This is a genomic window from Solimonas flava DSM 18980 (assembly GCF_000426685.1).
Lineage (GTDB): Bacteria > Pseudomonadota > Gammaproteobacteria > Nevskiales > Nevskiaceae > Solimonas > Solimonas flava.
This window is the reverse complement of sequence record NZ_AUFV01000002.1, coordinates 1-55,253: the sequence shown is the minus strand read 5'-3', so window position 1 is coordinate 55,253 and position 55,253 is coordinate 1. Positions and strand designations below refer to the sequence as shown.

General features: G+C 70.2%; 54 protein-coding genes and 1 other RNA gene (1 of these 55 running past the window's edge). 32 read left to right on the top strand and 23 right to left on the bottom strand.

Annotated elements, in window-relative coordinates:
* Positions 1-509, top strand: partial view of a Fic family protein gene (locus tag K343_RS25135; RefSeq protein WP_154662425.1) — the end only. Its footprint begins 871 nt before the window's first position; 509 of the gene's 1,380 nt are visible here — the last part of the coding sequence; the start codon falls outside the window, past its left edge; its stop codon occupies positions 507-509.
* 100 nt (positions 510-609) lie between these two features.
* Here K343_RS25135 and kdoO read toward each other — a convergent pair whose 3' ends face one another.
* Positions 610-1,488 carry a Kdo hydroxylase KdoO gene (kdoO, locus tag K343_RS0102955; RefSeq protein ID WP_028006785.1) on the bottom strand — a complete coding sequence of 293 codons (879 nt, stop codon included), beginning with the start codon at positions 1,486-1,488 and terminating at the stop codon, positions 610-612.
* A gap of 65 nt (positions 1,489-1,553) precedes the next feature.
* Here kdoO and K343_RS0102950 point away from each other — a divergent pair, with 65 nt between their 5' ends.
* The 4 genes from K343_RS0102950 to K343_RS20735 all read left to right on the top strand — a co-directional run bounded on the left by K343_RS0102950 (position 1,554) and on the right by K343_RS20735 (position 4,648).
* Positions 1,554-2,654: a glycosyltransferase gene (locus K343_RS0102950; protein ID WP_028006784.1), complete on the top strand. Its 1,101-nt coding sequence runs from the start codon at positions 1,554-1,556 to the stop codon at positions 2,652-2,654.
* On the top strand, positions 2,651-3,394 hold the full coding sequence (locus K343_RS0102945; RefSeq protein WP_028006783.1) for a polysaccharide deacetylase family protein: 744 nt from the start codon (positions 2,651-2,653) through the stop codon (positions 3,392-3,394). Before K343_RS0102950 ends, K343_RS0102945 begins: the two co-directional genes overlap by 4 nt.
* Before the next feature lie 115 nt (positions 3,395-3,509).
* Positions 3,510-4,058 carry a glycosyltransferase family 4 protein gene (locus tag K343_RS0102940; RefSeq protein ID WP_028006782.1) on the top strand — a complete coding sequence of 183 codons (549 nt, stop codon included), beginning with the start codon at positions 3,510-3,512 and terminating at the stop codon, positions 4,056-4,058.
* Entirely contained in the window at positions 4,019-4,648 is a 630-nt protein-coding gene (locus K343_RS20735) for a glycosyltransferase (protein WP_051277895.1), read from the top strand. Before K343_RS0102940 ends, K343_RS20735 begins: the two co-directional genes overlap by 40 nt.
* On the opposite strand, the gene K343_RS0102930 is transcribed toward K343_RS20735, so the two are convergent.
* From K343_RS0102930 to K343_RS23175, 7 genes are all read right to left on the bottom strand, one after another.
* Positions 4,618-5,715, bottom strand: coding sequence for a glycosyltransferase (locus tag K343_RS0102930; protein ID WP_028006781.1), 1,098 nt, complete (start codon positions 5,713-5,715; stop codon positions 4,618-4,620). The two genes, K343_RS20735 and K343_RS0102930, sit on opposite strands and share 31 nt — an antisense overlap.
* On the bottom strand, positions 5,712-6,938 hold the full coding sequence (locus K343_RS0102925) for a glycosyltransferase (protein WP_245585105.1): 1,227 nt from the start codon (positions 6,936-6,938) through the stop codon (positions 5,712-5,714). The genes K343_RS0102930 and K343_RS0102925 overlap by 4 nt, the downstream gene beginning before the upstream one ends.
* Before the next feature lie 22 nt (positions 6,939-6,960).
* On the bottom strand, positions 6,961-8,088 hold the full coding sequence (locus K343_RS0102920; protein WP_028006779.1) for a glycosyltransferase: 1,128 nt from the start codon (positions 8,086-8,088) through the stop codon (positions 6,961-6,963).
* Positions 8,079-9,893 (bottom strand): asparagine synthase (glutamine-hydrolyzing), encoded by a 1,815-nt coding sequence (asnB, locus tag K343_RS0102915; RefSeq protein WP_028006778.1) that lies wholly within the window; start codon positions 9,891-9,893, stop codon positions 8,079-8,081. Before asnB ends, K343_RS0102920 begins: the two co-directional genes overlap by 10 nt.
* A 126-nt stretch (positions 9,894-10,019) precedes the next feature.
* Complete coding sequence (locus K343_RS0102910) at positions 10,020-10,685, bottom strand: sulfotransferase family 2 domain-containing protein (protein WP_028006777.1); 666 nt, start codon at positions 10,683-10,685, stop codon at positions 10,020-10,022.
* Positions 10,682-12,046, bottom strand: coding sequence for a capsular polysaccharide export protein, LipB/KpsS family (locus tag K343_RS0102905; protein ID WP_028006776.1), 1,365 nt, complete (start codon positions 12,044-12,046; stop codon positions 10,682-10,684). The genes K343_RS0102910 and K343_RS0102905 overlap by 4 nt, the downstream gene beginning before the upstream one ends.
* A 90-nt stretch (positions 12,047-12,136) precedes the next feature.
* Entirely contained in the window at positions 12,137-13,087 is a 951-nt protein-coding gene (locus K343_RS23175; RefSeq protein WP_161628849.1) for a glycosyltransferase family 2 protein, read from the bottom strand.
* A 106-nt stretch (positions 13,088-13,193) separates the two neighbouring features.
* Between K343_RS23175 and K343_RS0102895 the strand changes: the two genes are divergently transcribed.
* Together K343_RS0102895 and K343_RS20720 are read left to right on the top strand one after the other, a co-directional pair.
* A complete protein-coding gene (locus tag K343_RS0102895) occupies positions 13,194-13,961 on the top strand; it encodes a glycosyltransferase family 25 protein (RefSeq protein WP_028006775.1) in 768 nt (255 codons plus the stop codon).
* Between the two features lie 175 nt (positions 13,962-14,136).
* A complete protein-coding gene (locus K343_RS20720) occupies positions 14,137-15,360 on the top strand; it encodes a glycosyltransferase (RefSeq protein ID WP_051277893.1) in 1,224 nt (407 codons plus the stop codon).
* A gap of 16 nt (positions 15,361-15,376) precedes the next feature.
* On the opposite strand, the gene K343_RS20715 is transcribed toward K343_RS20720, so the two are convergent.
* The 3 genes from K343_RS20715 to K343_RS0102875 all read right to left on the bottom strand — a co-directional run bounded on the left by K343_RS20715 (position 15,377) and on the right by K343_RS0102875 (position 20,771).
* A complete protein-coding gene (locus tag K343_RS20715) occupies positions 15,377-16,378 on the bottom strand; it encodes a glycosyltransferase family 2 protein (RefSeq protein ID WP_051277892.1) in 1,002 nt (333 codons plus the stop codon).
* A gap of 12 nt (positions 16,379-16,390) precedes the next feature.
* A complete protein-coding gene (glnE, locus tag K343_RS0102880) occupies positions 16,391-19,195 on the bottom strand; it encodes a bifunctional [glutamate--ammonia ligase]-adenylyl-L-tyrosine phosphorylase/[glutamate--ammonia-ligase] adenylyltransferase (RefSeq protein WP_028006774.1) in 2,805 nt (934 codons plus the stop codon).
* A 76-nt stretch (positions 19,196-19,271) separates the two neighbouring features.
* Positions 19,272-20,771, bottom strand: a complete 1,500-nt coding sequence (locus K343_RS0102875) for an amidase (RefSeq protein ID WP_028006773.1) — start codon at positions 20,769-20,771, stop codon at positions 19,272-19,274.
* 70 nt (positions 20,772-20,841) lie between these two features.
* Between K343_RS0102875 and K343_RS20710 the strand changes: the two genes are divergently transcribed.
* Positions 20,842-21,615: a methyltransferase family protein gene (locus K343_RS20710; protein ID WP_211226152.1), complete on the top strand. Its 774-nt coding sequence runs from the start codon at positions 20,842-20,844 to the stop codon at positions 21,613-21,615.
* A gap of 385 nt (positions 21,616-22,000) precedes the next feature.
* On the opposite strand, the gene K343_RS0102860 is transcribed toward K343_RS20710, so the two are convergent.
* From K343_RS0102860 to K343_RS0102840, 5 genes are all read right to left on the bottom strand, one after another.
* Positions 22,001-22,354, bottom strand: coding sequence for a DMT family protein (locus tag K343_RS0102860; RefSeq protein WP_020650468.1), 354 nt, complete (start codon positions 22,352-22,354; stop codon positions 22,001-22,003).
* Between the two features lie 126 nt (positions 22,355-22,480).
* Positions 22,481-23,128 (bottom strand): DUF1134 domain-containing protein, encoded by a 648-nt coding sequence (locus K343_RS0102855; protein ID WP_028006772.1) that lies wholly within the window; start codon positions 23,126-23,128, stop codon positions 22,481-22,483.
* Positions 23,129-23,225: 97 nt separating this feature from the next.
* Entirely contained in the window at positions 23,226-23,657 is a 432-nt protein-coding gene (locus tag K343_RS20705) for a tellurite resistance TerB family protein (RefSeq protein ID WP_051277891.1), read from the bottom strand.
* A 15-nt stretch (positions 23,658-23,672) separates the two neighbouring features.
* Positions 23,673-24,413, bottom strand: a complete 741-nt coding sequence (locus K343_RS23170; protein ID WP_028006771.1) for a DUF6588 family protein — start codon at positions 24,411-24,413, stop codon at positions 23,673-23,675.
* Between the two features lie 74 nt (positions 24,414-24,487).
* The gene (locus tag K343_RS0102840; protein ID WP_028006770.1) at positions 24,488-25,153 is read right to left on the bottom strand and encodes an alpha/beta hydrolase; all 666 of its coding nucleotides are present in this window, start codon (positions 25,151-25,153) and stop codon (positions 24,488-24,490) included.
* A gap of 92 nt (positions 25,154-25,245) precedes the next feature.
* Between K343_RS0102840 and K343_RS0102835 the strand changes: the two genes are divergently transcribed.
* On the top strand, positions 25,246-27,087 hold the full coding sequence (locus K343_RS0102835) for a DCC1-like thiol-disulfide oxidoreductase family protein (RefSeq protein ID WP_028006769.1): 1,842 nt from the start codon (positions 25,246-25,248) through the stop codon (positions 27,085-27,087).
* Positions 27,084-27,917 carry a TatD family hydrolase gene (locus K343_RS0102830; RefSeq protein WP_028006768.1) on the top strand — a complete coding sequence of 278 codons (834 nt, stop codon included), beginning with the start codon at positions 27,084-27,086 and terminating at the stop codon, positions 27,915-27,917. The genes K343_RS0102835 and K343_RS0102830 overlap by 4 nt, the downstream gene beginning before the upstream one ends.
* Positions 27,918-27,997: 80 nt before the next feature.
* On the opposite strand, the gene K343_RS0102825 is transcribed toward K343_RS0102830, so the two are convergent.
* From K343_RS0102825 to K343_RS20695, 3 genes are all read right to left on the bottom strand, one after another.
* On the bottom strand, positions 27,998-28,636 hold the full coding sequence (locus K343_RS0102825; RefSeq protein WP_028006767.1) for a peroxiredoxin: 639 nt from the start codon (positions 28,634-28,636) through the stop codon (positions 27,998-28,000).
* Positions 28,637-28,785: 149 nt separating this feature from the next.
* Entirely contained in the window at positions 28,786-30,711 is a 1,926-nt protein-coding gene (locus tag K343_RS0102820; protein WP_028006766.1) for a CocE/NonD family hydrolase, read from the bottom strand.
* Between the two features lie 205 nt (positions 30,712-30,916).
* Entirely contained in the window at positions 30,917-32,293 is a 1,377-nt protein-coding gene (locus tag K343_RS20695) for an MATE family efflux transporter (protein WP_043112071.1), read from the bottom strand.
* A 185-nt stretch (positions 32,294-32,478) separates the two neighbouring features.
* On the opposite strand from K343_RS20695, the gene K343_RS0102810 reads away from it, so the two are divergent.
* The 10 genes from K343_RS0102810 (at position 32,479) to hemH (ending at position 42,051) form a co-directional block, all read left to right on the top strand.
* On the top strand, positions 32,479-33,792 hold the full coding sequence (locus K343_RS0102810) for an Nramp family divalent metal transporter (RefSeq protein WP_028006765.1): 1,314 nt from the start codon (positions 32,479-32,481) through the stop codon (positions 33,790-33,792).
* Positions 33,793-33,820: 28 nt separating this feature from the next.
* Entirely contained in the window at positions 33,821-34,180 is a 360-nt protein-coding gene (gene cutA / locus K343_RS0102805) for a divalent-cation tolerance protein CutA (protein WP_051277890.1), read from the top strand.
* Positions 34,180-34,638 (top strand): protein-disulfide reductase DsbD domain-containing protein, encoded by a 459-nt coding sequence (locus K343_RS0102800; RefSeq protein WP_084615694.1) that lies wholly within the window; start codon positions 34,180-34,182, stop codon positions 34,636-34,638. The genes cutA and K343_RS0102800 overlap by 1 nt, the downstream gene beginning before the upstream one ends.
* Before the next feature lies 1 nt (position 34,639).
* Positions 34,640-35,164, top strand: a complete 525-nt coding sequence (locus tag K343_RS0102795) for a TlpA family protein disulfide reductase (RefSeq protein WP_043112069.1) — start codon at positions 34,640-34,642, stop codon at positions 35,162-35,164.
* Between the two features lie 129 nt (positions 35,165-35,293).
* Positions 35,294-35,737 carry a type II 3-dehydroquinate dehydratase gene (gene aroQ / locus K343_RS0102790; RefSeq protein ID WP_028006761.1) on the top strand — a complete coding sequence of 148 codons (444 nt, stop codon included), beginning with the start codon at positions 35,294-35,296 and terminating at the stop codon, positions 35,735-35,737.
* A 25-nt stretch (positions 35,738-35,762) separates the two neighbouring features.
* Positions 35,763-36,206, top strand: a complete 444-nt coding sequence (gene accB, locus K343_RS0102785; protein ID WP_028006760.1) for an acetyl-CoA carboxylase biotin carboxyl carrier protein — start codon at positions 35,763-35,765, stop codon at positions 36,204-36,206.
* A gap of 57 nt (positions 36,207-36,263) precedes the next feature.
* Positions 36,264-37,625, top strand: a complete 1,362-nt coding sequence (accC, locus tag K343_RS0102780; RefSeq protein WP_028006759.1) for an acetyl-CoA carboxylase biotin carboxylase subunit — start codon at positions 36,264-36,266, stop codon at positions 37,623-37,625.
* Between the two features lie 417 nt (positions 37,626-38,042).
* Positions 38,043-39,332: an acetyl-CoA C-acetyltransferase gene (locus K343_RS0102775; RefSeq protein ID WP_028006758.1), complete on the top strand. Its 1,290-nt coding sequence runs from the start codon at positions 38,043-38,045 to the stop codon at positions 39,330-39,332.
* 174 nt (positions 39,333-39,506) lie between these two features.
* A complete protein-coding gene (locus K343_RS0102770) occupies positions 39,507-40,916 on the top strand; it encodes an amino acid permease (RefSeq protein WP_028006757.1) in 1,410 nt (469 codons plus the stop codon).
* Positions 40,917-40,968: 52 nt separating this feature from the next.
* Entirely contained in the window at positions 40,969-42,051 is a 1,083-nt protein-coding gene (gene hemH / locus K343_RS0102765; RefSeq protein WP_043112131.1) for a ferrochelatase, read from the top strand.
* Between the two features lie 225 nt (positions 42,052-42,276).
* Here the strand turns inward: hemH and K343_RS20690 are convergent, their stop codons facing one another.
* Entirely contained in the window at positions 42,277-43,434 is a 1,158-nt protein-coding gene (locus K343_RS20690; RefSeq protein ID WP_084615626.1) for an OmpA family protein, read from the bottom strand.
* Positions 43,435-43,634: 200 nt separating this feature from the next.
* Here K343_RS20690 and sohB point away from each other — a divergent pair, with 200 nt between their 5' ends.
* From sohB to K343_RS0102725, 8 genes are all read left to right on the top strand, one after another.
* On the top strand, positions 43,635-44,684 hold the full coding sequence (gene sohB / locus K343_RS0102755) for a protease SohB (protein WP_028006755.1): 1,050 nt from the start codon (positions 43,635-43,637) through the stop codon (positions 44,682-44,684).
* Positions 44,685-44,714: 30 nt separating this feature from the next.
* On the top strand, positions 44,715-45,347 hold the full coding sequence (locus K343_RS0102750) for a YbhB/YbcL family Raf kinase inhibitor-like protein (protein ID WP_028006754.1): 633 nt from the start codon (positions 44,715-44,717) through the stop codon (positions 45,345-45,347).
* Between the two features lie 88 nt (positions 45,348-45,435).
* A complete protein-coding gene (locus tag K343_RS0102745; protein ID WP_028006753.1) occupies positions 45,436-46,857 on the top strand; it encodes a DegQ family serine endoprotease in 1,422 nt (473 codons plus the stop codon).
* Positions 46,858-46,935: 78 nt separating this feature from the next.
* Positions 46,936-47,130 (top strand): hypothetical protein, encoded by a 195-nt coding sequence (locus K343_RS0102740; protein ID WP_020650491.1) that lies wholly within the window; start codon positions 46,936-46,938, stop codon positions 47,128-47,130.
* The gene (locus tag K343_RS0102735) at positions 47,127-47,447 is read left to right on the top strand and encodes a cell division protein ZapA (RefSeq protein WP_028006752.1); all 321 of its coding nucleotides are present in this window, start codon (positions 47,127-47,129) and stop codon (positions 47,445-47,447) included. Before K343_RS0102740 ends, K343_RS0102735 begins: the two co-directional genes overlap by 4 nt.
* A 44-nt stretch (positions 47,448-47,491) precedes the next feature.
* Positions 47,492-47,674, top strand: a non-coding RNA gene (gene ssrS / locus K343_RS23815) — 6S RNA.
* A 19-nt stretch (positions 47,675-47,693) separates the two neighbouring features.
* Positions 47,694-48,251 (top strand): 5-formyltetrahydrofolate cyclo-ligase, encoded by a 558-nt coding sequence (locus tag K343_RS0102730; protein WP_028006751.1) that lies wholly within the window; start codon positions 47,694-47,696, stop codon positions 48,249-48,251.
* Positions 48,236-48,703: an EVE domain-containing protein gene (locus tag K343_RS0102725; protein WP_028006750.1), complete on the top strand. Its 468-nt coding sequence runs from the start codon at positions 48,236-48,238 to the stop codon at positions 48,701-48,703. The genes K343_RS0102730 and K343_RS0102725 overlap by 16 nt, the downstream gene beginning before the upstream one ends.
* Positions 48,704-48,770: 67 nt before the next feature.
* On the opposite strand, the gene ilvA is transcribed toward K343_RS0102725, so the two are convergent.
* Entirely contained in the window at positions 48,771-50,288 is a 1,518-nt protein-coding gene (gene ilvA, locus K343_RS0102720) for a threonine ammonia-lyase, biosynthetic (protein WP_028006749.1), read from the bottom strand.
* A 131-nt stretch (positions 50,289-50,419) separates the two neighbouring features.
* On the opposite strand from ilvA, the gene proC reads away from it, so the two are divergent.
* From proC to metW, 4 genes are read left to right on the top strand one after another with little or no spacing between them, the layout of a single operon-like run.
* Entirely contained in the window at positions 50,420-51,247 is an 828-nt protein-coding gene (proC, locus tag K343_RS0102715) for a pyrroline-5-carboxylate reductase (protein ID WP_028006748.1), read from the top strand.
* On the top strand, positions 51,247-51,804 hold the full coding sequence (locus tag K343_RS0102710; RefSeq protein WP_028006747.1) for a YggT family protein: 558 nt from the start codon (positions 51,247-51,249) through the stop codon (positions 51,802-51,804). The genes proC and K343_RS0102710 overlap by 1 nt, the downstream gene beginning before the upstream one ends.
* Positions 51,805-51,832: 28 nt before the next feature.
* Positions 51,833-52,999, top strand: a complete 1,167-nt coding sequence (gene metX, locus K343_RS0102705) for a homoserine O-succinyltransferase MetX (protein ID WP_028006746.1) — start codon at positions 51,833-51,835, stop codon at positions 52,997-52,999.
* Positions 53,000-53,001: 2 nt separating this feature from the next.
* Complete coding sequence (metW, locus tag K343_RS0102700; protein ID WP_028006745.1) at positions 53,002-53,613, top strand: methionine biosynthesis protein MetW; 612 nt, start codon at positions 53,002-53,004, stop codon at positions 53,611-53,613.
* A gap of 27 nt (positions 53,614-53,640) precedes the next feature.
* On the opposite strand, the gene yihG is transcribed toward metW, so the two are convergent.
* Positions 53,641-54,546 carry a 1-acylglycerol-3-phosphate O-acyltransferase, YihG family gene (yihG, locus tag K343_RS0102695; protein WP_043112062.1) on the bottom strand — a complete coding sequence of 302 codons (906 nt, stop codon included), beginning with the start codon at positions 54,544-54,546 and terminating at the stop codon, positions 53,641-53,643.
* Between the two features lie 64 nt (positions 54,547-54,610).
* On the bottom strand, positions 54,611-55,253 hold a 643-nt coding region (locus tag K343_RS23165), incomplete at its 5' end, for a nuclear transport factor 2 family protein (protein ID WP_051277888.1).

Sequence of the window (55,253 nt, the reverse complement as noted above, 5' to 3'; positions counted from 1 at the left end):
AGCGGCAGGGCGATTTCGACGGGCGCGGCGCGCTGTCGCTGAAGGGCGCAACGCAGTTCGCGAACTTCATGCTCGATACCTGCGAGGACCAGATCGCCTTCATGGCGGCACGCCTGCAGATCGAACACGTCAAGGATCGCGTCGCGCGCTTCTGCGCCGAACGCAAGCTGGTGCTGGGCCGCGACGAGCGCGCCGCGCCGCTGCTGATCGAGGCCATGTTCATGGGCCGGCTGGAACGCGGCGCGGCGCGGCGCCGCGCCTGCTCGGCCTCGGCGAGCGCGCCGCGCGCGCCGTGGTGTCGGAATGCGTCGAGGATGGCTTGCTCACCGCGCCCAGTCATCGCGGCGATCTCACGCCGGTGTTTCCGGTCTACGCCGCCGCGTATCTGTTCCCGCACCTGTTCGAGATCGACGATCCGCAGGCGGCGATGCGGGAAACGCTGCTCGTCGCATAACCCGGCCACCTCACCCGCGCGCGCCCGGTCGCCGGGCACATCGCCGCACGCATGAGCCGGGCGACTCTGGCAGCGTCGGCCTCATCCGGCACGCTTCACTGCCGCAAGCGAGGTGGCAATGCAGCCGCCGACCGTTCCGCTTCCGCGACGCGACTTCAGACCAGCGCGCGGCCGGCGAGCCGTTCCAGTACGCGCAGCGGCGAGCGCTCCGGATAGCGCTGCGCGGCGACCGGCACGTAGTAGGTCTGTTCCAGCATGAAGCGGCCGGACAGCACGGCATGCGAGGCCTGGTCGGAATAGACGATCCAGGTTTCGCCGGGCTGGAACTCGGCGGCGGTCTTGGCGACTTCGCGCTGGTAGTCGAGATCGGCCTTCATGGCATCGTGCAGCGCCAGCATGTAGTGATCGTAGGCGCTGCGCTTCGACTTGGTGATCTTCGCCAGCGCCATCAGCCGCGCCTTCAGCGGGCTGTCGGGCGGCAGGCGCGGGAAGAAGCGCGCGGCGACGTCGGCGAACGGCTCGCCGACGTTCCAGCGACGCGGCTCGCCGTGCGGATTGATGTTGTTGAAGAAGCGCAGCAGGCGGCGGCCGTGCACCGGCGTGGCCGGAAAGGCGTCGACGTGCAGGCGCGTGTCGTCGTGGCGCCAGGACTTCGGCACGCGGCCGGCGATCTCGGCCGGGCGGTAGCTGGCGCGCCCGTCGCGCATCTGGCCGGCGTACGGCGCGAACAGCTGCAGCGCCAGCGCCCGGGTCGAGGCGTGATAGCGGCCGAGCATGCCGCGCAGCAGCGCTTCGAGCCCGGCGTCGCCGTCGGCGCCTTTCACCGAATCGTCGGCCGGGTTGTAGCTGATGTTCTTGCGCGCGCCGCTGAGCAGGCGGTCGGACAACAGGACCTGCTCGTCCGCGCTCAGGACGAACGGCAGCGGCAGGCGCAGCACGCAACCGGCCTCCAGCGCGTCGAGCGCGTGCGCCGCCAGCTCGGGCGCCACCGGCGCGTACCAGTCGCGGATCGCCAGCGTTTCGATCGGGTTCATCGTCGGGTCCGGGACCAAAGAGGCGCCCAGTATAATGGCCGGCATTCCCCGGCCCGCGGTTCAAAATGTCCAAGCTCAAGGTGATGCACGTCGAAGCCGGCGAGAACTTCTACGGCGGCGCGCGCCAGGTCGCCTTCCTCGTCGAGGGACTTGCGAAACGCGGTGTCGACAACGTCGTCGTCTGCCCGCGCGGCTCGCTGACGGCGCGGCGCATCGCCGAGCTGCCGGTGGCGCTGCGCGAGATTCCGATGCACGGCGATCTCGATCTGCTGCTGACGCCGCGCCTGCTCGGCCTGCTGCGCGCCGAGAAGCCCGACCTGCTGCACCTGCACAGCCGCCGCGGCCCGGAAATCCTCGGCGCGATCGCCGGCCGCCTGCACGGCCTGCCGATCGTCTATTCGCGCCGCAACGACCACTACGAATCGCCGCGCGTCACGCGTTTCAAGTACCGCCTCTACGACCGCGTCGTCGCCATCTCGGCGGCGATCGGCCAGGTGCTGCAGGACAGCGGCGTGCCGGCCGGCAAGATCCGCGTCGTGCGCAGCGCCTTCACGCCGGACCCGGTGGCGCCGCTGTCGCGCGACGCGCTGCGCGACGCCTTCGGCCTGCCGCACGACGCGTTCGTGATCGCGATCGTCGCGCAGCTGATCCGCCGCAAGGGCCACGCCGTGCTGCTCGAAGCGATGCCGCGGCTGCTGCAGGCGATCCCGAACCTGCACGTGCTGTTCTTCGGCAAGGGCGGCCTGCAGCAGGAGCTCGAACAGCAGATCGCCGGCGCCGGCCTCGGCGAGCGCGTCACGCTCGCCGGCTACCGCGAGGATCTGCCGGCGCTGCTCGAAGGCCTCGACCTCATCATTCATCCGGCGTTCGCCGAAGGCCTTGGCGTGTCGCTGCTGCAGGCCTCGGCGAACGGCGTGGCGATCGTCGCCTCGCGCGCCGGCGGCATTCCGGAGGCGGTACGCGACGGCGTCAACGGCCTGCTGGTACCGCCGCACGACGTGCAGGCGCTCGGCGACGCGATCGTCGCGCTCGCCGGCGACGATGCGCGCCGCCACGCGCTCGGCGCCGCCGGCCGCCGGCTGATCGCCGAGGAGTTCTCGGTCGACGTCATGGTCGACGGCAACCTCGCCGTCTACCGCGAGCTGCTGCCGGACGCTCGCGCATGAGCGGCATCAGCATCTTCATGTACCACCAGGTCGGCCGCTTCGCGCCGATGCGCGACCACCGCGCCAACTACTGCGACGTCGACCGCTTCCGCGCCCAGCTGCGCTATCTGAAGCTGATCGGCGCCAGCGTGCTGTCGATGAGCGACGCGCTCGCCGCACTGCAGGGCCGCCGGCCGCTGCCGCCGCGCGCCGTGGTGCTGAGCTTCGACGACGGCTGCGAGAACTTCCACGAGTACGCGCTGCCGGTGCTCGAAGAGTTCGGCTATCCGGCGATCGCCTACGTCATCGCCGGCATGACCGGCGGCAAGGCCGAATGGCTCGCCGCCGCCGGCCATCCGACGCCGCCGCTGATGGACTGGTCGCGCCTCCGCGAGATCGCCGCGCGCGGCGTCGAGATCGGCAGCCACGCCTACCGCCACGTGCGCCTCGCCGGCCTCGATGCCGCGACGCTCGCGCATGAAGTGACGGACAGCAAGCGCCGTATCGAGGACGAGCTCGGTCAGGCCGTGACGCACTTCTGCTATCCGTACGGCTCGCACGATCTGGCGACGATGGAAGCCGCCGCCGCCGCCGGCTACCAGTCGGCCGTCACCTGCCAGCGCGGCGCGGCGACGTCCGCCTTCGATCCGCTGGCGCTGCCGCGCAAGGGCATTTCCTACGGCGACAACGCCCTCGGCTTCGCCTGGAAGCTGCACACCAAGGACCGCCCGAAGGGCCGCGCGCTGCACCGCGGCGCCTGAATCCGGCCGCCCCCGGCGGGCGGGCCGTTTTCACTTTCCGTCAACGTGAGGCACCACAGAGTGCGCGCCAGATCGCGCCCCGCTCCGGGCGCGCGCCGTCGCGGAGGGTGCCGGCATGCGCATCATCATGGTCGAACACAGCCACCTGCTCGGTGGCGTCGAGCGCCATGTCCTCGACCTCATGCTGGCGCTGCGCGCGAATGGCCACGCCGTCTGCTACGCCGGCCCGCTCGACGGCTGGCTCGGCGAGCAATGCCAGCGTCACGACCTGAGCACGCTGGCGTTGCCGATGCGCGGCATGTTCGACGTGCTGTCGGCCCTGCGGCTGGCGCGCTTCGCGCGGCGCTGGCAGGCCGACCTGCTGCACGGCCACACGCAGCGCGGCACGCGCTACGCGACCTGGGCCGGCCACTGGGCCGGCATTCCGGCGCTGGCGACCGCACATTCCACGCACGCGTACCGCCGCTTCGAGCGCGCGGCGCGAACGATCTGTGTGTCCGACGCGGTACGCGCGTCGCTGCTGGCGAACGGCCTGCCGGCCGCGCGGCTAACGCGCATCCATTCCGGCATCGCCGATCCGGCGCCGCTGGCGCCGCCGCGCCGCCGCGCCGCGACGCGCGCCGCATGCTCGGCTTCGGCGACGACACGCTGGTGCTCGGCATGATCGCGCGCTTCGTGCGCGCCAAGGGGCATGAAGTCGCGATCGAGGCGCTGGCGCGGCTGCAGCGCGCGGACGCCGTGCTGCTGCTGGCCGGCGCCGACGACAACGATTACGCCGACGCCATGCGCCGGCTCGCGGCGGAGCGCGGCGTCGCCGGCCAGATCCGCTTCCTCGGCGAGCGCAGCGACGTGCCGCGCCTCCTCGCCGCCTGCGATCTGGTGCTGGCACCCTCGCACCGCGAGGCGCTGTCGCTGTCGCTGCTCGAAGCCGCGGCGATGGGCGTGCCGGCCGTCGCCAGCCGCGTCGGCGGCATTCCGGAAGCGGTCGAGGACGGCGTCACCGGCCTGCTCGTGCCGGACCGCGACCCGGCCGCGTTCGCCGCCGCGATCGCCCGCCTCGCCGACGATCCGGCCGCGCGCCGGCAGATGGGCGCCGCCGCGCGGCAGCGCTTCCTGCTGCGCTTCGCGCGCGAGCGCATGCGCGAAGCGGTCGAGTCCGTGTACCGCGAAGTGCTCGACGCGCACGCGCCGCGCCGGCTCGGCGCCGGCGCGCCGCTGGCGACCTACTCCAGCAGCCCCATCAGCCGCAGATAGCGCTGCGCGCTGGTCGTCGCACGGTATTCGTCGACGGCCTGCTGCAGCGTGGGCGCCGGCAGCGGCGCGCGCAGCGTCGCCGCCATCGCCGCCGCCAGCCCCTCGTCGTCGCCGATCCTGACCAGCGCGCCGTAGCGGCCGCGGTCGAGGATCTCGATCGGTCCGCTCGGGCAATCGGTCGACACGCTCGGAATGCCGAGCGCCAGCGCCTCGGTCAGCGCGTTCGGCGAACCCTCCCAGGCCGACGACAGCACGAACAGATCGGCGCGCGACAGCCAGGCATACGGGTTCTTCTGGAAGCCGGCGAGCAGCAGGCGCTCGGCGACGCCGAGTTCGGCGGCGAGCTGCGTGAGCGCCTCGCGATCCTTGCCTTCGCCGAGCAGGATCAGCCGGCTCGGCTGCTGCGCCTGCAGCCGCGCGAACGCGCGCAACAGCGTCGGGAAATCCTTCTGCCGCGTCAGACGGCCCATGCCGATCACCACCGGCAGCGTCTTGTCGGCGAGCCAGGCGTGCGGCACCGGCTCGGCCGCCTGCGCGGCGAGCCGCGCGGTGATGACCGGATTGCGGATCACGTGCACGCGCGATTCCGGCAGGCCGGTGACGCGCACGGTGTCGTCCTTGACGCCCTGCGAGACGGCGACGACACCGGCGGCGTGCGGATAGATGCGGCGCATCGGGAACACGCGCAGCCAGCGGCTGAACGCGTCCTTGCGCTCGAGCGCGGCCGACAGATTGGTGCCGAGGCGGATCCACACCGGCACGTCGCTGCCGCTGCGGCGCTTGGCCTTCAGCGCGGCGCGTCCGGCGCGGTCCTTGGCGACCAGCAGCGCGTCCGGCCGCACCTCGCGCAGATAGCGCGCGATCTCCGGCACCGCGGTCCACGCGTGCCGCGCCTGGAGCTGGATCAGGTTCACCGTTGGCGGCACGCGCGAAGCGTGCCCGCCGGCCGACTTGATCGCCAGCAGGTCGACCTGCACGGTGTTGGCGAACTCGGCGCAGAGGTTGGTGACCATGCGCTCGACGCCGCCGTCGCCGGAGAAGGAAATCAGTACACCCAGGCGCTTCATCGAAGCTCCACGTCAGAGGCGCGCGGCGGCAGGCCGAACGCGCGCAGGTAATCGTCCGTCGCCGCCTCGATCTCGTAGCGGCGCGCGGCCGCCTGCAGCGTCTCGCGCGGCAGCGGCGCGTCGAGCAGCTGCGCCAGCGCGTCGGCCAGCGCCGCGTCGTCGTCGACGGCGACCAGCGGTCCGCAGCGGCCGTCGGCCAGGATCTCGCGCGGGCCGCTCGGGCAGTCGGTCGCCGCCGACGGCGTGCCGCAGGCGAGCGCCTCGATCAGCACGAAGCCGAGCCCTTCCCAGCGCGAGGCCATCGCGAACGCATCGGCGTGCGCCATGAACGCGTAGGCGTCGCGGCGGAACCCGGGGAAGTCGACGTCGGCACCGACGCCGAGCGCGGCGGCGAGCGCCTGGAACTGCTCGCGCTGGCCGTCCTTGCCCTTGCCGACGATCACCAGTCGCGCCGCGCGCTGCGCGCGCAGCCGCGCGAAGGCGCGGATCAGCGTGTCGCAGCCCTTGCGATGCGACAGCTCGCCGACGGCGACGATCACCGGCACGGTCTTGCCGGCGCCGAACCATGGATGCTCGGGCGCCGCCGGCTTGCCGTCGAACAGGCTCGCCGGCACGACCGGGCTGGCCGCCGCGCGGATGCGCGCACGCGGCAGGCCGGTGTATGCGCTCATGTCGTCGGCGACGGCATCGCAGGTGACGATCACCTGATCGGCGTGCCGGTAGAGGCGGCCCATCGACCAGCGCTGCAGGCGGCGCTCGAACGCGCCGCGGTGCTGCAGATCGATCGAGATCGTCGTGCCCGAGCTGAGCACCAGCCGGGTACCGTGCGCGCGCGCCAGCCAACGTGCGGCGAGCGCAGTGCGGTTGACGCGATCCTTGTCGGCGAGCAGCACGCCCGGCCGTTCGCGGTGCAGGTAGCGCACCAGCGCCGGCAGCGCCGCGTAGGTGGTGCGCGCGCCGGTGTCGATGACGCGCACGTTCTCGGGGATCTCGGCCAGGTTCGGCCCGTGCTTGCGCACCTTCAGCAGGTCGATCGCGTAGCCGCGCGCGGCGAGCGCCGGAATCAGGTGCTGCATCGCGCGATCGACGCCGCTGTGCCCCGAGGTCGACAGGAAGATCGCGATGCGCCGGCGGTCGACGGCGGTCCCGACCGCCTGTCGTCCGGCCCAGTAGGTGAGAAACGATTGCCCGGCATCGAGCCAGGCGTCGGCGTTACTGAACATTTGGCGTTGTCGTTGCGTCCAATCAGAGCGGCGCGGACGCCGGCAGGCCCATCGCGGCCAGATAGGCATCGGTCGCGCTTTCGATTTCGTAGCGCCGCGCGGCCGCGACGTTGCGCGCCACGTCCTTGGGTTCGTCGAGGATGCGGCGCAAGGCCGCGGCGATCGCGACGTCGTCGCCGACCGGCAGCAAGGCCCCGATCTCGCCGTCGCGCAGCAGCTCGCGGGCGCCGCCGGCGCCGTCGGTCGACACGACCGGCGTGCCGCTCGCCAGCGCCTCGATCAGCACGACCGGCATGCCTTCCCACTTCGAAGTCAGGGCAAACCCGGCCGCATGCGTCATGAAGTTGAAGACGTCGTCGCGAAAACCCGGGAAATCGACATCGTCGGCGACGCCAAGTTCCGCGGCCAGCGCTTGCAGTGCCTCGCGCTGCCCGCCGCGGCCGAGGATCACCAGCCGGCACGCGCGTTCGCGGCGCAGGTGCGCGAACGCGCGGATCAGCGTCGCGAAGTCCTTGCGCCCGGACAGCTCGCCGACCCCGAGGATCACCGGCGGCTGGCCGGCCGCGAACCACGGATGCTCAGGCGGCGGGCTGCGCCGCTCGAACAGCGACGCCGGCACGATCGGGCTCGGCACCGTGCGGATCAAGGCCGGCGGCAGGCCGGCATAGGCCGCCAGATCGCGTCCGGCGGCGTCGCTCGGCACCACCACGGCGTGCGCGCCGCGGTAGCAGAAGCGCATCGAGTTGCGCTGCGTCCAGCGCTCGAACGGGCCGCGGTTGGCGAGATCGACCGAGATCGTCGTGCCCGAGCGCAGCACCAGACGCGTGTCGGCGCCGGCCAGCGCGCGTGCGAACACGGCGGCGCGATTGACCTTGTCCTTGTCCGACAGCATCACCAGCGGTCGTTCGCGGCGCAGATAACGGACCAGCGGCGGCAGCGCCGACCAGACGTGCGCGGCGCCGAGATCGACGACGCGCACGCCGGGCGCCTCGCCGAGTTCCGGCCCGTGGCGGCGCACCTTGAGCTGGTCGACGGCGTAGCCGCGCCGCGCGACCGCCGGGATCAGGTTGCGCATCAGGCGGTCGACGCCGCTGTGCCCCGAAGTCGCCAGGAAGAACGCGACGCGCGGCGCCGACGTCGTCACAGCCATTGCAGCGGATCCTGCTCGCTGCCGGGCACGGCGCCCGAGTTCTCGATGAAGAGCCGGTACCAGATCGCGAACTGCATCAGGCTCCACAGCTCGCGCGTGACGTCGCCGCGCGCGCGCTGGCGATCGAGCAGCGCCTGCACCGCCGCCGGCTCGCACCAGGCTTCGATCGCCGCCGATTTCGGCAGACGCCGGCCGAGCGCGTCGAGAAAGCCGGCGTCGCGCATCCAGGTGCCGACCGGCACGTGGAAACCGCGCTTGTGCCGCCACAGGTGATCCTTGGGCAGAAAGCCCTCGGCCCAGCGCTTGATGAAGACCTTGCCGGCCTTGCTCGACACCTTGAGCCGGTCCGGCAGCGTCAGGCCGAACTCGACGACGCGATGGTCGAGGAACGGCACGCGGCCCTCGATGCTGTAGGCCATCAGCATGCGGTCGGCCTTGACCAGCAGGTCGTCGGGCAGATTGGTCTGCAGGTCGGCGTACTGACGGCGCTGCAGATCGGTCCAGGCCTGCGGCGTCTCGCGCCAGGCGGCGATCACCGGCGCGCGGTAGCGCGCCAGCGCCGGCTGCAGCGCCGGCTTGAACAGCCGGCGCACCCATTGCTGATCGAGTTCGGCGCGCACGCGGAACCCGCCGCTGCCCGGATAGCGCAGCTGCTTGAACCAGCGCTCGAAAGGATCGGGCCGGTAGCGGCCGTAGCCGGCGAAAGCCTCGTCGCCGCCCTCGCCGCTGAACACGACCTTCAGCTCGCGGCCGGCGGCTTCGGCGAGCGCCAGCGTCGGCAGGCAGGCGTAGTCGCGCATCAGGTCGTCGGCCGCCCACACCGCGCGCGGCAGGCGGTGGAACACGGCGCGGCTGTCGAGGCGGATCGCGCGATGCTCGCTGCCGAACTGCGCGGCGATGCGGCCGGCGTCGTCGAGCTCGTCGCTGCCGCCGTCCTGCCAGCCGATCGAATAGGTCTTGATCGGCTGCGAGTGCAGGCGCTTGAGCTGCGCCAGCAGCACCGCCGAATCGACGCCGCCGGACAGGAACACGCCGTACGGCACGTCGGAGCGCATGTGCTCGCGCATCACCTGCTCGAACAGCGGCTGCCACTCGGCGACCGCGTCCTCGTAGCTGCGCTCGCGCGGCGCGCCGACGTCACGCGCCGACCAGTAGCGGTGCGTCTCGGTCCTGAGGTCGGCGCTGATGCGCAGCGCCGTGCCCGGCAGCACGCGGCGCACGCCGCGGATCACCGTGTCGGCGCCGGTCGAGAACTGATTCTGGAAGAACTGCGCGAGCGGCTCCGGCGCGATCTCGCGCTGCGGCAACAGCGGCAGCAGGGCCTTCAGCTCGCTGGCGTAGAGCACGCGGTCGCCGAGTTCGGCGACGTACAGCGGCTTGATGCCGAGGCGGTCGCGCACCAGCCACAGCTCGCGCTGCGCGTGGTCGTACAGCGCATAGGCGTACATGCCGTGCAGGCGCTTGAAGCTCGACGGCCCCCACTGCGCGAAGCCGTGCAGCGCGACCTCGCTGTCCGAGCCGGTCAGGAAACGGTGGCCCAGCGCCTCCAGCTCGCGGCGCAGCTCGATGAAGTTGTAGATCTCGCCGTTGCAGACCAGCGCGTAGCGGCGCGCGGCATCGAACAGCGGCTGGTGGCCGCCGGCCAGATCGATGATCGCCAGACGCTGATGGGCGATGCCGAAGCTGCCCGAGACGTAGGTGCCGGCGTCCTCGGGGCCGCGGTGTTCCAGGCACGAGGCCATGCGCAGCAGCTCGGCCTCGGCGACCGGGCCGTCGCGGCGCACCATGCCGGCGATGCCGCACATGGCTCAGCGCCGGGCCGGCAGCGCCGGCGGCGGTTCGATGGGGCGACGGTCGGGGTTGCGCACGGCGATCGGGCTCATGCCGCGATTATTGCACGCGCTCCGTCGGCGCAAGACGACCGTCCCGTTTCAGGACTCCGGATCGAAGCGGTAGCCGAGCACGTCGATGTCGCGCGCGAAATAGCGGCCGACCAGCGCGGCGAGATCGTCGCTGTAGTAGCGGCGGTAGTCCTTGCTGCGATCGGTCGCCTGACGCTTGTGCGGCAGCTGCGGTGTCGGCACGCCGATGCGCTTGCAGATCACGTCGAAGTCGTCCTGCAGGCGCTCGTAGCGGCCGAGGTAGTCGGTCAGCACCTTGCCGTGCAGGTCGATCAGATAGTCGGTCTGCACCGTGATCGCGGTGTCGAGGTGGTACTGGTACGGGCGCTGCGGATCGAGCTTCCAGCGCGTGAAGTCCTCGAACGACTCGTGCCCCTCCAGCAGATGCGGACGCTCGCGCTTGAGATGGTGATAGGAGCTGACCTGCAGATCCCAGGGATTGCGCACGAACGCGAACTTGAACAGCCCGTCGAAGAACTCGTGCGGCAGCATTTCCTGCGCGGCGATGATCTTGGCGTGGCGCGGCAGCTTGGCGGCGATGCGATGGCCGGTCAGGTGCGAAAGCCGCGAGCAGATGAACTGGGCGATGTAGTACGGGTCCTTCCACTGCAGCGACTTGAGCGCGGCGCGCACGCTGGTGCCGCCGGTCTTGGCGATATGGACGTAGAGGAAGTTGTAACGGTTCGAAAGGATCATGGGGTGACGTCCTGCGCGGACGCGAGCAGTTCGCGAATGCGGCCGGCGGTGGCCGCGAAGCTGGAAGCGCCGAAATCCTGGTAACTCGCGTGCACCAGGAAGCGGCCGTGAATGTAGCGCAGGAAGCGCCGCCGGCGCGCGGCATCGATCTCGCCGCGCAGCGCGCGCGCCAGCGCCGGCGCCAGCGCGTCGGCCTGCGACACGCATTCGACCAGGCCCGGCGCCGTGTAGAAATTGCGGCCGAGCGCGACCACCGGCTTGCCGCAGGCGATGGCCTCGAAGCCGACCGTGGAATTCACGGTGACGACGGCGGCGCAGCCGCGCAGCAGTTCGATCGTCGGCTGTGCCAGCGTGAACAGCACGTCCGGGTAGCGCGCCGGCAGCTCGCGGTAGGCCTTCAGCACGTGGCGCCGCTCGGCCGGATGCAGCTTGACGACCAGCCGCACGTCCGGCGCCGTCGCGCGCAGCGCCGCGTGCACGAGTTCCAGCAGCTTGCTCATGTCGGCGCCGACGACCGGCGAGTGCAGCAGCAACTGCGAGTCGCCGGCGACCTGAAACGGCAGGAACACGTAGCGCGCCGGCAGCTTGTCGAGCCGCGCATGAAAGCCGTGCGCTTCGAGATTCACCGCCGGCCGCCAGTAGGCGAACTCGCCGAGGCGCGCCAGCTCGCGGCCGAGGCGGGCCCAGGCCGAGGGCCTGAGGCGGCGCGCCGGCGGCCGGCTCGGCGGCCGCCGGCCGGCGACGTAATCGGCGAGCGCGGCATCGAGCGCCGCCTCGGCGGCCGGATCGTCGGGGCCGTCGTCGCGCCCTTCGGCGACGATGCGCGTCGCCGAGGCGTACCAGTTGACGCCTTCGCGGTCGATCTGCAGCGTGCCCGGCAGATAGCCGTTCTCGCCGAACAGCACCGGCAGGCCGCGCCGGCGCGCCTCGGCGGCGGCGACCGAGGCGACGAGGCCGGAACCGTTCCAGACGAACAGCGCGTCGATGCGCTCGGCGTCGAAGAACGCGGTGAGCGCCGCCTGCACCGCGGCGACGCGACGCACCAGCCGGCCGGGGTCACGCGCCAACTGCCGGGCCTTGCCGCCGGCCTCGGCGAGCAGCGCCGGATCGGCCCGCTCCGGCAGCGTCAGGCGCGCCCGCGCCGGCGCCACGGCGAGGCCGGCTTGGCGCAGCACGCTGCGCACGACCGGACGCGTCGAGAAATGCACGCAGCGCCAGTCCGGGCGCAGCTGCGCCGGCAGCTCGGCGAAGTACGGCGCGGCGCGGATGCCGAGCTCGATGAAGGCCAGCGTGCGCGGCGCCGGCCCGCCGGCGGAGGCGGCACGCGCGGACGGAGCGGCGGACGGACGGTCGGTCGGCATCGGTCGGATGGAGTGATGGGAGCCGGGGCTGGCGCGCCGCGGATGGGCGGCGACGCGATGATCGCACGCGCCCCGGGCGGCGCTCCAGCTTCAGCGCCGGCGCGGGCGCAGCGCGTCGAGCGCGAGATGCCGCGCGTAGCGGCGCAGCTCCGGCGCGTCGAGCAGGTCGCGCGCGGCCAGACCGGCACGCAGCTGACCGACGTGAGCGAGCAGGCGCGGCAGCGCGGCGGCGCGCGCCGACTGCTTCGGAAAGGCCAGCGCCGCCAGATCGGCGGGCGACGGCTCGACGCCGCAGTCGCGCCACAGCCGCGCCATCGCGTGCAGATGATGGCCGCGCATGGCGTCCGGCAGCCGCGCGATCGACTGCGCGGGATGGCGCCGGTAGCGCACCAGCACCTCGGGCAGCATGTCGATGCGCGCCACCAGCGCCGTCCGCGTCAGCAGTTCGTAATCCTCGGCGCAGGCGTAGCGCTCGTCGTAGCGCAGGCCGAGCGTCCGCAAGGCCGCGACGCGCAGCATCACGCTGCTGTGCAGCACCGGATTGCGGAACGCCAGTCGCGTCGCCAGCCGCCGCCGGTCGAGCCGCTCGGCGCGCCGGTTCAGCACCTGTGCCGGAGATTCCGAGGCAAACACTTCGTAGCCGCTCGCGCACAGCGCGCAGTCCGGATGCCGTTCGAGGAACGCCACCTGCGTGGCGAGGCGCTCCGGCAGCGCGAGGTCGTCGGCGTCGAGGATCGCCAGATAGCGGCAGCGGGCGCCGTCGAGAATGCGGTTGCGGCTCGCCGGGATGCCGCGCGGCGGCTGACGGAGCACCCGCAGCCGCGGCCAGTCGGCGGCGCAGCGCTCGGCGAGCGCCGCCGTGGCGTCCGTCGAGCCGTCGTCGAGCAGCACGACGTTGAAATCGTCGAATCGCTGCGCACGCAGCGACGCCAGCGTCGGTTCGAGATGGGCGGCGGCATCGCGGGCGATGATCGCGACGGTGACCAGCGCCTCGGGGAAACGCTCGGCCGGCGCATCGGACTCTGCGGGATCGTGGCGCAACGTGATCGGCGTGCCGGAGGAGCGGGGACGCGCATGATAGCGTGCGGCACGCCGCGGCCGTCGCGGCGCCGTCTCCATCTCTGTCGCCGTCTCTCCATCGCTCGCCATGCCCGCTTTCGTGATCTCGCTGCACGCCGCCGAACCGCTCTGCACCCGGCTGCATCACCAGCTCGGCGAAGCGCCGACCGTCCTCGGCATCGACGGTCGGCAGTTGCCGGCGTCCCGCTACTTCGAGCTCAACCGCGCGCGCCTTCGCCGCCGCCAGCGCCCGTTGACGCCAGGAGAAACGGGCTGCGCGCTCTCGCATCTGGAGGCCTGGCGCCGCCTGCTCGCCTCCGGCGCCGACGCCGCGCTGATCTTCGAGCACGACGTACAGCCGGGCGCGGCGCTGGCGCGCCTCGACACGCAAGGCTTCGCGGCGCATTTCGACGTCGTCGTGCTCGGCTGCCAGCAGGGGCTCGAAGGCGAACAACTCCTGTACGGACGCCGCCTGCCGGCGCCGGCCGGCTCGGCGGAACCGCCGCTGTTCGCGGTGCCGAGGCGCTTCACCCGCTATCTGTTCCGCAGCACCGCCTACTGGCTGCGCCGCGACGCCGCAGCCCGCCTCGTCGAAGCGCAGGAGCGCTACCTGCGCCCGGCCGACAGCTGGGGCCACTGGAGCGGCGAGCTGGGCCTGCACCTCGGTTTCGTCGATGCTTGCGCGCACCCGCTCGATCTCCGCGACAGCCTGCTCGAAGGCGAGCGTCAGGCGATCGGCTACTCCCTGCCGCGCCCGTCGTGGAAGCAGTGGCGCGCGCGTCTGCACGACCGCTACGCGCGCTGGCGCGGCGGCCTGGAGCGCTGCTGCGCCGAGCCCGCGCTGTCAGGTCAGTGACCAGACGCCACCGGCGCGGGCGCCCTAGCCTTCAGCGTGCAGCCAGTTGGCGGCGCCACACTGCGCGCACGGCGGCCGCCGCCATGCCGGCCGCGGGCAAGCCCGCTCGCCTGCGGCGATGCACCGCCCCCCGCGACGGCCGCCGCGATTTCACGTTCCGGAATGATCCAGAGCCATGAGCCCCTCCGCCCCCGGCAACGGCGCCGAAAGCCCGGCCCCCGCCATCACCCCGCCGCCGCTGCGCGTGGCGCTGCTCAGCAATCTGCTGCACCGACCGTGCACCGGGGTCGGCGGCGTCGAGCGCTGGGGCGTCGAGCTCGCCAACGGCCTGCGCGCACGCGGCGCCGAGGTCTGGATCCTGGCCAACGCCCCGCTCGGCAGCCGGCCGTGGGACGAGCGTCTGGATCCGCGCGTGCGCGTGCAAACGGTCGGCGGCTCGCGCGGCATGGCCATCCTCAATACCTGGCGCTGGGCGCTGCACCATCCGGACACGGTGCTGGTCTCGGCCTCGCCGCGCTACAACCTGATCGCCAGCGACGTGCGCCGCCTGCCGGGCCTGCGCCTGCACTCGGTGCTGACCGCGCACGAGCACCTCACGCACGCGACCGCCCAGCAGTCCCCGGCGCGCCAGCGCCGCCGCCGGCGCGAGCTGCGGCCGCGCTACGCGGCCGCCGACGCGGTGGTCGCGGTCAGCGCTGCGATCGGCGCCGACCTGGTCGAACACTGGGGCGTGCCGCGCCCGCGCCTGCACCTGATCTACAACCCGCTGTCGCCGATGCCGGCGCTCGGCGCCCCGCCGCATCCGTGGCTGCGCGAACGGACCACGCCGGTGGTGCTGGCCGCCGGCCGGCTGACCGATGCCAAGGGCTTCGACACCTTGCTCGCCGCCTTCGCGCGCCTGCGCGAGGTCTCGCCGGCACGCCTGCTGCTGTGCGGCGAAGGTCCGCTGCAGGGCGCGCTCGAAGCGCGCATCGCGCAGCTGGGGCTCGGCGAGCGCGTGCAGCTGCCCGGCCACGTCGCGCCGCTGCACGACTACCTCGGCCACGCCGATCTGTTCGTGCTGTCGTCGCGCTACGAAGGCCTGCCCTACGTGCTGCTCGAAGCGCTGCAGGCCGGCTGCCCGGTGGTCAGCACCGATTGCCCGAGCGGTCCCGCCGAGATTCTCGAGCAGGGGCGCTACGGCGAGCTGGTGCCGGTCGACGATGCGGACGCGCTGGCCACCGCGATCGGCGCGGCGCTCGGCAGCGGCCGTGCGGCGGTGCAGGCGCGCCTGCAGCAGCGGGCTGCGGCGTTCTCCGCGGAGCGCGCGGTATCCGCCTACGAGTCGCTGTTCCGCAGCCTCCTCGCACCCCGGCCCGGCAGCGCCGCGGCCGCGCCGACGCGGCTGTCGGCGCATTAGGGCCGGTTGACGCCGTTCAGCCGCCGGCCGCGGCCGACGACGGCAGGCGCACGGCGGCGGCCGGGAGCGGCGTCCGGGCGCGGGCGCTGCGCCACCAGTGGCGCCAGATCGAGACGCGGTGTTCGAGCTTCTTCAGCGGCCCCAGCGGCGCCTGGCGCAGCAGCGCGAGATAGAGATCGCGCTCGGCGGCGGTCGGCTGCGGCCGCGACTTGAACTCGCCCTTGACCCGCGTCAGCCAGCTGGCGTCGATCTCCAGGCGGCGGCGCAGATGGGCGATCAGGCGCCGGATCCGGTAGTTCTCGCGCAGGCCGCGCGCGTAGTTCGCTTCGCGCTCGACGCTGTCGTTGTCGCCGTGAAACCGGTAATGCACGCTCGGATGGTCGAGGAACAGCGCACGCGCCGCGCACAGCGCGGCGTTGCAGACCAGCACGGTGTCGGCGCCCATGCGCCAGTCGGCGGCGATTTCCGGGGCGATGTCGAGCGCGCGGCGGGCCCAGACCCGGCGCATCGAGATGCCGGACGTCGGCACGCCGATCCAGCGGTACCCGAAGGCGACCGCCAGCACCGACAGCCCCACATCGTGGTCGCGTCCCTGCGGCAGCCAGTAGGCGAAGCGCGCCTTCCACGAGCCGCTGCGCCGGCCGCAGTAGGCGAGATCGGCGTAGACCACGTCGTAGCGCGCCGGCAGCGCATAGGCCCGGCGCAGCCGTTCGAGGTGGTCGGGCGCCCAGTAGTCGTCGGCGTCGAGGAAGCAGACCACGTCGCCGCGCGCGACGTCGACCGCGGCGCGCATCGCCGCGTACTGCCCGGCGTTCTCATGCAGAAAGATCAGGCGCACGCGCGGATCGTGGCCGTAGGTCTGCTCGAGCCAGTGCGGCGCGCCGTCGGTCGAGGCATCGTCGACGACGATGACCTCGAGCGGCGCGTGCGTCTGCGCCAGCGCCGAGGCGATCGCCTCGGGCAGGAAGCGCCCATAGTTGTAATGGTTGATCGCGACCGAGAACCGCAAGCCGTCCACGACGAGCCTCCTTCAGGAAGGCGCCGTCTCCAGGATGCGGCGCCACAGCGCGGCGACGGCCTGACGCTCCGCCACGAAGCGCGAGGCCTCGACCAGCGAGCCCTGCGCCTGCAGCGACTGCGCATGCATCCACGCGCGCAGGCTGCGATAGGCGGCGATCAGCGCGTCGCGGTCGGCGTCGTCGAGGCTGCCGGCCCGCGCCAGCGCTTCGAGCTGGCGCCAGTTGTCGCTCCACTCGACGATCGCCGCATCACGATGCGCGTCGCGCAGCACCAGATACTGGGCGATGAACTCGATGTCGATCAGCCCGCCCTCGCCCTGCTTGACGTCCCAGCGGCCGCTGCCCGATTTGTCGAGGTTGGCACGCATCTTCGCGCGCATGTCGACAATGTCGTGACAGAGCGTCGCGGCGTCGCGCGTGCGCATCAGCACTTCGCGGCGCACGGCGGCGAAGCCGGCGGCGATCGCCGTCGTGCCGGCGACGCAGCGCGCGCGCGTCAGCGCCTGGTGCTCCCAGGTCCACGCCGACTCGCGCTGATAGGCCGCGAAGCTGGCAAGACTGGTGACGAGCAAACCCGATTTGCCGTTCGGGCGCAGTTCCATGTCGATTTCATAGGCGCGGCCGGCCGGCGTCTGCGTCGCCAGCCAGTTGATCAGGCGCTGCGCGAGGCGCGCGTAGAACACGCCGTTGTTGATCGCGCGGGCGCCGCCGACGGTATCGCCCTCGAGCTGGTCGCAGTCGTGCAGAAAGACGAGATCGAGATCCGAGCCGTAGCCGAGCTCGATGCCGCCGAACTTGCCGTAGCCGATCACCGCGAAGCCGGCCGCCATGCCGTCGGCGCGGTGCGGCGCGCCGTATTGCTCGCGCATCTCCAGCCAGGCGCGCTGCAGCGCCTCGTCGACCAGCGCCTCGGCGAGCCAGGTCAGGCGGTCGCTGACCTGCACCAGCGGTAGCTGCCCGGCGAGGTCGGCGGCGGCAATGCGCAGCGTCATCTCCTTCTGGTAGCGGCGCAGCAGGTCCATGCCGGCCTCGGTATCGGTCGGCGCCAGCTCGGCGGTGCGGCGCGCCAGCTCGCGGCGCAGCTCGTCGCGATCGGGCGGCGCGTACAGCGTGCGCGGATCGAGCAGCGCATCGAGCAGCACCGGCGATTGCGCGATGAACGCGGTCAGCCACGGGCTGGCCGCGCACAGGCGCACGAGCTGCGCGCGCGCCACTGCGTTGTCATGCAGCAGCGCGATGTAGGTCGAGCGCCCGGCCAGCGCCTGCACGACGCCGAGCGTGCGGCACAGCGCCGACTCCGGTTGCGCCTGCTCGCGTGCCGCCGGCAGCAGCGCGCCGAGCAGTACCAGCAGCTTCTGTTGCGCGCCTTCGGACATCGCCCGCACCAGACGTACACCGCGCAACTCTTCGAATGCTTCGAGTACACGGCGGGGCTCGCGCCCGAAGCCGGCGCCGCCGAGTGCATCGAGCGCCGCGTCGCCGTCGACGAGGCCGAACCACAAGGCACGCACCAGCTGCGCGTCCGGGCCGTCGGCTTCGCCGCTGCGCTCGGCGAAGATGCGGTCGAACTGCCGCTGCACGAAGCCGCGCACCGTGCCGAGGTGCGCCTCGAGCGCCGCCCAGTCGGTGACATCGAGCGCCGCACACAGCGCGTCGCGCGCCTCGTCCTGCCGCGGCAGCGCGTGCGTCTGCTGATCGGCGTACATCTGGATCGCGTTTTCGAGGCGGCGCAGGAAGACGTAAGCCTCGTCCAGCTCGGCAGCGACCAGCGCGTCGAGATGGCCGGCTTCGCCGAGGTAGCGCAGCACCGGCCGCAACCGCGTGTCGCGCAGCGCGCCCTCGGCGCCGCCGCGCACCAGCTGGAACGACTGCACGATGAACTCGAGCTCGCGAATGCCGCCGTTGCCGAGCTTGACGTTGTCCTCCTGGCCGCGCCGCGCGACGTCGTCGGCGATCAGGCGCTTGAGCTCGCGCAGGCTGCCGATCGCGTTGTAGTCGAGATAGCGCCGGTAGACGAACGGCCGCAGCGCCTGCAGCAGGCTGCGGCCGGCTTCGATGTCGCCGGCGACCGGCCGCGCCTTGATCAGCGCATAGCGCTCCCACTCGCGGCCGTGCACCTGGTAGTACTCCTCCAATGCGGCGAACGAGGCCGACAGCGCACCGGCCGAGCCGAACGGCCGCAGCATCAGGTCGACGCGGAACACGAAACCGTCCTCGGTGACCGCGGCGAGCAGCTTCTGCACGTCCTGCGCGAGCTTGGCGAAATACTCGTCGCTGCTCAGCGCGCGCGCGCCGTCGGTCTCGCCGGCGGCGCGGTGGCAGAAGATCAGGTCGACGTCCGACGAGAAGTTCAGCTCGCGGCCGCCGAGCTTGCCCATGCCGAGCACGGTCGGGCGGATCGGCGCCCCCTGCGCGTCGCGCGGCGTGCCGTGGCGCGCCTGCAGGCGCCGTTCGCCGGCGCCGAGCGCAGCCTCGATGCAGGCCTCGGCGAGGCCGGAGAGATCGGCCAGCGTCTCGTCGAGCGGCGCCAGACCGGCGATGTCGCGAAACGCGATGCGCGCCATCTCCGCACGGCGATAGCGGCGCAGCGCGCGCATCAGCGCGGCGTCTTCATCCAGCGTGACCAGCGCCGCAAGCGCGTCGGCATAGGCGCCGGGCGCCAGCGTCGTGGCCCAGGCGGCGAACGACTCGCCCTCGTCGAGCAGGCGCGTACAGGCCTCGCGCACGAAGCGGCTGGCGGCAAACACGCGCGGCGCGTCGACCGCGAGCGCCGGTGCGCGCGCGGTGAAGCGATTCAGCAGATCGGCATCGGACATGGTCGTGACGAATGCACCGGCGTCGCTGCCGCGGCAGCGACGCGCGGCGGACGGCAACGGGAATGGGCGGCGCGCTTCACGCGGCGGCGTGAACCGGCGGCCGGCGCTGCGCCCAGGGCTGCGCCTGCTCGAGCTGCGCGGCGAGACGGATCAGCAGGCCCTCGCCGCCGGGCGCGGCGCCGAACTGCACGCCGAGCGGCAGGCCGTCGGCCGTCCAGTGCAGCGGCACCGACATCGCCGGCGTACCGGTGAGGTTGGCGAGCTGCGTGAACGGCACCCATTTCAGGTTCTCCTGCACCATCTGCTCGACGATGCTGGTCTTCAGCACCAGGCCTTCGAGATGCAGCGCCATCAGCACGCGCAGCACCGCCTGCTGCCAGCCCGGCGTGCGGATCTCGCCGACGCGCGCCGGCGGCATCGCCAGCGTCGGCGTCAGGAACAGGTCGTAGCGCTGGTGGAACTCGCCGAGGCGGCGCGCGTAGTCGTTCCAGCGCAGGTAGCCCTCGACGTAAGTGTTGGCGCGCGTCGCGCGACCGAACGCCGCCATTGCGTGCGTGTCGAGTTCGAAGCCGTCGTTGCCGCTGCCGGTGCGGCGCTTGACCTCGTCCATGGTCGCCGCGCAGGTCGCGAACCACATGGTGATGAAGTCCTTGCCGAGCTGCATGCCGTCGATCTCGGGCTCGGCCTCCTCGACGTGGTGGCCGAGCGATTCGAGCAGCCGCGCGGTGTTGCGCACCGCCTGCATGGCCTCGGCGTCGACTGCTGTGCCGATCGGCGAGCGCGTCGAGAACGCGATCGTCAGGCGTCCCGAATCGCGGCCGACCTCGTCGAGATACGGCCGCTCCGGCGGCGCGATGTGGAACAGCGAACCGACCTCGGGGCCGTGCGTGGCATCGAGCATCGCCGCGCTGTCGCGCACGCTGCGCGTCAGCACATGGTCGATCACCGCGCCGTGCATGCGCTCCATGAAATGCGGACCCTGCGGCGTGCGGCCGCGGCCCGGCTTGAGGCCGAACAGGCCGCAGTGGCCGGCCGGGATGCGGATCGAGCCGCCGCCGTCGTTGGCGCCGGCGATCGGCACGATGCCGGCCGCGACCGCCGCCGCCGAGCCGCCGCTCGAACCGCCCGGCGTGTGCGCCGGATTCCACGGGTTGCGGCACGGCCCCCAGGCTTCCGACTCGGTGATGCCCTTGGCGCCGAACTCCGGCACGTTGGTGCGGCCGAACACGACAACGCCGGCGCGCAGCCAGCGCTCGACCATCTCGGCGTGCTCGGCCGGCGCAAGGCGCGCGTTCTTCAGCGCGCGGCAGCCGTACGAGGCCGGCACGCCGGCGTATTCCTGGAAGATGTCCTTGGCCAGGAACGGCAGGCCGGCGAACGGTCCGCTCAGCGCCGTGGCGGCGCGCGTGCGCGCGATCTCGTGCATCGGCATCACCACCGCGTTGAGCTGCGGCTGCAGCCGCTCGGCGGCGGCGATCGCGGTCTCCAGCAGTTCGAGCGGCGTCACCTCGCGGCGCAGCACGAGCTCGGCCAGGCCCAGTCCGTCGTAGCGGGCGTAGTCGGCGGCGGAAATCATGGTTCTCCTCCCCTAAGGTTCGTCTTGCGACATAGAGTAACGGCTCGCCCGTGCGCACAGCGGAGATTCGATGATGCCGAGCCCGACGACCGATCCTGCGGCGGACTTCGTCGCCGCGACGCCCGCGCCGGCCTGGGCGCGCACGCTGCGCCGCTTCAACGACTGGTGGCTGGTCGATATCGGCGGCGGCCCGCGCGTGCTCAAGTTCGCCTGGATCATCAACGCCCAGAAAGCCGGCACCTTCTTCTTCCTCGGCGCGCTGATGGCGTTCTATGCCGGACGCACGCCGGCGGCGACCTCGACCGCGGCGTGGATCTATCTCGCGCTGCACGGCAGCTACGGACTGGTCTGGCTGATCAAGGATCTCGCCTTCCCCGATCCGAACTGGCAGAAGCGCGTGACCTGGGGCGCTGCGGCGACCGGCGCCTTCGGCCTGGCGATGTACTGGAGCTTCGGCTGGCTGCTGATCTCCGGCACCGCGCAGCCGCGCTATCCGCTGCCGGACGGCGCCTGGTACTGCCTGTGCATCAGCCTGTGCCTGCTCGGCAGCGTCATCATGATCGCCGCCGACGCGCAGAAGTACTACACGCTGCGCCTGCGCCGCGGCCTCATCACCGACGGCCTGCACCGCTACGTGCGCCACCCGAACTATCTCGGCGAGATGATGCTGTACGCCGGCTTCGCGCTGCTGGTCGGCCACTGGCTGCCGTGGCTGTGGCTCGCCTACGTCTGGAGCACGCTGTTCGCGACCAACATGGCGATGAAGGAAGCGAGCCTGTCGCGCTACCCCGGCTGGGCCGCCTACCGGCGCCGCAGCTGGTGGCTGATCCCCGGCCTGATCTGAGCCGCGCGCGTCAGCGCCGCCCGGAGGGGCGCCGCGAGTCACGCGACAGCGGCGCAGCCGCGGTTCGCCAGACGAGTCGGCGCGTACGACCTCCCGCCACCGCCGGTTTTCAGGAGCGGAAGATGAAGTAGACGGCATCGCATATGCGTCAGCGTGGCCCGGAGGTGCGCCGCGAGTCACACGACAGCGGCGCAGCCGCGGTTCGCCAGACGAGTCGGCGCGTACGACCTCCCGCCACCGCCGGCTTTCAGGAGCGGAAGATGAAGTAGACGGCACCGCACATGCGTCAGCGCGGCCCGGAGGTGCGCCGCGAGTCACGCGACAGCGGCGCAGCCGCGGTTCGCCAGACGAGTCGGCGCGGACGACCTCCCGCCACCGCCGGCTTTCAGGAGCGGAAGATGAAGTAGACGGCGCCGCACATGCAGAGCGCTGCCCAGAGGTAGTCCAGCTTGATCGGCTGCTTCATGTAGAGCACCGCGAACGGCACGAACACGGTCAGCGTGATGACCTCCTGCATGATCTTCAGCTGCGGCAGCGACAGCGTCGTGTAGCCGATCCGGTTGGCCGGCACCTGAATCAGGTACTCGAACAGCGCGATGGCCCACGAGATCAGCGCCGCGACGTACCAGGCCTTGTCGCGCAGGTCCTTGAGGTGCGCGTACCAGGCGATGGTCATGAAGACGTTCGACAGCACCAGCAGTCCGGCCGCCTGCGCGGCCACGGCATAGTTGATCGGCATGGAAGGTTTTCCGGGAACGACGCGCGAGTCTGCGGCGGCGGCCCGCACCGGCGCAACGCGCGCTACTGTCCGCCACGAAAAAAGCCGGCGGGAATCCGCCGGCCTTTCTTCGTGGCGAGCCTCGCGTCAGAGCGGCAGGATCGACGCCTCGCGCGTGTAGTGCACGTAGCCGAGGCTGGCGCCGGCGCGCAGACCGACGCCGGTGCGGATCGGCGCGAGCACGATGTCGCCGCTCTTCTGGTAATTGACGCCGACGCCGGCGACGACGTAAAGGCTGCCGTCGACGGCCGGGAAACGCTGGAACAGCTGGCTCGACGAGCGCAGGTTGTAGACCAGCGTGAAGACCTTGGAGGCATTGCCGCCGAAGTCCCAGCCGATCGAAGGGCCCTGCCAGTAGACCTTCTGGCTGTCGCCGCCCTTGAACTGCAGCGTGCCCTTGCCGTAACGCAGACCGACGATCGCGGCGCCGCCACCTTCGTTGCCGTAGATGTAGGCGTTCGGCCGGCCGTAGTCTGAGAACGTGCGCTCGATCGCCTTGGCGAGGCCCTCGCTGGTCGAGCCGAAGAACTTCGACGCCGCCTGCGTGACCTCATCGGCACTGTAAGTCTGCGACTCGGACGACTGCGCCGGCGGCGCGCCCTCGGTCGACTGCGGCGCCTGGATGTCGCCGGGCCGGGTGTCCTGACCGATCGCCGCCTGCGTCGACAGCAGGCCCGCGGCGAGCGCGAGGCTGCCAGCGATGCCGGTGAGCCAAGGCTTGCGCGTGATGTTCATGATCTGCTGCTCCTGATGGTACCGATAATGTGCACTAGGCCACGGATGCTCTGAATCGTGACTGAACTCTTGGCCGGCGCCGTGCGATGCCGCACCGTCAACCGCCGGCAGCGATGCGCGCGCGCACGAAGTCGGCATGCGGCACGAACAGCAAATCGGCGAGCTGGCGGATCAGCGCTTCCTCGCGCGGCTCGACACGGCCATCGGCGAGCGCGACGCGCCACAGCCAGCCCAGCAGCTGGCGCTTGCCGTCGACGTCGAGCTCGGCATTCAGCGTGCTGACGAAGTCGTGCAGCGAAACCGCCGTGCCGGCGCTGTCGAGCGCGCGCTGGATCAGCGCGTCGGTCTGCGCGGCGTCGAGGCCGAGGCTGTCCGCGAGCTGCGTGCGGATCAGCGCCAGTTCCTCCGGGCTGCGCTCGAAGTCGGCGCGCGCCGTCTCCAGCAGCAGCACCGCCATCGCCAGGCTGCGGTCGGGAACCGTCTTCGGGGGCGGCGAGAACGCCGCGGTCAGTTTGTGCAGCAGGCTCATCGTCGGGGCGAGGAATCAGAACGACAGACCGAGTCGCAGGTTATAGACATCGTTGCTGCCGAAGCGTTCATATTCCGGCGTGAGGTCGAAGAAGAACATGGCGATGCGCACACCGGCGAAGAAGCGGCCGGCGTCGACGCTTTCGTCGTGCAGGTCGTAGCTCTGCTTGATGCCGTCGGCCGCCTTGGTGCGCGACGACACGTAGCCGCCGCCGACATACGGGGTCAGGAACGCGAAGCCCTTCGACAGCACCGCATCGACGCCCCAGGCGCTGTAGTCGAAATCGTCGATGTTGTTGGTCGAGGTGTAGTTGGCGCCGATCGCCAGCGCCGGCATCGCCACGCCGCCGTCGAACACCGCGTAACGCACCTGCGCGCCGTAGGCCGCGGCGCCGCCGGAGCTCGGAATGCCGGTATAGAAGAAGCCGACGTCGAAGCCGAGCGGCAGGCCCGCGGTGACGACGCCGCCGGCCATGCCGATCTCGCTGATGTCGCGGCCGGTCAGCGTGCGCCAGGCGTCCTCGTTCCGGACCGGCGCATAGCTGCCGATCGCGGCGACGCTGAAGCCGAGCACGCCGGCCGGCTCGGCCGGGCCGAGGATCTTGTAGTTGACGACGGCGGTGACGTCCTTGGCGACGTCGCGGAACGCCTCGGCGCAGCTCATGCCGGCGGCCGGCGTGCAGTCGATGCGGAAATCGTCGGCCCAGGCCAGCGGCGCGGCGGACGACAGGGCGAGAACGGCAATGAGGCGGCGCATGATGGAACTCCCTTGGATCTCTCAGGTGGTACCGGCGCGCGTCGAGCATAACAGCAGCGCGCGGCCATGAATTTCTAGTCGGCGAAATGCTCGCGGATGAACGGCAGCACGACCTCGTTCAGATCGGCGAGGCGGTTGTGGAAGAAGTGGCCGACGCCGTCCATCGTCACCAGCTGCGGCGGCGGATCATAGGCTTCGAGGATCTGGCGCGTCGCCTCGTAGTCGACGACCTCGTCGTCGCGCCCGTGCACGACCAGCCACGGACAGCGCGGCCGCGGCGGCGGCGGCGCATCGGCGAAATACTTGGCGAACGGCGGCGCGATGCTGATCTGCGCGGCCGGCTGCAGCCGCGCGGCCGCCGCGGTGCTGACCCAGGCCCCGAACGAAAAGCCGGCCAGCAGCAGACGGCCTTGCGGCAGGCGCTCGCCGAGCCACTGCGCGAGCAAGACGGTGTCGTCGGTCTCGCCGCGGCCCTCGTCGTGCACGCCCTGGCTGCGTCCGACGCCGCGGAAATTGAAGCGCAGCGCGTAGAGTCCGGCGTTCTGCGCGCACGAGGCGAGCGCGTAGGTCACCTTGTTGCTCATCGCGCCGCCGTACAGCGGATGCGGATGGCAGACGACGGCGTAGCCGGGCTGCGCCGAGGCCACGCGCGGGCCCGAGATCATCGCCTCGATCAGGCCGGCCGGGCCGGGAATCAGCACGGTCTTGTTGTCGCCGGCGGCGGGGAGATCGGGGTGCATGCGCGTCGCAGGTTCGGTCGGGGGGCGCCATTTTGCCTCAATGCACGTTTTCGCTTGCCAAGGCTCCCGGCGACCGGTCAGCATCGGCGCCCATGAACGCTCCGCCCGCCGATCTGACGTCGCGCTATCCCCGCCTCGCCGAGATGATCGGCATCGACCTGCGCACGCTGGCGCTGTTCCGCGTCGTGCTCGGTCTGGTCCTGCTGTGGTGCGTGCTCAGCTCGTTCCGCGACCTGACGGCGTTCTGGACCGACGCCGGCGTGATGCCGCGCGCCTGGCTGATCGAAACCGACAGCCTCTGGCGGCTGTCGCTGTACCTGGCCAACGGTCAGGCCTGGTTCGCCGGCCTGCTGCTGCTGATCCAGGCGGCCTGCGCGCTGCTGTTCGCGCTCGGCTGGCGCACGCGCGTCGCCGGCATCCTGTCGTTCGTGCTGTGGGCCTCGTTCATCAACCGCAATCCGGTGGTGCTGATCGGCGGCGACCTGCTGCTGTGCTGCCTGCTGTTCTGGTCGATGTTCCTGCCGCTGGCGGCGCGCTACTCGGTCGACGCGGCGCTGTCGACCAATCCGCCGCCGGCGCAGAACCTGCACGTGTCCTGGGCCTCGCTCGGCCTGCTGATGCAGGTGATGTCGGTCTATTTCTTCAGCGCGATCCTCAAGTCCGGCCGCGAGTGGTGGCCGGACTTCACGGCCGTCTACTACGCGCTGATGCTCGACCGCCACGCGCTGCCGCTCGGTCACTGGCTGCTGAACTTCCCCGGCCTGATGAAGTTGCTGTCGGTCTACGTCTACTTCCTCGAACTGCTCGGCCCGATCCTGATCTTCACGCCGTATTTCCTGCGGCCGGTGCGCTTCGCGCTGATGCTGGCGTTCATGACGATGCACGTCGGCTTCCTGCTGTGCCTGCAGATCGGCCACTTTCCGTTCGTCAGCCTCGCCTCGCTGACGACGTTCACCGGCGGCTGGGTGTGGGACGCGCTGGCGCGCCGCCGCGCCGCACGCGAGAACGGCGGCGCGCTGCGCATCTACTACGACCGCGACTGCGGCTTCTGCCTGAAGTCGGTGCTGCTGATGCGCCAGCTCCTGCTGCTGCCGGACGCGCAGATCGCACCGGCACAGGACACGCCGCGCGCACGCACGCTGCTCGAAGCGAACCACTCCTGGGTCGTCATCGACCGCGACGAGCAGGCCTACCTGAAATGGCCGGCATTCACCGCACTGCTGCACCGCTCGCCGCTGTTCGGCTGGCTGTGGCCGCTGCTGCGCCGGCCGGCGCTGGTCGCGCCGGGCAACGCCGTCTACCACTTCGTCGCCCGCCATCGCGGCGCGTTCGGCCGCGTCAGCGCCGTGCTGCTGCCGCAGCGGCCGACCGCGTTCGAGGTCGGCGCGGTCTGGTACCGCGTCGCCGGGGCCTTCGTCGCGCTGGTGCTGATCTGGAACCTGCACACGATCCATGTGCTGCCCGGCGCCAGCTACCGCGCGATGGTGCCGCTGTTCCGCGTGCTGCGCATCGACCAGCTCTGGAACATGTTCGCGCCGTTCCCGCTCAAGGACGACGGCTGGTGGGTGTTCCCGGCGCGCCTCGCCGACGGCACCGAGCTCGACCTGCTGCATCCGCAGCGCGGCGCGCCGGACTACGACAAGCCGGACAACTACGCGCTCGACCAGGAAAACATCCGCTGGCTGACCTATCGCGGCCGGCTCTGGGACCGCGCCTACGCCAGCCATCGGCTGTGGTACGCGAAGTATCTCTGCCGGCAGTGGAACGATCGTCTCGGCGCCACGCCCGAGGATCGCGGCCGGCGCCTGATGACCTTCAAGATGGTCTACATGCTCGAGCGCACGCCGCCGCCGGGCCAGGCCGCGAACGTCGAGCAGCAGGTGGTCTGGCGCCACGAGTGCTATCCGGACGAAACCAAGGGCCAGATTCCGTGAGCGCGGTCGCCGCCGGCGCCGGTCTCGACCTCGTCGACATCGGCGCGAACCTCGCGCACGACAGCTTCCACGCCGACTTCGATGCGATGCTCGAACGCGCGCGCGCGGCCGGCGTCACCCAGATCGTCGTCACCGGCAGTTCGCTGGCCAGCGCCGAGCAGGCGCTGCTGCTGGCCCAGCAGCGTCCGGGCCGGCTGTACGCGACCGCCGGCCTGCATCCGCACCACGCCGCCGAATGGAGCGACGCGCTCGGCGCGCGCCTGCGCGCGCTGGCGGCGGCGCCGGAACTGGTCTCGATGGGCGAATGCGGGCTCGATTACTTCCGCAACTTCGCGACGCACGATGAGCAGCGGCACGCCTTCGCCGCACAGCTGGCGCTGGCGATCGAGCTGCGCAAGCCGCTGTTCCTGCACCAGCGCGACGCGCACGCCGATTTTCTGGCCATGCTCAAGGAACATCGTGCCGAGCTCAGCGACGTCGTCGTGCACTGCTTCACCGACACGCGCGAAGCGCTGAACGACTACCTCGCGCTCGACTGCCACATCGGCATCACCGGCTGGATCTGCGACGAGCGCCGCGGCGCGCACCTGCTCGAAGCGGTGCGCGACATCCCGGACGCGCGCCTGCTGATCGAGACCGACGCGCCCTACCTCTTGCCGCGCAACGCGCCGAAGCATCTGACGCGCGACCTGCACCGGCGCAACGAGCCGGCCTTCCTGCCGTGGGTGCTCGAAGCGGTGGCGCGCGCCCGCGCTCAGGCGCCCGGCGAAGTCGCGCGGCTCAGCGCGGCGAATGCGCGCCGCTTCTTCGGGCTGTCGGGACCGCCCTGACCGCGCCGGCGCTGGCGCTGGCGCGCCCCTGACGCAAAAGGGCCGCCTCGCGGCGGCCCTTCAAGATGCATCGGCCCGGCTCAGCCCTTCTTCGGCTGGGCGACCAGACGCAGATACGGCTTCAGCGCCTTCCAGCCCTGCGGGAACAGCTTCCTGGCGTCCTCGTCCTTGAGCGCCGGCACGATGATGACGTCCTCGCCCGGCTTCCAGTTGACCGGCGTGGCGACCTTGTACTGATCGGTCAGCTGCAGCGAGTCGATGACGCGCAGGATTTCGTCGAAGTTGCGGCCGGTCGACGCCGGGTAGGTGATGATCAGGCGGATCTTCTTGTTCGGGTCGATGATGAACACGCTGCGCACGGTGAAGCTGTCGCTGGCGTTCGGATGGATCATGTCGTAGAGATCGGCGACCTTGCGGTCGGCGTCGGCGATCAGCGGGAAGTTCAGCGCCGCGCCCTGCGTCTCCTCGATGTCCTTGCTCCAGCCGTAGTGGTCCTCGAGCTTGTCGACCGACAGGCCGATCGCCTTGACGTGGCGCTTGTCGAACTCCGGCTTGAGCTTGGCGGTATAGCCGAGCTCGGTCGTGCAGACCGGCGTGTAGTTCTTCGGGTGCGAGAACAGCACGCCCCAGGAATTGCCGAGCCACTCGTGGAAGCGGATGCGGCCTTCGGTGGTCTCGGCTTCGAAATCGGGTGCGATGTCGCCCAGTCTCAAGGTCATGTCGGGTCTCCGTCCGGCGGTGAGGAAGGCCCGTATTAAGAACCCCGCCCCTGACGACTTCAAGGCATAAGCCAAGACCGCTTGGCGATAAGGCGCGCGCCCTGCCCGCGCGCCGTCCGCAGGCGCGCGGGCGCGGACGGCAGCGCCGTTCAGCGCACGACCGGCAGCAGCAGGCGGCTGGCCTGCGCGGCGCCGCGATGGACGCTCTGGGTCGCCGCCCGGTAATCGGCGGGCCGCGCTTCGAAGAGGTTGTCGACCCAGGTTTGCGGATTGCGGTCGTAGAGCGGGAACAGGCTGGACTGCACCTGCACGCCGATGCGATGCCCCGGCAGGAACACGTGATCGACGTTCGGCAGCTCGAAGCGGTAGGTCTCGACCTTGCCCGGCGTCAGCGCCCGCGGCGCGTCGAAGCCGTGCACGTAGCGGCCGCGGAAGATCTCGATGCCGACCGGCAGCTCGAAGCCGGCCAGGCTCGGCTTGGAACCTTCCTTGGCCGGTTCCGGCGAGTCGTCCGGGTAGATGTCGATCAGCTTGACGACCCAGTCGCTGTCGCGGCCCGAGGTCGCCGCGTACAGCTCGACGCCCGGCGCGCCCATGATGTGCAGCGGCGCGTCGAGCGGCGCGCTTTCGTAGACCAGCACGTCCGGGCGGTCCGAGACGAAGCGCTGGTCGTGCACCAGCCACGGCTTCCACTGGAACGGATCGCCCATGTGGATCGGCCGCGGCAGGAACGGCACGGGCTTGGCCGGATCGGACACGTAGTCGTCGTGGCCGGCCTGCGCGGGCTTGTCGAAGCTGAGACCGAAGCCGGCGCTCAGATACAGCGGCGTCGGCGTGCCCATCGGCCAGCGCGGCGATTCGTTCCAGCGATCGGCGCCGGTCGCGTAGCTCAGCGCCGCCGGCGTGCGCGGGTCCGCACCGTCCTTGAGGTAGTGGTCGAAGAACGGCTTGAGATAGCGCGTGCGGAACTCGGCGGCGGTGTCGCCGCGGAAGGTCAGCGCACCGAGCTCGTAGCCGTAGTGATTGACGCCGGAGTGGCGCCACGGGCCGATGACCAGCGAGACCGGCGCCCGGCGCTGTTGCGAATTCGCGAGCGCCCGGTAGACGGCCGGCGCGCCGTACGAATCCTCCTGGTCCCACTGGCCGACGATCAGCATCGTCGGCACCGTCAGCGGCCGCTGCGCCATCAGCGCGTCGACCGCCTGCAGCGACCAGAACGGCGTGTACGCCGGGTTCTGCATCAGCTTCTGCACGAACGGAATCGCGTCGAGCCCCCATTGCCGCGCGAAGTCGCCGGCCGAACCGGCCTTGAGATAGAGCGTGTAGTCGTCGCCGGCACCGTGCGGAATCTCGCTGCCGCTGCCCTTGTCCTGGCTCATCTCCAGCGCGTAGTCGAAGCTGCTGACGCGAAACGCACCGTTGTGGAACCAGTCGTCGCCGCGCCAGCCGTCGACCATCGGGCTCTGCGGCGCGGCGGCCTTGAGCGCCGGATGCGGATCGATCTCGGCCATCAGCGCCGTGAAGCCGAGATAGCTCGAACCGATGATGCCGACCTTGCCGTTGCTCTCGGCGACGTTCTTCACCAGCCAGTCGATGGTGTCGTAGGCGTCGGTCGACTCGTCGATGCCGCTGTCGTTGAGCGGCCCGGTGAGCGGGCGGTTCATGATCCACTCGCCTTCCGAGTGGTGCAGGCCGCGGATGTCCTGGTAGACGCGGATGTAGCCGTCGTCGACGAACGGCGCGTCCATCGCCGGCAGCACCTCGGTGAGCTTCTGGCTGGCGACGCGCTCGGTCGACTTCTTGGCGTCGTACGGCGTGCGCGACAGCAGGATCGGCGCGTTCTTCACGCCCTTGCGCATGAAAATCACGGTGTACAGCTTCACGCCGTCGCGCATCGGCACCATCTCGACGCGCTTGATGAAGTCGGCCGACGGGCGCAGTTCGTCGTAGGCCGTCACGACGTCCGGCGTCATCGGCGTGACGCGCGCCGGCGCGGCGCCGACGGCGGCAGGGGCGGCAAACGCGAGAGCGGCAGACAGCAGCAGTCCGGCAGACAGCGACGCAGCAGTTTTCATCAATCGGTCCGGTGGTCGGATATCAGGATTCCCGCGCGGCACCTTCGCACTGCCGGCGGGTGCGCCCCCGGGCGCCCGGCCGCGGAGCATAGACATGCTGCCGACGCCGCGGCAACGCGTCAGCGCCTGCGGCGGCGGCGACCGAACACCACGGCGCCGGGCGCTGCGGCTGCGCGCGGCAGCGGCCGGCAGCGCGCCGGCGCGCTCAGCCTCGCGCGGCGTCGAGCAGCACGGCCGCCGGCGCCGTGCGGCGCAGGAAGCGCAGCGCCAGACCGATCGCCGCGACCGTCAGGCCGACGATGAAGCCGCACCACACCCCGGCCGGCCCGAGCTCCGTGCGCAGCGCCAGCCAGGCCGCGAGCGGCAGGCCGACGATCCAGTACGCGGTGATGGTGATCAGCATCGGCAGGCGCGTGTCCTTGATGCCGCGCAGCGCGCCGTTCGCCGTCGCCTGGATGCAGTCGACGATCTGGAAGATCGCCGCGTAGACGAGGAAGCCCAGCGCCAGCTTCGCGACCGGGGCGACGTTGGTGTAGAGCGCGACGATGGGGCCGGGCAGCAGCAGCATCAGGCTCGCCGAGAACACGGCGAAGCCGATGCCGATCGCCATGCCGACGCGGCCGCGCAGCGCGACCGCGTCGGCGTCGCCGGCACCGGCGGCGAGGCCGACGCGCACCGTCGCGGCCATGCCGACCGACAGCGGGATCATGAACATCACCGAGGTGAAGTTGATCGCGATCTGGTGCGCCGCCATGGTCTCGGAGCCGAAGCGCGCGACGATCAGCGCGCCGATCTGGAACAGGCTCGACTCGGCGAACAGGATCGCGGCGATCGGCAGGCCGAGCTGCAGCACCTGGCGCGTCGCGTCGCGCCACGGCCATGCGCCCGGACCGAGGATGTGCAGCGCCCGCAGCACCGGCGTGCGCCAGTACTGCGCGGCGTAGACGAAGACCATCGAGACGTCGGCCAGCGCCAGCGCGTAGCCGGCGCCGGCCGGGCCGAGCGCCGGCAGGCCGAGGCGGCCGTACATCAGCCCGTAGCCGAGTGTGCCGTTGACGACGAAGCCGACCAGCCCCGACACCAGCGACAGCCGCGTCAGGCCGTGCGCGTCGGCGGCATTGCGCTGGACGAAGTTGATGCAGGCCGGCACCGGCGCCAGCGCGATCGCGCGCAGATAGCCGTCGGCGTAGGCGCGCGTGTCGGACGCCAGGCCGAGGAGGTCGAGCACCGGCTCGCGCACCAGCAGCAGCAGCGCCGTCCACAGCAGGCCCATGACGATCGCCAGCAGCAGCGCGCCGCGCACGAAGCGGCCGATCTCGAGCGGATCGCGGCGCGCGCCGATCTTCTGCGCGACGATCGGCGAGACCGCCATGAACAGGCCGGAGAAGAACACGAACATCAGGAAAAAGACGTTCGCGCCGACGGCCACCGCCGCCAGCGGCGCAGCGCCGAGGCGCCCGGCGAGAATGGTGTCGACCGCGCCCATGCTGACGAAGGACAGCTGGGCGACGACGATCGGCCAGGCGAGCTTGAAGTATTCGCGCGCCTCGGCGCGAAATACGTTTCGATCGAGAGTGTGCATATCGGCAACCGCGAGAGGTGATCTCCCGCCGTCGGCGGGAACGAAAAGCCGCCGGATCCGGCGGGGCGCGTAGTCTGGGCATTTTCGCGCGGCGATGCCAGAGTACGAACGACGCAGCCGTCGCTGCGGGCGCGTCCGCCCGCCACGCCCGCGCCGATCCACTCCGCTCCGCCCCCGGTCCCTCCATGTTCAAGCTGCCGACGACCGCGACCGCACCGTTCTGTCCGTCCGAGGTGCGCGGCAGCATCGCGATCCGGCCCGGCCTGCCGGCGTGGAAGAAGCTGCTGGCGTTCTGCGGCCCCGGCCTGCTGGTCTCGGTCTGCTACATGGACCCCGGCAACTGGGCGACCGACATCGAGGCCGGCGCCAAGTACGGCCATGCGCTGCTGTTCGTGGTCGCCGCCGCCAGCCTCGCGGCGATGTTGCTGCAGACGCTGGCGATGAAACTCGGCGTCGCCACCGGCTACGATCTCGCGCGCCTGTCGCGCGAGCATTACGGCCGCCGCGCCAATACCGCGCTGTGGCTGCTCGCCGAGCTGGCGATCGTCGCCTGCGATCTCGCCGAGGTGCTCGGCAGCGCGCTCGCGCTGCATCTGCTGTTCGGCGTCAGCGTGCTGACCGGCGTGGTGCTGACGGCGGCGAGCACGCTGGTCGTCATCGGGCTCAAGGGCAAGGGCTTCCGCCGGCTCGAAGCGATCGTGCTGGCGCTGGTGGCGACGATCGCGTCGTGCTTTCTCGTCGAACTGCTGCTGGCCGGCCCCGAATGGAGCGCGGTGCGCGAGGGCCTGATGCCGCATGCCGGACTGGCGACCGACCGCGAGGCGGTGTACCTGGCGATCGGCATCGTCGGCGCCACGGTGATGCCGCACAACCTCTACCTGCACTCGTCGATCGTGCAGACACGACGGCTCGGCGAAGGCGAGGCGGCGCGGCGCGAGGCGATCCGCTTCCTGCGCGTCGATACCGTCGTGTCGCTGGCACTGGCGATGCTCGTCAACGGCGCGATCCTGGTGCTGGCGGCGACCGCGTTCCACGGCACCGGCTATGCCGACGTCGCCAGCATCGAGGACGCCTACCGTCTGCTCGAACCGGTGGTCGGCACCGCCGCGGCCGCGCTGCTGTTCGGCATCGCCCTGCTCGCCGCCGGCCAGAGCTCGACCTTCACCGGCACGATCGCCGGCCAGATCATCATGGAAGGCTTTCTCGATCTGAAGATTCCGTGCTGGCGGCGGCACCTGATCACGCGCGCGCTGGCGCTGGTGCCGGCCTTCATCGGCGTCGCCGTGCTCGGCGAGCACGCGGTCGGCACGCTGCTGGTGCTGAGTCAGGTCGTGCTGAGCCTGCAGCTGCCGTTCGCGCTGTACCCGCTGCTCCGCTTCACCGGCCGGCGCGACATCATGGGCAGCTTCGCCAATGGTCCGCTGACGCGCATCGCCGGCTGGAGCCTGTTCGTCGCAATCAGTGCGGCCAATCTGTGGCTGCTCGCGCAATTCCTGTAGCCGTCGCGGAATCGGTAAGCTTGCGCCGATGAATCCTTCCGCCGCCACCGGGCCGCAGCCGGCCACCGCGCCGGCCGCCGCGCTCGCGATCACCCTGGTCAGCTGTCCGCCGGACGCCGCCGAGCGCATCGCCCGGCACCTGGTCGACGCGCGTCTGGCGGCCTGCGTCAGCGTGCTGCCGCAGCTGCGCTCGATCTACCGCTGGCAGGGCGCCGTCGAGCAGGCGGACGAAGCGCTGCTGCTGATCAAGCACCCGGCCGCGGGCTTCGAAGCGCTGCGCGCGGCGATCCTGCGCGAGCATCGGTACGAACTTCCGGAAATCGTCGCGGTCCCTGTCGGGGCCGTTCACCCGCCCTATCTCGACTGGATTCTCGCCTCGTGCGCCTGATGCCTGCCCGCGGCTTCGCCGCCCTCGCCCTGCTCGCCTGCACCAGTGCCGGCGCCGCGCCGGGCAATGCCCTCGAGCGCCGCGCCAGCGTCGACGACTTGCTGCCGGCGGCGCAGGCCTTCGACCTGATGCCGATCGAGCGGCGCGGCGCGCAGCTGCATCTGAGCTGGAACATCGCGCCGGGCTACTACCTGTACCGCCAGCGTATCCGCGTCGAGCTGCTCGGTCCGACCGCGGCCGGCCTGCGGCCGATCCGCCTGCCGCAGGGCATCGACCACGTCGACGAGCATTTCGGCGCCGTGCAGATCTACCGCGGCCTGCTCGAAGCCGAGGTGCCGCTGAACCTGCCGGCGGCCGCGGCGCAGCAACCGCTGCGACTGCGCGTCAGCTTCCAGGGCTGCGCCGACGCCGGCGTCTGCTATCCACCGCAAACCCTCACGCAAACGCTGAATCCCTGACATGCGCAAGCCTGCCGTCTTCATCGCCCTCGCCCTGCTCGGCGCCGCCGCCGGCGCGCTGTCGTACCGGCACTTCGCGCAGCCGAAGGTCGAGCGCGCGACGACCATCGCCCCGGCGCTGAGCTTCTCGACGCTCGACGGCAAGACGCTGGCGCTGTCGTCGCTGCGCGGACGCTGGGTGCTGATCAACTTCTGGGCCTCGTGGTGCGCACCGTGCATGGACGAGCTGCCGCATCTGGTCGCCGCGCAGAGCAACTACGGCTCGCTGGGCCTGCAGATCATCGGTCCGGCGCTCGACGAACCGGCCGCGGTGCAGCCGCTGCTGCGCCGCTTCCAGATCAACTACCCGGTCGCCGCCAACTTCAGCGCCGGCGACGCCGCGATGCGCGAGTTCGGCAACGATCGCGGCGCGCTGCCGTTCTCGGTGCTGATCGATCCGGACGGCTTCGTCGCCGAACGCGTGCTCGGCGGCATGAGCGCCGAACAGCTGGAGCAGCTGCTGCGGCGGCATCTCGGCCGCTCCTGATCCAGGACCGCCAAACGCACCGAAATGCCGCGATCTTGTAGGTAACTGCCTGTAAATCCGATTTCGCGCTTGTTTTCGGCGACAGGGCTGCGGCAGAATCGGGCCATACCAAGAACGCGAGCACTCTGCTTGAGCCACCTGCTGCTGATCAACGGGCCCAACCTGAACCTGCTGGGCACCCGTGAGCCGGGCGTGTACGGGCACCAGACCCTGGCCGACATCGAGCGAGAGCTGGGCGCCGAGGCCGCGCGGCTCGGCCACCAGCTGTCGAGCTTCCAGAGCAATCATGAAGGCGCGCTGGTCGACCGCGTCCAGCAGGCCCGTGCCGACGGCATCGCCTTCATCCTGATCAACCCGGGCGCGTACACGCATACCAGCGTGGCGCTGCGCGACGCGCTGCTGGCCGTCGCCATCCCGTTCATCGAAGTGCATCTGTCGAACGTCCACGCCCGCGAGCCGTTCCGCAAGCACTCGTATCTGTCCGACATCGCTTCGGGCGTCATCGCCGGCTGTGGCGCGCTGGGCTACCGGCTCGCGCTGCAGGCGGCGCACGCACGCCTTTCGCCAAACTGACAAGCGCATCCCTGAGGAGGGAGCAATGGATTTACGCAAGATCAAGACGCTGATCGATCTCGTCGAGCAGTCCGGCATCTCGGAGCTGGAAGTGCGCGAGGGTGAGGAATCAGTGCGCATCAGCCGCCAGATGGCGGCGCCGATGCAGCCGGTCTATGCCGCGCCGATTCCGGCCCCGGCGGCCGTGGCCGCACCGGCCGCCCCTGCGGCGGCGATCCCGGCCAAGGCCGACAACCGTCACATCGTCAAGGCGCCGATGGTCGGCACCTTCTACCGCGCGCCGTCGCCGGGCGCCAAGCCGTTCGTCGAAGTCGGCCAGACCGTCAAGGCCGGCCAGGTGCTGTGCATCATCGAGGCGATGAAGATGCTCAACCAGATCGAGGCCGACAAGGCCGGCGTCGTCGTCGAGGTCCTCGCCGAGAACGAAAAGCCGGTCGAGTTCGACCAGCCGCTGTTCGCCATCGAGTAAGGCCATGGCGCATCCGACCATGAGCCTCGCCCGTGCGCTTGCCGGGGTTGCCCGGCGATGAAAGAGATCAAGAAAATCCTCATCGCCAACCGCGGTGAGATCGCCCTGCGCATCCTGCGCTGCTGTCGCGAGCTGGGCATCAAGACGGTCGCCGTCTATTCGACCGCCGACCGCGAGCAGAAGCATGTCGCGCTCGCCGACGAGGCCGTCTGCATCGGCCCGCCGCAGGCGGCGCGCTCCTACCTGAACATGGCGGCGATCATCTCCGCCGCCGAAGTGACCCAGGCCGACGCCATCCATCCGGGCTACGGCTTCCTGTCCGAGAACGCCGACTTCGCCGAGTCGGTCGAGAAATCCGGCTTCATCTTCATCGGCCCGCGCGCGGAGACGATCCGCCTGATGGGCAGCAAGACCAACGCCAAGGCCGAGATGATCGCCGCCGGCGTGCCCTGCGTGCCGGGCAGCAACGGCGTGCTGCCGGACGACGACGACGAGTGCATCCGCATCGCCGCCGAAGTCGGCTATCCGGTGCTGATCAAGGCTGCTTCCGGCGGCGGCGGCCGCGGCATGCACGTGGTGCGCGCGGAAGGCGATCTGATCCAGAAGATCCAGCTCGCGCGCACCGAGGCGCAGGCCGCGTTCAAGGACGGCTCCGTGTTCATGGAGAAGTACCTGGAGACGCCACGCCACATCGAGTTCCAGGTGCTGTCCGACGGCCAGGGCAACGCGATCCACCTCGGCGAGCGCGACTGCTCGATGCAGCGCCGCAACCAGAAGGTCGTCGAGGAATCGCCGGCGCCGGGCATCACCGAGGCGCAGCGCGAGGAGATCGGCACGCTCTGCGTCGAAGCGTGCAAGCGCATCGGCTACCGCGGCGCCGGCACCTTCGAGTTCCTCTACGAGGACGGCCGCTTCTACTTCATCGAGATGAACACCCGCATCCAGGTCGAGCACCCGGTGACGGAGATGGTGACCGGCGTCGATCTGATCAAGGAAATGATCCGCATCGCCGACGGCAAGCCGCTGAAGAAGAAGCAGGGCAACATCCGCTTCCGCGGCCACGCGATCGAGTGCCGCATCAACGCCGAGAACGCGCGCACCTTCGTGCCCTCGCCCGGCGAGATCAAGAAGTACCACGCGCCGGGCGGCCCGGGCATCCGTCTCGACTCGCACTGCTACGCCGGCTACAAGGTGCCGCCGCACTACGACTCGATGATCGGCAAGCTGATCGCCTATGGCTCCGACCGCAAGAGCGCGATCGCGCGCATGCGCCAGGCGCTGGCGGAAATGGTGATCGAGGGCATCCAGACCAACATCCCGCTGCAGCGCCGCATCATGGCGGACCCGGTGTTCAAGGAAGGCACGCACCACATCCACTACCTCGAGAAGATGCTCGAGCAGTGGGCGACGGAGGAGTGAGCCAAGCGGGAAGGCCTTGAAGGGCACGCTCGTTTTGCGAACGCCCGGCCATGGATGGCCGGGCCAGCGGTCGATCGGGAAGTGCGGCCTCGCCAGGGACGGCACTGATAAAGTCGGATCAATAGACCCGCGGCATCTCGCGAACGCCCGGCCAGTGTCGGCCCTGGGCGAGGGACGACTCAAGGTCATGCCGAGTCGAGCAAGGACGGCCGGACCGGCGCTCGATCCGGATAGGCCGTCGCACCAAGGACGGCCGCGCTGAACCAGGAAAAAGCCCCGGCCCGCCGGGGCTTTTTCGCATCCGCAACGCAGGATCAAATGCCCGCGCCATGTGGCGGTGCAGCAATAGCCAGCCCGAGCCCCCCTCACTAAGCTCGCCGCCATTTCCGGTTTTCCATTGCATTGCAGGAGAGACAGATGAAGCCCTACGGCCGCAAGGTGGCGATCCTCGGCGGATCGCGCATTCCGTTCGCCCGTTCGAACACGGCGTACGCGACGAAGTCGAACCAGGACATGCTGACGGCCGCCTTCAAGGGCGTCGTCGACAAGTTCCAGCTGCATGGCGAAGCGCTCGGCGAAGTCGCCGCCGGCGCGGTGCTGAAGCACTCGCGCGACTTCAACCTGTGCCGCGAGTCGGTGCTGTCGTCGGGCCTGGCGGCCGAAACGCCGGCCTATGACCTGCAGATGGCCTGCGGCACCGGCCTGCAGGCGGCGATCAACATCGCCAACAAGATCGCGCTCGGCCAGATCGAGTCCGGCATGGCCGGCGGCACCGACACGACCTCGGACGCGCCGATCGCGGTCGGCGAGAAGCTGCGCAAGATCCTGCTCGAACTCAACCGCGCCAAGACCGCCGGCCAGCGCCTCGCGGCGCTCGCCAAGTTCCGCCCGGCGATGCTGGCACCGCAGATCCCGACCAACGGCGAGCCGCGCACCAAGATGAGCATGGGCCAGCACACCGAGCTCATGGTCAAGGAGTGGAAGATCCCGCGCGAAGCGCAGGACCAGCTCGCCTACGAGTCGCACAAGAAGGCCGCCGCCGCCTGGGACGCCGGCTTCTTCGACGATCTCATCGTGCCGTTCGCGGGCCTGTCTCGTGACAACAATCTGCGCGCGGACATCACCCTGGAAAAGCTGGCGTCGCTGTCGCCGGCCTTCGACCGCAAGTCGGGCCAGGGCACGCTGACCGCCGGCAACTCGACGCCGCTGACCGACGGCGCCTCGGCGGTGCTGCTGGCGTCGGAGGACTGGGCCAAGGCGCACGGCTACAAGCCGCTCGCCTACATCACGCACGCCGAGACCGCCGCCGTCGACTTCGCCGGCAGCAAGCACGAGGGCCTGCTGATGGCGCCGGCCTACGCTGTCGCGCGCATGCTCGACCGCGCCGGCCTGAAGCTGCAGGACTTCGATTTCTACGAAATCCACGAAGCCTTCGCCGGCCAGGTGCTGTGCACGCTGAAGGCCTGGGAAGACCCGAAGTTCTGCCGCGAGAAGCTCGGCCTCGACGCGCCGCTCGGCTCGATCGACCGTGCCAAGATGAACATCAAGGGCGGCAGCCTCGCCGCCGGCCATCCGTTCGCCGCGACCGGCGGCCGCATCCTCGCCTCGCTGGCGAAGATCATCGACGAGAACAACGGCGGCCGCGGCCTGATCTCGATCTGCGCGGCCGGCGGCCTCGGCGTCACCGCGATCGTCGAGCGCGCCTGAGTTCAGGAAGGTCCTGAGCGGCCGGGCTTCGCCCCTGCCGGCAGCGCCCTTCCCGGATCGCAGATGGCAAGAAAAGCCCGGTTCGCCGGGCTTTTCGTTTCTGGTGGTCTTTCCGCTCGGGCGCGGAGCAGGCTTTGTGCATAATCGACCGATCATCATCGGGAGCCTTGCTTCATGAGCCTGCTGCGCACCAAAGCCATCGATCCGAACGCCCATACCGGGTTGCGTCGCTGCCTGACGGCCTGGGATCTGACCCTGCTCGGCATCGGCTGCGTGATCGGCACCGGCATCTTCGTGCTGACCGGCGTCGCCGCCGCCGAGCACGCCGGCCCGGCGATCGTGCTGTCGTTCGTGATCTCGGGACTGGCCTGCGCGTTCTCGGCCCTGTGCTACGCCGAGCTGTCGAGCGCGATCGGCGGCAGCGGCAGCGCCTACGGCTATGCCTACGCCGGCATCGGCGAGTTCCCGGCCTGGATCATCGGCTGGCTGCTGCTGCTGGAGTACACGGTCGCCACCGCCACCGTGTCGATCGGCTGGTCGGGCTACTTCGCCAAGATCCTGTCCGGCTTCTTCGGTTTCGAACTGCCGGCGGCGTGGACGTCGTCGCCGTCCGAAGGCGGTATCTGCAACGTGCCGGCGATGGCGATCGTGCTGGTGCTCGCCTTGCTGCTGTCCTGGGGCGTGAAGGAATCCGCGCGCTTCAACGGCGTGATGGTGATCGTCAAGCTGGCGACGATCCTGATCTTCATCGCGATCGCCGCGCCGCACATCAATCCGGACAACTGGTCGCCGTTCATTCCCGAGCGCGTCGTCGACGCCAACGGCCAGTCGCATTACGGCGTGATGGGCATCGCCACCGCCGCGGCGCTGATCTTCTTTGCGTACATCGGCTTCGACGCCGTCTCGACCGCCGGCGAAGAAGCGATCAATCCGCAGCGCGACCTGCCGATCGGCATCCTGGCGTCGCTGGCGGTCTGCACGCTGCTCTACATCGTCGTGTCCGGCATCCTGACCGGCGTCGTACCGTACCAGCAGATCGACCTCAAGGCCCCGATCGCCGCGGCGATGGGCAGCCTCGGCATCAGCTGGGCGCAGGGCCTGGTCGCGACCGGCGCGATCTTCGGCATCACCACCGTCATGCTGGTGCTGTACTACGGCCTGACCCGCATCGTGCTGGCGATGAGCCGCGACGGCCTGCTGCCGTCGGCGATGGCCACGCTGCATCCGCGCACGCAGACACCGGTCAAGCTGATCTTCAGCAGCGGCATCGTCATCGCGCTGATCGCCGGCCTGTCGCCGATCGGCAAGGTCGCCGAGCTCGTCAACCTCGGCACGCTGGGCGCGTTCTTCCTGGTCTGCCTCAGCGTCATCGTCCTGCGCCGCACGCGCCCGGACATGCCCCGCCCGTTCCGGGTGCCGGCCGTGCCGCTGGTGCCGATCCTCGGCATGGGCTTCTGCGGCTGGCTGATGCTGAGCCTGCCCGGTCTGACCTGGGTGGCCTTCTCGATCTGGATGGCCCTCGGCCTGGCGCTCTACTTCGCGTACTCGCGCCGGCACAGCGCGCTCGCGCCGAAAGCCACCTGATCCTCCGCGCCGCTCTTCAACGCGGGCGGTCGGCCCGCGTATGATCGCGGCGATGCCGAACCCGCCTTCCACTCCGAACGTCGACGCGCACGCCCGCGCGCTGCGCAGCGGCGTGCTGCTCGTCAACCTCGGCACGCCGGACGCACCCGAGGCCCCGGCGATCCGCCGCTACCTCGCCGAGTTCCTCAGCGACCGTCGCGTCGTCGAACTGCCGCGCCCCTTGTGGTGGCTGATCCTGCATGGCTTCATCCTGCCGTTCCGGCCGGCGCGCCTCGCGCATGCGTACCGCAGCATCTGGACGCCCGACGGTTCGCCACTGCTGGCGATCAGCCGCGCGCAGCAGGTCGGCCTGCAAGCGCGCCTCGGCGCCGACATTCCCGTCGCGCTCGGCATGCGCTACGGCACGCCGTCGATCGCCAGCGCGATCGATCAGCTGCTGGAGGCCGGCGCCCGCCGCATCGTCGTGCTGCCGCTGTACCCGCAGTATTCGGCGACGACCACGGCCTCGGTCTTCGACGCCGTGCTCGCGCACGTGCAGCCGATGCGCTGGTGGCCGGAGCTGCGTCTGGTCAACGGCTATCACGACCTGCCCGACTACATCGACGCGCTCGCCGACTCGGTGCGCGCGCACTGGCAGCTGCACGGCCGCGGCGAGCACCTGCTGATGTCGTTTCACTCGATCCCGCTGCAATACCTGACGGCCGGCGATCCGTACTACTGCTTCTGCCAGAAGACCGCGCGCCTGCTGGCGGCGGCGCTGCAGCTGGCCCCGGAGCAATGGAGCCTCAGCTTCCAGTCCCGAATCGGCCGCGCCCAGTGGCTGTCGCCGTACACCGACCAGACCGTCGAGCGCCTCGCCCGCAGCGGCGTACGCACGCTCGACGCGATCTGCCCCGGCTTCTCCGCCGACTGCCTGGAGACGCTCGAGGAGGTCGCGCTGCGCTACGCGGAGCAATTCCGTGCCGCGGGCGGCGAGGCCCTGCGCTACATCCCGGCGCTGAACGCCGGCGAACGGCACCTCGACGTGCTCACCGAACTCGCCCGGCAGCATCTGGCCGGCTGGCCCGACGTCAGCCGCCCGGACCCGGCCGCGGCCGCCCCCGAGCGCATCGCGCGCCTGCAGCGCGGCTTCTGACTTCACCCGCCGGCGCGACGGGACTGCCACTGCCCACAGGCCGTGCCGCCGGAAACTCCTCCGGGGCGGCAGGGCCTCGCGCCAGCGCGGCACCACCAGGCATACGGCGCGACGGCCGCCCTTTACAGCCCGCCCCGCCAGGCTCCTCCGCGGCAATGGAGCAGATACGAAAAAACCCCGCTGCCTTGCGGCAGCGGGGTTTCTGAAGCGTACTTCCGTGCCGACTTACTCGCCGCGGGTGCGGGTTTCGGCGCGACGGTTCTGCGCGCGACCTTCAGCCGTGTCGTTCGTCGCCACCGGCTTCGATTCGCCGTAGGCATACGTGTTCAGACGGCCCGGCTCGACGCCCTTGCGCAGCAGGTACTGCTTGACGGCGTTGGCGCGGCGCTCCGACAGACCCTGGTTGTAGCCTTCGGTACCGATCGAGTCGGTATGGCCGGAGACGTCGACCTTCAGGGCCGGATACTTCTCGGACACCTGATTGATGACGTTCGCGGCATCGTCGAGCATTTCCTTCGAGTAATCCGACAGGTCGGATTTATCGAATTCGAAGTGCACGTCCTCGAAGCGCAGGTCGGCGCCGGAACCGATGATCTTGAAGCGACCGGAACCGAGCGTCGTCGGGCAGCCCTTGTCGTCGACCGCGACGCCGGGCGGCGTGCCCGGGCACTGGTCCAGACCGTCCGGCACGCCGTCGCCGTCCGAATCGATCGGGCAGCCCTTGGCGTCGACCTTCACGCCCTTCGGCGTGCCCGGGCAGAGATCGGCGTCATCCGGCACGCCGTCGCCATCCGAATCCTTGACCTCGACCACCGGCTTGACCGGCTTGTCGCCGAGCGCGGCGACCAGACCGATCCTGACGACCGGCTCGCCGAACGCGCTGACGCCCGGGATGTCGCCGGCATCGAGCCAGCGGTAGCGGACGTCGGCCCGCAGGCCGAGGTGATCGCCGAAATACTTGAAGAAGCCGACGCCGGCGTCGACGAACGGATCGGTCGACTTGTCACCGGTGGTCTTCAGCTCGGAACGCATCGCGCCGACGCCGACGCCGACATACGGCGAGAACTTCGGGTCGCGCGAGTAGAAGAACATGCCATCGAGCTTGGCCCCGTACTGGCGCCAGTTGTTCGGGTTGGCCGCGCCATCCTTGTCGAACTGGTCCCAGGACCCGCTGAACTCCCAGCCCCAGTACTGGTTGATGGCCTTGCCCGCGCCGATGTACCAGCCGTTGCCGTTGTCGGAGTTGCGGTCGCCGTCCTCGAACGTATAGGTGTATCCGCCACTGATGTACGGCCGCATTTCCTGCTCGGCATCCTGCGCCAGTACCGGCATGGCGAAAGCGGCAAGCAGTAACGCAAGTCCGGCACGGTGCATTTTTTTCATTGCCGAATCTCCCAACCTCTTGTTTATCCAGAACAGCCCGAAAGCGTGTGCAGCTTATGCATTATACGCAAGCCATTTTGCACTGCAGCGTAAATTTCGAAGCTTGCGAACCCCGTGGCACTTGCGCACCCTTCGCCTCTGCAGCGATTCTGCCGCGTAAACTAGAAGTTTTCCAGCGAGTTGGAAGCACCGAACCCCGCATGAGCGAATTCCTGACGGCCTATGGCCTGTTCCTCGCCAAGACCGTGACCTGGGTCGCGGCCGTGGCGATCGTCGTCCTCTTGCTGGCGGTCCTGATCCGCGCCGCGCGCGGCGGGTCGGCCGGCGGCGAGCGCCTGGAGGTGCGCAACCTCAATGAGCGCTACGAGGATCTGGCCGATATGATCCGCGACCAGACGCTCAGTGAAGCGGAGCACAAGCAGCTGCTCAAGGACCGCAAGCGCAGCGAGCGCGAACGCCGCAAGGCGGCCCGCAGCCACGCCGACGACGGCAAGCCGCGCGTCTACGCGCTGCAGTTCCGCGGCGATCTGCAGGCCTCCGCGGTCGAATCGCTGCGCGAGGAAATCAGCGCCGTCCTGCAGGTCGCCCGTCCCGGCCGCGACGAGGTGCTGCTCCGCCTCGACAGCGAGGGCGGCATGGTGCACGGCTACGGCCTGGCCGCCTCGCAGCTCGCGCGCCTGCGCAGCGCCGGCATCCACCTGACGGTCGCCGTCGACAAGGTGGCGGCGAGCGGCGGCTACCTGATGGCCTGCGTCGCCGACCGCATCCTCGCCGCGCCGTTCGCGATCGTCGGCTCGATCGGCGTGGTCGCCCAGCTGCCGAACTTCAACCGCCTGCTCAAGCGCCTCGACGTCGACTACGAGCTGCACACGGCCGGCGACTTCAAGCGCACGCTGACGCTGTTCGGCGAGAACACCGAGGCCGGCCGCGAGAAGTTCCAGGCCGAGATCGAGGAAACGCACACCCTGTTCAAGCGCTTCGTCGGCGAGTACCGGCCCAAGCTCGATATCGCGCGCGTCGCGACCGGCGAGCACTGGTTCGGCAGCCAGGCGCTCGAACTGCAACTCGTCGACCAGTTGCAGACCAGCGACGATTACCTGCTCGCGCGCACCCGCGACGCCGAGCTCTACGGCCTGCGCTTCCGGCGCCGGCAACCGCTCGCGCAGCGCCTGTCGGACGGGCTCGTCAAGCTTGGCCTCGGCCTGCGGCGCAGCGTCGAGGAGACGGCGCTGTCGCAGCGCTACCCATAAGCCATCCACGGCACGATTCGGAGAAACTGCATGAAACTGTCCAGCCGCAGCCTGTCCGCCAGCGGTCGCATCCCCGGTCGCTGTGCCTTCGCCGAGAAGGCGCCGTTCGGCCACGTCCGCCTCGCGCAGAATCGCAATCCGCAGCTGCGCTGGAGCGGCGCGCCGGCCGGCACGCAGAGCTTCGCCGTGACCGTCATCGACGCCGACGCGCCGACGCGTCCGGACGACGTCAACCGTGACGGCCGCGTGGTGCCGGCGGCACTGCCGCGCGCCGAGTTCGTGCACTGGCTGCTCGTCGACCTGTCGCCCGAGACTACCGAGATCGCCGAAGGCGCCTGCAGCCAGGGCGTCGCCGCGCACGGCAAGGCGCAGCCGGCCGGGCCGGAAGGTTCGGTACAGGGGCTCAACGACTACACCGGCTGGTTCCAGGGCGACGCGGCGATGGAAGGCCATTACCTCGGCTACGATGGCCCCTGCCCGCCGTGGAACGACGCACGCGTGCACCGGTACACCTTCGAGGTGCTGGCCCTCGATGTGCCGTCACTCGGACTGGCGCCGGGCTTCAGCCTCGCCGATCTGCGCCGCGCGGCGGACGGACACGTGCTGGCGCGCGCCGCGATCGTCGGCCGCTACAGCCTGAACCCGGCGCTGCGCCTGCCCTGAGCCCGCCGGCACGACACCGGAAACTATTGAACGACGCGGCGGTCTTACCGCCGCTGCCTATCCGCAGCCTGATCCGAGACTTTCTTCGATGTCAAAAGAATTCGCCGTCAAGCTCATCGCTCCGCTCGCGGTTTCGGCGTCCATCCTCGGCGCCGCCCTGATGATGTCCTCGGCGCCGCGTTCGGCGCACGCCGATATCCCGGTTCCCGTTCAGCCGCAGCAGCAGTTGCCCGTCCAGGGCGGCGTGCCTTCGCTGGCGCCGATGCTCAAGCCGGTGATGCCCGCCGTCGTCAATATTTCCGTGACCGGCGAGGTCGAAGTCCGCAATCCGCTGATGGACGATCCGTTCTTCCGCCGCTTCTTCGACGTGCCGGACCAGCCGCAGGAACGCGAGTTCCAGTCGGTCGGCTCGGGCGTCATCGTCGATGCCGCCAAGGGCTACGTCATCACCAACAACCACGTCGTCAAGGACGCCAAGGAAATCAAGGTCCGCCTCAACGACGATCGTGAGTTCGAAGCCAAGCTGATCGGCCGCGACGACGGCACCGACGTCGCCGTGCTGCAGATCAAGGCCGACCAGCTCACGGCGCTGCCGCTCGGCAACTCCGACGGCCTGCAGGTCGGCGACTTCGTCGTCGCCATCGGCTCGCCGTACAACCTGCGGCAGACCGTCACCAGCGGCATCGTCTCGGCGCTCGGCCGCACCGGCATCAGCGACGGCCTCGGCGATTTCATCCAGACCGACGCTTCGATCAACCCGGGCAATTCCGGCGGCGCGCTCGTCAATCTCAAGGGCGAGCTGGTCGGCGTGCCGTCGATGATCTACTCGCAGTCCGGCGGCAATGTCGGCATCGGCTTCGCGATTCCGGTCAACCTCGTCAAGAACATCATGACGCAGCTGATCGACCACGGTTCGGTGGAGCGCGGCCGCATCGGTGTGGTCGGCGGCCAGGAAGTCACGCCGGAGCTCGCCAAGGCCCTGAACCTGCCGAGCAGCCGCGGCGCCCTGATCGGCCGCGTCGTGCCCGACTCGCCGGCCGCCAAGGCCGGTCTGAAGGCCGGCGACCTGATCGTCGCCGCCAACGGCAAGGACATCACCGACTTCCCGCAGCTGCGCAGCATCGTCGGCCTGATGCGAGTCGGCGACAAGGTCGACTTCAAGCTCTACCGCGACGGCAAGCTCAAGAACGTCACCGTCACGATCGGCAAGGACACGCAGCAGACGGTCGCCGTCACCAAGGACGTCTCGCCGCGCCTCGCCGGCGCCACGTTCGCGGTGGTCGACGACAGCATGCGTGACGACGACATCGACAGCGGCATCGTCGTGAAGTCGGTGCAGCAGGGCTCGCCGGCGGCGAAGGCCGGTCTGCGCCCGAACGACGTCATCATCGCCGTCAACCGCCAGCCGGTGACGACGATGGAAGACTTCAACAAGCTGATCGCCGGCAAGGGCCAGCTGCTGCTGCAGCTGCGCCGCGGTCCGGGCGCGCTGTTCCTGCTTCTGCAGTAAGCGACACGCCCGCCGTTGCGGGCCGGCGGCGGCTCCAGTAGACGATATACTGGGCCGCCGCCTTTTTTGTCCGCCGCAATGATTGAATCCGAACTCCAGCAGCTCGAGGATCGCGTGCAGCGCCTGATGGCCGCCTACCGCGAAGCCCGTCTCGAGCAGAAGCGCGCCCTGCAGGAGCGCGACCGCCTGCTGGCGCTGAACGCCGAATTGCGCCGTCGCATCGAAGGCATCGTCGAGCGCGTGCGCTCGCTCGAATCGGAGCAGGAACCATGACCGCCGACAAGGACGCCGCCGAGCCGCTCAGCATCACCGTGCGCATCATGGGCAAGGAGTACGCCGTCGCCTGCCCGCCCGACGAGCACGAGGCGCTGATCAAGTCCGCCGACTATCTCAATGAGCGCATGACCAGCATCCGCAAGCGCGGCAAGGCGCTCGGCGCCGAGCGCATCGCGGTGATGGCGGCGCTCAACATCGCGCGCGAGCTGCTCGAGCTCAAGGGCGTCGAGGGCGTCGCGCAGGCCGACCCGCAGACCGTGCAGCGGCTGCGCCAGCTCGCGCTCGACATCGACTCGACGATGTCGCTCGAATGACGAGCGGTCGAGCCGCACGAAGCACCCGTGATATCCTGTGCTCGTGTCTCCTGCGGTGTTCGCGAATCGGTTTGGTACCCTTGAGCCTATTTGCAAAACCCCGGGAACCCTAACCACGCCGGGCGTGCAGGCCCACCACGCAGTGGGAAGCCCGATGGCATGGCGAGGTGCCCACTTGAGACTACGTCTCAAGGTCGAAGACCGATGACGGCACAGGCGGGAGACACCTATACACGCAAGCAGGCGCTGCGCCGCGAACTCCGCGCGCGGCGCCTTCGTGTTTGCGGCGCCGGCCGTCGCCGCGCGTCGCGGCAGGCGGCACGCCACGCGCTGGCGCTGCTGCGCGCGCTGCGCGCACGCCGCGTCTGCGTCTACCTCGACTACGGCAGCGAACTGCCGACCGGCACGCTGATCGCCGTGCTGCGCCGCGCCGGCGTGCGCGTGGCCGTGCCGCGCGTCCTCGGACCGAGCGTGATGCGCTTCGAGTGGCTGCGTCACGATGCGGCGCTGCGCCGCAACCGCTACGGCATCGCCGAGCCGGCGCGCCACGGCGCCCGCGTGCGACGCGCTGAACTCGACGCCGTCATCCTGCCGCTGCTCGGCTTCGATGCGTGCGGCACCCGGCTCGGCACCGGCGGTGGCTATTACGACCGCTGGCTCGCGCGCCCGCGCATCGGGCGGCGGCCGCGCTATCTCGGCTACGCTTACGCGATCCAGCAAGTCGACCGTCTCCCGCGCGAGCCGTGGGACGTACCGCTCGACGCCGTGATTACCGAACAGGGAGTGAAATGGCCTACTGGCTGATGAAGTCCGAGCCCGACGTCTTCTCGATCGACGATCTCGCGGCCCGCCCGAAACAGACCGAACCGTGGAACGGCGTGCGCAACTATCAGGTGCGCAACATGTTCCGCGACCAGTTCGAGATCGGCGACGAGGCGTTCTTCTATCACTCCAACGCCAAGGTGCCCGGCATCTACGGCGTGATGAAGGTCGTCTCCAGGGCCTATCCCGACCCCACGCAGTTCGATCCGAAGTCCGAGTACTACGATCCGAAGGCGACGCCCGAAGCGCCGCGCTGGCTGCTGGTCGACGTCAAGTTCGTGCGCAAGCTGGCTGCGCCGGTGACGCTGGCGACGCTGCGCGCACACGAGCCGAAACTCAAAGGTCTCGCCTTGCTGGCGCCCGGCACGCGCCTGTCGGTGGTGCCGGTGCGCCCGGAGCACTGGCGCTACATCCTCAGCCTCGAAGATCGCTGAGCGCGACCCGCCGGCCGGGCGGATCGCTGCCCGCGTCCGGCGGTGACCGGCACAGGCCGGCGACGGCTCAGTCGGTGCCGAGGAAGAGCTTGTACGCCGGATTGCCGGTTTCGTCGGCGTATTCGTAGCCGAGCGCGTCGAACACGCGCCGGCACTCGGCCCATTCCTTCTTCGGCACCTGCAGGCCGCACAGCACGCGGCCGTAGGCGGCGCCGTGGTTGCGGTAGTGGAACAGCGTGATGTTCCAGCGTGCGCCGATCGCCTGCAGGAAATCGGCGAGCGCGCCCGGGCGTTCCGGAAATTCGAAGCGGAACAGGCGCTCGTGGGCGAGACCCGGGGCGCGGCCGCCGACCATGAAGCGCACGTGGTCCTTGGCCATTTCGTCGCCGCGCAGGTTGAGCACCGGATAGCCCTGCTCGCGCAGGCCGGCAACCAGCGTGTCGAGCTCCTCGCTGCCGCCGGCCAGCTTGAGGCCGACGAACACGTGCGCGGCACTGCCCTGCGCGTAGCGGTAGTTGAACTCGGTCACCGGGCGGCGGCCGATGTGGCGGATGAACTGCCGATAGGCGCCCGGACGTTCCGGCAGCGTCACCGCCAGCAGTGCCTCGGCGTCGTCGCCGAGCTCGGCGCGTTCGGCGATGTGGCGCAGACGGTCGAAGTTGACGTTGGCGCCGGAAATGATCGCGGCCAGCGTCCGGCCGCGCACGCCGCGCTCGTTGACCCAGCGCTTGAGGCCGGCGACCGCGAGCGCGCCGGACGGCTCGGGCAGCGCACGCTTGTCGTAGAAGATGTCGCGAGTCGCGGCGCAGATCTCGTCGACGCTGACCAGCACCGTGTCGTCGACCAGATGCCGGGCGACGCGGAAGGTCTCCTCGCCGATCTGCCGCACGGCGACGCCGTCGGCGAACAGTCCGACCTGCGGCAGCACCACACGACGGCCGGCCTTCATCGCCGAGGCGAAGCAGGTCGAGTCGTCGGGCTCGACGGCGATTATCTGGATGCGCGGATTGGCCGACTTGATGGCGGCGGCGACGCCGGCGATCAGGCCGCCGCCGCCGACCGGCACGAACACCGCGTCGAGATTGCCGCACTGCTGCAGCAGCTCGCGGCCGATCGTGCCCTGGCCGGCGATGACGTCCGGATCGTCGTAGGGATGGATCATGGTCCAGCCCTTCTCGACCACCAGCTGCTCGGCATGCGCACGCGCGTCGTCGAAGCCGTCGCCGTGCAGGATCGCCTTGCCGCCGAGCTCGCGCACCGATTCGACTTTCAGCGCCGGCGTCGTGCGCGGCATGACGATATGCGCCGGAATGCCGAGCTTGCGCGCCGCCAGCGCGACGCCCTGCGCGTGGTTGCCGGCGGAAGCGGTGACCACGCCGCGGGCCCGCTGCTCGGGCGCCAGCCGCACGATCTTGTTGTAGGCGCCGCGCAGCTTGAACGAGTAGACCGACTGCTGGTCCTCGCGCTTGAACAGGACGCGGTTGCCGAGCCGTTGCGACAGCTTGCCCGCGTCCTCCAGCGCCGAGACCACGGCGACGTCGTAGACGCGCGCACTTTCGATGCGCGCACGGTATTGCTCGAGCAGCTTGCGGGTATCCGCACTGCCAGCAGGGCGTTTTGGGGAGCTCACGTCACATCGTGTCGGGGGGCGGTATCGCCTATGATACCGCGCACTCTGCCCCGGGCAGGTCCGAACCGGATCGCAACAGGATTTCAATGTCAGCGCAAATCGCCTTCATCGGTGGCGGCAACATGGCGGCCAGCCTGATCGGCGGCCTGCTCAAGGCCGGCCATCCGCCGGCGCGACTGGCGGTCGCCGAGCCGCTCGCCGAGCGCGCACGCTGGCTGAAGGACAGCTACGGCATTCGCGTCGCCAGCGCCGCCGGCGAGATCGCGCCGAGCGCGGATGTCGTGGTGCTGGCCGTCAAGCCGCAGCAGATGCGCGAGGCGCTCGCTGGACTGCGCCTGCAGGCCGGCTGCGTGGTCGTGTCGATCGCCGCCGGCATCCAGCTCGCATCGCTGGCGCGCTGGCTCGGCGACGAGGTGCATCTGATCCGCACGATGCCGAACACGCCGGCGCTGCTCGGCGCCGGCATTTCCGGCCTCTACGCACCGCCGTCGGTGCCGCCGCAGGCGCGCCAGCTCGCCGAGTACGTGCTCGGCGCCGCCGGCACCTGCGTGTGGATCGCCTCGGAAGACCTGATCGACGCCGTCACCGCGGTGTCCGGTTCCGGGCCGGCGTATTTCTTCCTGCTGACCGAGGTGATGCGCGAGGCCGGCGTCAGACTCGGACTCGACGCCGACGTCGCCGCCCGGCTGGCGCTGCAGACCTTCATCGGTACCGCCAAGATGGCCGAGGATGGTGCCGCCCGCGGCATCGACGTCGCGCAGCTGCGCGCCAACGTCACCTCGAAGGGCGGCACCACCGAAGCCGCCGTCCGTCATCTTGAAAACGCCGGCCTGCGCGCCATCTTCGCCGACGCGCTGCAGGCGGCCGCCGAACGCGGCCGCGAACTCGGCGCATTGCTCGCCAAGGAGTCCTGATGGGCGCCAACGCCGCCAACGCCTTGCTGTTCCTCGTCACCACGCTGTTCGATCTGGCGCTGTGGATCTATCTGCTGCGCGTGCTGCTGCAGTGGTCGCGCGCGGACTTCTACAACCCGATCTCGCAGGCGATCTGGAAGGCGACGCGCTATCCGAACGACTGGCTGCGCCCGTACCTGCCAACGGTACGCAACATCAATCTCGCCGCCGCCCTCACGCTGGCCGTGCTGGCCGTCGTCTATATCTACGTCGTCATCGGCGTGCTCGGCTTCTCGCTCGGCCCGGCCTCGGTGCTGTGGTACGCGGCGCTCAAGCTGGTGGTGCTGACCGTCAATCTCTATACCTTCACGATCTTCGTGCAGGCGATCCTGTCCTGGCTCGGCCCCGGCGTGAACAATCCGGCCAGCAACATCCTGTGGAGCCTCAACGAGCCGCTGCTGCGGCCGATGCGCCGCTTCCTGCCGCCGATGTCCGGGCTCGATCTCTCGCCGCTGGTCGTCATCCTCCTGCTGCAGGTGCTGAACCGCCTGCTGCCGCTGCCGGGCGCGTTCCGCTAGTGCCTGCCCTGAAGGCATCCAGCCGTCGATGAACGAAGCCGCTGTCGATTTCACCGCGCCCGGCTCGGTCGGCGTCGTCACGCCGCAGCGCGTGCTGATCGACGCGCCGCTGCCGCTCGATTGCGGGCGCACGCTGCCGCGCCATGAGCTGATGGTCGAGACCTACGGCACGCTCAACGCCCAGCGCAGCAACGCGGTGCTGATCTGCCACGCGCTGTCCGGCGACCATCACGCCGCCGGCCTGCACCACGTCGACGACCGCAAGGCCGGCTGGTGGGACAACTGCATCGGCCCCGGCAAGCCGATCGACACGCGGCGCTACTACGTCGTCGCGCTGAACAATCTCGGCGGCTGCAAGGGCTCGACCGGGCCCAGCTCGATCAACCCGGACACCGGCGCGCCGTACGGTCCGGACTTCCCGTTGCTGACCGTGCGCGACTGGGTGCGCTCGCAGGCGCTGCTTGCCGATGTGCTCGGCATCGGGCGCTGGGCGGCGGTGGTCGGCGGCTCGCTCGGCGGCATGCAGGTCATGCAGTGGGCGATCGACCTGCCGGAGCGTGTCGCCAACGCCCTCGTCATCGCCTCGGCGCCGCAGCTGTCGGCGCAGAACATCGCCTTCAACGAGATCGCGCGCCAGGCGATCCTCTCCGATCCCGACTTCCACGGCGGCCGTTTCTACGAGCACGGCGTGGTGCCGTCGCGCGGCCTGATGCTGGCGCGCATGATCGGCCACATCACTTATCTGTCCGACGCGGCGATGCGCGCCAAGTTCGGCAACGACCTGCGCGAGCCGACGCCGAGCTTCAATTTCGACGTCGAGTTCGAAGTCGAGAGCTACCTGCGTTATCAGGGCCAGGCGTTCGTCGATCGCTTCGACGCCAACACCTACCTGCTGATGACCAAGGCGCTCGACTACTTCGATCCGGCCCGCGACTACGGCGACCGTCTCGACGCCGCGTTCCGGCATGCGCAGGCGCGCTTCCTGGTCATCGCCTTTTCGAGCGACTGGCGCTTCTCGCCGGCGCGCTCGCGCGAGATCGTCAAGGCGCTGGTCGACGCCGACCGCGACGTTTCCTACGCGCTGATCGAGTCGCAGCTCGGTCACGACGACTTCCTGATGCCGATCCCGCAGTATCACGACGTGCTGCGCGGCTATCTGGCCCGCGTCGCCGATGAACTGGAGGCGCGCGCGTGAACCTGCGCCCCGACCTCGAACCGATCATCGACTGGATCCGGCCCGGCTCGCGCATCCTCGATCTGGGCTGCGGCGACGGCGTGCTGCTGCGACATCTGGCCAGAACGCGGCAGGTACGCGGCTACGGCCTGGAGATCGATCCGCGCAACGTCTCGCGCTGCGTCGCGGCCGGCATCAACGTGATCCAGGCCGACATCGACGAAGGCCTGCGCGACTTCGAGTCCGCGTCGTTCGACCACGTGGTGATGACGCAGGCGCTGCAGGCGCTGCAGCGGCCGGACGAAGCGATCGCCGAAATCCTGCGCGTCGGCAAGACCGGCATCGTCACGTTCCCGAACTTCGGCCATTGGCGCGTGCGCCTGGCGCTGGCGCGCGGCCGCATGCCGGTGACGCCGATGCTGCCGTCGCGCTGGTACGACACGCCGAACATCCATTTCTGCACCGTCGACGACTTCGAGGCGCTGTGCGCCGAGCGCGGCTGGAAGATCCTCGCCCGCCGCCTGCTCGACCACACGCACCATGAAGGGCTTGCGCACCGCCTGGCGCCGAACCTGTTCACCGAGGTCGCGATGTACCTGCTCGAAGCGCCGCGCGTGACCGGTTTCGCGACCTGATCGCGCACGCCGCGCGCAAGCCCGGCTTCAGGCCGCGCGCGTCTCGGCCCGGATCTCGCCGATCAGGCGATCCTTGTCGCTCCACAGTGCCGCGATCCAGGTGTGGAAGCGCGCACGGAATTCCGGATCGTTCTCGTAGCTGCCGAGGAACAGTTCGCGCGGCACCTCGAGCTGGCGGATGTCGACGACGACGCGTCCCATGCGTCCGCAGAGGAAGTCCCAGAAACCCTTGGCGCCGTCCTGGTAGACGATCGTCACGTCGAGCAGCGAGTGCAGCTGCTCGCCGAGCGCCGACAGCGTGAACGCGAAGCCGCCGGATTTCGGCTTCAGCAGATAGCGGTACGGCGACTGCTGCTTGGCATGCTTGGCCGGCGTGAAGCGCGTGCCTTCGAGAAAATTCAGGATCAGCGCCGGCTGATGACGGAACGCTTCGCAGGCGCGCCGCGTGGTCTCGATGTCCTGGCCCTTGAGCGCCGGGTTGCGGGCGATCTGTTCCTTGGTGTGGCGCTTCATGAACGGGTAATCGAGCCCCCACCAGGCCAGACCGAGGATCGGCACCCAGATCAGTTCCTGCTTGAGGAAGAACTTGAAGAACGGCGCGCGCCGGCCGAAGGCCTTCACCAGCACCAGGATGTCATTCCAGGTCTGGTGGTTGGCGCAGACCAGGTACTGACGGCGCGGATCCACCTCCGCGTGCATGCGCACGTCCCAGTGCACGCGCATCACCGTGTCGGTCATCAGCACGTTGACGAAGGCCCAGCGCTGCGCGCTCCAGGCCACGCCGCGCGACACCGCGTCGCGCAGAGGCCCCTTCGGCGTCAGCAGCTTGAGCAGAATCAGCAGATAGACCGGCACGGCCCAGAACAGGGTGTTGAGGATCAGCAGCAGGGCACTAATCGCGCCGATGAGGGGCGCCGGCAGCCAGGAGAGCATGGTGGGTGTCGTCTTTGTCGTTATCAGGACAGATTAACCGCCTGAACCGCTTCGCAAAAGCCGGTCAGCCGGCGCGCGGATGAGCCGACCAGTGGATATGCACGATCAGCCAGCGTCCGCCGCGGCGCTGCAGCACCATGGTCTCGGTATTGTCGATGTCGACACTCTGGCCACCGAAGCGGCCGGTCGTGCGCGCCTGCGTGATGACCCAGGCCAGATCACCGCTCGCGTAGGCCTCGCGGTGTACCACCTCGTAGCGCGTCGACGCGGCGAACAGCAGATCGCTGTCGAGGTGCCCGTCGGCGTACGCATCGCGCGAGCTCTCGGTGTAGCCCTGCTCGAAGATCGCGACGTCCGGTGCCAGCAGCTGCAGCACGCGCTCGCGATAGTTCTCGGCGACGCTGGCGTGGAAATCGTCGACGACCGCCGCCGCCTGCGCGGCCGCGTCGGCGTGCGGCGCAGGCGGTGCCGGTGCCGGTGCAGGCGCCGGCGGCACGACCGCGGCCGACGGCGTCGCGCCCTGCGCATCCGGCGCTGCCGGCTCGGCCGCCGGCGTCTGCTCCGGCCCGGCCGGCGACTCGCCCGCCGCCTCGTTCCCGGCGGGAGACGGTGCGGCGGGTGCTTCGGCGGGTGCTTCGGCGGGTGCTTCGGCGGGTGCTTCGGCGGGTGCTTCGGCGGGTGCTTCGGCGGGTGCTTCGGCGGGTGCT

What these genes read in the sequence shown, in the direction of transcription:
- K343_RS0102775 (WP_028006758.1), top strand. Translation starts at nt 38,043, where the DNA reads ATGAAGCCCTACGGCCGCAAGGTGGCGATCCTCGGCGGATCGCGCATT.
- glnE (WP_028006774.1), bottom strand. Translation starts at nt 19,195, where the DNA reads ATGTCCGATGCCGATCTGCTGAATCGCTTCACCGCGCGCGCACCGGCG.
- metX (WP_028006746.1), top strand. Translation starts at nt 51,833, where the DNA reads ATGAACGAAGCCGCTGTCGATTTCACCGCGCCCGGCTCGGTCGGCGTC.
- K343_RS0102710 (WP_028006747.1), top strand. Translation starts at nt 51,247, where the DNA reads ATGGGCGCCAACGCCGCCAACGCCTTGCTGTTCCTCGTCACCACGCTG.
- K343_RS0102735 (WP_028006752.1), top strand. Translation starts at nt 47,127, where the DNA reads ATGACCGCCGACAAGGACGCCGCCGAGCCGCTCAGCATCACCGTGCGC.
- K343_RS0102795 (WP_043112069.1), top strand. Translation starts at nt 34,640, where the DNA reads ATGCGCAAGCCTGCCGTCTTCATCGCCCTCGCCCTGCTCGGCGCCGCC.
- K343_RS0102835 (WP_028006769.1), top strand. Translation starts at nt 25,246, where the DNA reads ATGAACGCTCCGCCCGCCGATCTGACGTCGCGCTATCCCCGCCTCGCC.
- K343_RS0102920 (WP_028006779.1), bottom strand. Translation starts at nt 8,088, where the DNA reads ATGGCTGTGACGACGTCGGCGCCGCGCGTCGCGTTCTTCCTGGCGACT.
- K343_RS20695 (WP_043112071.1), bottom strand. Translation starts at nt 32,293, where the DNA reads ATGCACACTCTCGATCGAAACGTATTTCGCGCCGAGGCGCGCGAATAC.
- hemH (WP_043112131.1), top strand. Translation starts at nt 40,969, where the DNA reads ATGCCGAACCCGCCTTCCACTCCGAACGTCGACGCGCACGCCCGCGCG.
- K343_RS0102840 (WP_028006770.1), bottom strand. Translation starts at nt 25,153, where the DNA reads ATGCACCCCGATCTCCCCGCCGCCGGCGACAACAAGACCGTGCTGATT.
- sohB (WP_028006755.1), top strand. Translation starts at nt 43,635, where the DNA reads ATGAGCGAATTCCTGACGGCCTATGGCCTGTTCCTCGCCAAGACCGTG.
- kdoO (WP_028006785.1), bottom strand. Translation starts at nt 1,488, where the DNA reads ATGAACCCGATCGAAACGCTGGCGATCCGCGACTGGTACGCGCCGGTG.
- K343_RS0102725 (WP_028006750.1), top strand. Translation starts at nt 48,236, where the DNA reads ATGGCCTACTGGCTGATGAAGTCCGAGCCCGACGTCTTCTCGATCGAC.
- K343_RS0102820 (WP_028006766.1), bottom strand. Translation starts at nt 30,711, where the DNA reads ATGAAAACTGCTGCGTCGCTGTCTGCCGGACTGCTGCTGTCTGCCGCT.
- K343_RS0102855 (WP_028006772.1), bottom strand. Translation starts at nt 23,128, where the DNA reads ATGAACATCACGCGCAAGCCTTGGCTCACCGGCATCGCTGGCAGCCTC.
- K343_RS23170 (WP_028006771.1), bottom strand. Translation starts at nt 24,413, where the DNA reads ATGCGCCGCCTCATTGCCGTTCTCGCCCTGTCGTCCGCCGCGCCGCTG.
- K343_RS0102810 (WP_028006765.1), top strand. Translation starts at nt 32,479, where the DNA reads ATGTTCAAGCTGCCGACGACCGCGACCGCACCGTTCTGTCCGTCCGAG.
- K343_RS0102860 (WP_020650468.1), bottom strand. Translation starts at nt 22,354, where the DNA reads ATGCCGATCAACTATGCCGTGGCCGCGCAGGCGGCCGGACTGCTGGTG.
- accC (WP_028006759.1), top strand. Translation starts at nt 36,264, where the DNA reads ATGAAAGAGATCAAGAAAATCCTCATCGCCAACCGCGGTGAGATCGCC.
- asnB (WP_028006778.1), bottom strand. Translation starts at nt 9,893, where the DNA reads ATGTGCGGCATCGCCGGCATGGTGCGCCGCGACGGCCCGGTCGCCGAG.
- K343_RS20710 (WP_211226152.1), top strand. Translation starts at nt 20,842, where the DNA reads ATGATGCCGAGCCCGACGACCGATCCTGCGGCGGACTTCGTCGCCGCG.
- K343_RS0102875 (WP_028006773.1), bottom strand. Translation starts at nt 20,771, where the DNA reads ATGATTTCCGCCGCCGACTACGCCCGCTACGACGGACTGGGCCTGGCC.
- K343_RS0102895 (WP_028006775.1), top strand. Translation starts at nt 13,194, where the DNA reads ATGCCCGCTTTCGTGATCTCGCTGCACGCCGCCGAACCGCTCTGCACC.
- K343_RS0102930 (WP_028006781.1), bottom strand. Translation starts at nt 5,715, where the DNA reads ATGAAGCGCCTGGGTGTACTGATTTCCTTCTCCGGCGACGGCGGCGTC.
- K343_RS20705 (WP_051277891.1), bottom strand. Translation starts at nt 23,657, where the DNA reads ATGAGCCTGCTGCACAAACTGACCGCGGCGTTCTCGCCGCCCCCGAAG.
- K343_RS0102940 (WP_028006782.1), top strand. Translation starts at nt 3,510, where the DNA reads ATGCGCATCATCATGGTCGAACACAGCCACCTGCTCGGTGGCGTCGAG.
- K343_RS0102950 (WP_028006784.1), top strand. Translation starts at nt 1,554, where the DNA reads ATGTCCAAGCTCAAGGTGATGCACGTCGAAGCCGGCGAGAACTTCTAC.
- K343_RS20735 (WP_051277895.1), top strand. Translation starts at nt 4,019, where the DNA reads ATGCTCGGCTTCGGCGACGACACGCTGGTGCTCGGCATGATCGCGCGC.
- K343_RS0102825 (WP_028006767.1), bottom strand. Translation starts at nt 28,636, where the DNA reads ATGACCTTGAGACTGGGCGACATCGCACCCGATTTCGAAGCCGAGACC.
- K343_RS0102800 (WP_084615694.1), top strand. Translation starts at nt 34,180, where the DNA reads ATGCCTGCCCGCGGCTTCGCCGCCCTCGCCCTGCTCGCCTGCACCAGT.
- K343_RS20720 (WP_051277893.1), top strand. Translation starts at nt 14,137, where the DNA reads ATGAGCCCCTCCGCCCCCGGCAACGGCGCCGAAAGCCCGGCCCCCGCC.
- K343_RS0102750 (WP_028006754.1), top strand. Translation starts at nt 44,715, where the DNA reads ATGAAACTGTCCAGCCGCAGCCTGTCCGCCAGCGGTCGCATCCCCGGT.
- yihG (WP_043112062.1), bottom strand. Translation starts at nt 54,546, where the DNA reads ATGCTCTCCTGGCTGCCGGCGCCCCTCATCGGCGCGATTAGTGCCCTG.
- proC (WP_028006748.1), top strand. Translation starts at nt 50,420, where the DNA reads ATGTCAGCGCAAATCGCCTTCATCGGTGGCGGCAACATGGCGGCCAGC.
- K343_RS20690 (WP_084615626.1), bottom strand. Translation starts at nt 43,434, where the DNA reads ATGAAAAAAATGCACCGTGCCGGACTTGCGTTACTGCTTGCCGCTTTC.
- K343_RS0102740 (WP_020650491.1), top strand. Translation starts at nt 46,936, where the DNA reads ATGATTGAATCCGAACTCCAGCAGCTCGAGGATCGCGTGCAGCGCCTG.
- K343_RS0102945 (WP_028006783.1), top strand. Translation starts at nt 2,651, where the DNA reads ATGAGCGGCATCAGCATCTTCATGTACCACCAGGTCGGCCGCTTCGCG.
- K343_RS0102905 (WP_028006776.1), bottom strand. Translation starts at nt 12,046, where the DNA reads ATGCCGACCGACCGTCCGTCCGCCGCTCCGTCCGCGCGTGCCGCCTCC.
- accB (WP_028006760.1), top strand. Translation starts at nt 35,763, where the DNA reads ATGGATTTACGCAAGATCAAGACGCTGATCGATCTCGTCGAGCAGTCC.
- cutA (WP_051277890.1), top strand. Translation starts at nt 33,821, where the DNA reads ATGAATCCTTCCGCCGCCACCGGGCCGCAGCCGGCCACCGCGCCGGCC.
- K343_RS0102770 (WP_028006757.1), top strand. Translation starts at nt 39,507, where the DNA reads ATGAGCCTGCTGCGCACCAAAGCCATCGATCCGAACGCCCATACCGGG.
- K343_RS0102910 (WP_028006777.1), bottom strand. Translation starts at nt 10,685, where the DNA reads ATGATCCTTTCGAACCGTTACAACTTCCTCTACGTCCATATCGCCAAG.
- K343_RS0102745 (WP_028006753.1), top strand. Translation starts at nt 45,436, where the DNA reads ATGTCAAAAGAATTCGCCGTCAAGCTCATCGCTCCGCTCGCGGTTTCG.
- K343_RS0102925 (WP_245585105.1), bottom strand. Translation starts at nt 6,938, where the DNA reads ATGTTCAGTAACGCCGACGCCTGGCTCGATGCCGGGCAATCGTTTCTC.